The sequence below is a fragment of the Patescibacteria group bacterium genome (assembly GCA_018830295.1).
Taxonomy (GTDB): domain Bacteria; phylum Patescibacteriota; class Minisyncoccia; order Portnoybacterales; family UBA2143; genus JAHJSM01.
This window is the reverse complement of the sequence record JAHJSM010000002.1, coordinates 57,157-114,827: the sequence shown is the minus strand read 5'-3', so window position 1 is coordinate 114,827 and position 57,671 is coordinate 57,157. Positions and strand designations below refer to the sequence as shown.

Here is a 57,671-nt window from a genome sequence, read left to right as displayed (position 1 = left end):
AAAAATTTCGCGGGATAAATATTATTCCAAAGAAAAGCCAACAAGCCCCCGATAATCACTCCGCACAAAACGGCCAAATTCATTTTGCCCTGCGAAAAAGCGATAACCCCATAAGACGCGAAAGCGATTAAAAGAATACCTCCCGACAATCCGTCCAATCCGTCTGTTTCATTCACGGAAAAAGCAGTTGCCACGATCACAAACATAAAAACAAGAATATACCACCAGCCAATATTAAAATCGCCCACAAAAGGAACATGGATTAAATCCCAGTCCAATTTCCAATAGAACCACCAAGCGCCAAAAGCGGCGATGACTGTATAAATAACGCTGCGATGCCTCATTCTTAATCCCCCGCCGTTCGGCCCGATATTAAAGACCCCCATTAAATCATCTCCAAGACCAACTAAAGCGGAAGCGATTAAAACACCCAAAGGAAGAAGTGTTTCTCCGCGAGTTAAGAAATTCAACTCTCCCAAAATACTCTCGGGAAAAATTTTCCCCAACCACCAAAAAAGAAGCGTAAAAAGCAAAACAGTTCCCCAAATCAAAATTCCGCCCGCCGTCGGCGTCCCCTCTTTTTTTTGATGCAATTCGGCGAAAATAGGAGCGCCTTCAGACCGAATCTGCTTGCCCAAACGATATTTTTTGAGAAAATGAATTAACGCCGGCATCCAAGCCAAAGCAAAAACAAACGCCAATGTCGCCAACCCCAAAATCCGAGAAACATGAAAAATATCAGACATAAAAATATAATTTTCAATTCTCAATTTCCAATTTTCAAAAATATTCAAATTTCTCCTAATTTTCTTCTTGTTTTTCTTATTTGAAAATTGAAAATTGAAAATTAAAGACCTATTCCCACCGATACGCTTCTCCCGCCCATTCAATTAGTTTTTTTGCCTCCGCAAACCTTTCCTCCGCTCCTAAAATGATCGTAATTAAATAATCTTTTTCTAATTGTTGAGTAATTAAAATAAAACACCCTTGCGCTTCTTGTGTGTATCCCGTTTTGCCGCCGATAATATTCGGTAAATTTCCGAGCAATTCATTCGTGCTAATCCAATGATGCTTAATCTCACCGTCAATTGAAGATAAATCAATCGCGGGCGTTCTCGTGATTTGCCAAATCAGAGGATATTTAAAAACATACTTAACCAATTCAGATAAATCCCCAACCGTTGAAACATTATCCGCCTGATACCCGCTTGAGTCGGTAAAATTAGTCTTTCCCAAATTCAAACTCTTCGCTTTTTCGTTCATCAACCACACGAAATCATTTCCTGTTTTAACCTGAACGGCTTCCGCCAAAGCCACCGCGGCGTCATTGCTTGATTCCACCAAAAGAGCGTAAAGCAAATTTTCAACCGTTATTTTTTCACCAATAACTAAACCGCCTTTATCTCCATAAGCGCTCAAGGCATTTTCCGAGATAATAACTTCTTCGCTTAAATTAATATTCTCCAAAACAACAACCGCCGTCATTAATTTCGTTAAACTCGCAATAGGAAAAACATCGTCAATATTTTTTTGATAAAGAATTTTATTTTTGCTTAACAAAGAAGGCTCGTCCGCGAGATTAGAAACCAAAGCCGCCTCCGCCGCGATTTCTGGATCATCAATCCCCCAATCGCGCATAGGTAAAAAATTAGGATTGGAAAACCATAAAGATGAAATAGAAGAAAGGTGTTGTTTGCCAATTTCTTCCTCAACGGGCGCCTCAATGGGCAACGGCTGTTGAACTGGTTCAACAGAAAAAATAAGCGGCTCAAAAATAAGCAATATAGTAATTAAAAATTTACCCAACATTTTTTATTTCTTTATCTCTATTCCTAACTCCCTCAACTGTTCCGGAGTCACCGCGCTCGGCGCTTCCATGACTAAGTCCCTCCCGTCGCCCGTCTTCGGAAAAGCGATCACTTCCCTAATATTTTCCTCGTTCAAAAGCACCATCAAAAGACGGTCTAATCCAATCGCTAGTCCGCCATGGGGAGGCGCTCCGTATTCAAACGCCCTCAATAAATGACCAAATTTATCTTCAACCTCCTCCTTGCCCAAACCAACCAATTTAAAAATCTTTTCCTGAAGGTCCCGATGGTGAATCCGAATGCTTCCCCCGCCAATTTCATTTCCGTTAAGAACCAAATCATATTGCCGCGAACGAACCTTCAGCGGCTCTTTTTCCAAAATAGGCAAATCCTCATCCACGGGAGAAGTAAAAATATGATGGCAGGACTCGTATCTTTTTTCATCGCTGTTCCATTCAAACAAAGGCCAATTGACAATCCAAACAAAAGCCAACTCATTCGGGTCGTTTTTATCTTTTCTTAAATCGGGCTTGTCTGTTCCATATTTTTTAATCGCCTCTTGATAATCTAATTTCAAAAACGGCTTAAATGTAAGTTTTTTAGATAGTCCCTTGTCTAATACAATTAATTTCTTAACAACCTCCAAAACAAGTTTTTCAACCAAGCCCATAACATTCGCCCGTTTAACGAATGACATTTCTATATCAAGTTGGGTAAATTCCGGCTGGCGGTCTCCTCTCAAATCCTCGTCGCGCAAACAGTGGGCAATTTGAAAATATCTCTCAATTCCCGCAACCATCAATAACTGCTTCAATTGTTGAGGCGCTTGAGGCAAGGCGTAAAACTCTCCCGGATGCAAACGGCTCGGCACCAAAAAATCCCGCGAACCCTCGGGCGTTGATTTAGTCAAAAGCGGCGTTTCTACTTCCAGAAATCCTCTCTTGTCCATAAAATTCCTGATTGTTTTAACAATCTTATGCCGCAAAAACAAATTTTTTCGCATCTTCGGACGGCGCAAATCTAAATATCTATATTTCAAACGAACCTCCTCGCCCACTTTTTTCGCCTTGGCGCCTTCCGCCACTTCAAAAGGCGGCGTTTTCGCTTCGTTTAATATTTTCAATTCCTTAACCTCTATTTCAATCTCGCCTGTGGAAATTTTTTCATTAACCATTTTCCCGGGCCTCTTATTAACCTTGCCCACAACCTCAATCACCCATTCGCTTCTTAAGGAATTAGCAAGCTTATACAAAACCGTATTTTCAGGCAAAAAAACAAGCTGGACAATTCCGCTCCTATCGCGCAAGTCGGCGAAAATAATCCGCCCATGGTCCCGCCGCTGATGGACCCACCCTGCCAATTTAACCTCCTCACCAATCTCCCCGACCGCCTTAATATTTAAAATTCTTCTCATGGTTATAATCTACCACTTTTCCCCCCAACAATCAATTGTTAATAATCCCCAACAAAAAAGTGTTCAACCCTGAAGGTTGAACACCTTTTGTTAGAAAGTGCGCCGTGAGGGAGTTGAACCCCCGACCATCTCCTTAAAAGGGAGCTGCTCTGCCAACTGAGCTAACGGCGCGTAAAAACCTTAGGTATCTTATACAAAATCTCTAAAAAAATCAATCTTTTTTAGAGATATTCCTCCTCATCAAAACCATCACCAAAATCGGAAGAAGAATCCAAACAAATCGCGCTTCAGGACCGACAAGCGCTTTTTGAATGGAATAACTCAAGGTGACGACAACTTCTTCAGACAGGAAAGAAATAATTATCATCGCCAACAACCCGACTTGAGCGACGCTTAAAATAAATAATTGTATCCACGAAGCATCCCCTCTTTTTTTAACTCTGAAAACAGAACTCAAAACAGAGCGCGGAATTAAGAAATAAAAAAGCAAAATCAATCCCAAAAAAACCAAAATCATCAGAGACGCCGACGGCCCTTCGCTCATTCCTAGCCAACCTAAAGACGAAAAGCGAGACCACGGAATCGCCTGTGCAATAGAAAAAGAAAAATAACTGCTCAAAAGTAAAACAATCATCCTATTCCGCCCAAGAAAAAAACCATAGACCAAAACCGCAATCAAAAAAATCAGCGCGATAAATAAATCCCACCCCGAAGCCGCCCCAACATGCAAATTTGCTAAAAATTGGCGAAATTCCATAAAAATTTAAATAATCTCCCCTAATTCTTTAATAACCTTTTTCTGCTTCCAAGACATTTTTTTAGGAACCTTAACCTGAACTTTAATTATCATATCGCCATGCCCTCCGCCATGAAGACGCGGCATCCCCTTTCCTTTTAATCGTATCAATTCCCCCGGCTGAATTCCCGCTGGTATTTTTAATTTAACATTGCCATCTAAAGTCGGTATCTCTATTTTATCTCCCAAAGCCGCTTGCGTAAAGTTTATATCCAAATCAAAAATCAAAATATTCCCCTGTCGCTTAAAATATTTATGCGGGCGAATATGAATATTAACAAACAAATCCCCCGCTGGTCCGCCATAAGGTCCCGCTTCTCCCTGCCCCGACATTTTCAAAACCTGCCCCCCGTCAATTCCTTCAGGAACGGCAATTTTAACTTTTTTTATTTCCTTAACTCTTCCCTGTCCACGGCATTCGGAACAAATTTTCTCCGGCGCCTCGCCTCGTCCGTGGCATCGCGAGCAAGGTCTCTGTTGAATAAACATACTCAACAATCCCCCGCCTCTTACTTGCTCATATCCGCTTCCTTGGCAAACTGGACATTTTTTTAACGACTCTCCTCCCTTTCCGCCGCACTTCGCGCAAAGAACCATCTTCCGCAAATCCGCCTCTTTCTTAACGCCCCGAAACGCCTCTTCTAAATCTATTTCCATATCCAAAGCGATGTCCTGCCCGTATTCCGCCCTTTGCCTCGCCCCCCGCCTGGCGCCAAACGCCTGTTCAAAAATTCTACTAAATCCCAAGTCCTCAAAATTATCCTGCCCACCAAAAACATCGTAAAAATGGCTAAAATCCTGTCCAGAAAATCCCTGACCTTGCCCAAATCCTCCGCCATTAAATGTCTGCCCGTATTGGTCGTATTGCGCCCTTTTGTTTTTATCAGACAAAGCGCCATACGCTTGGCTCACCTCTTTAAATTTTTTTTCGTATTCTTTTTTCTTATCCTCCGAAGCGCGGTCGGGATGATATTTAAGAGCCAATTTTCTGTATGCCCTTTTAATTTCATCCTCCGAAGCGCTCTTCTCAACCCCCAATATTTTATAATAATCCATAGTTATGTTTCCATTACTTCCTGCAAAACCGCCTTCTCGTGTATTTTAACCGCGCCGAAAGAAACCAAAATTTTAAAAATCGCGGCGCTTAAAAGTATGACTAACCATATTAAAACAATACCTAGCGCTTTCACCGTGAAAAAAACTCCGACCGCTAATCCAAAAGGAATATACTCTTCATAATTTTGGCTATATTTGTTAACACTCTGATTAACCGAATCATAAATCATATCGCCAATTTCTTCGCTGCTGCCTAAAGAAGCGCTATCAATCATTGGTTGAGAAATCGCGTCAAATAAAGGACGAGGAATTTCAATTTTGCCCTGCCACTGCGCCGCCAAAGGAGAGAAATAATAGACAGCGGCAATAATTAAAGCGAGACCTGTTAAAACCGAAGGCAGTCCTTTCCGAAGAATTTTACCTATTTGAATTTTAATCCTATTTTCTTTTTCGTTAATCGCGCGCGCGAACCCAAAAGAAAACAGTAAAAGCGCGACAATTAAAACAGCCAAATAACTTAAATTAATTCCAAAAGCAAACAAAAAGCTAACCAAAACAAAAGTAAGAGTAATGAAAAGATTAATTTTTGATTTGGTCAACAAGCAATTTAAAGACAAAAAAACCAATAAAACCAAAAAACCAACGCTTGGAAAAATCCAATTTCCGCCCTCAAACAAAAAACCCTTCAACCCCGCCCAACTAGCGGCGGCGATGACGGCGGCTAAACCCACAATAACTGATTGAACCATGCGATTCTTATCCATACCGCCACTATACCACAAAATCAAATATACTTCAAAACAGTTTTCTCCACAATTCCCGCCCAACTGTCGTAATTGTTTTTAAGATAATTTTTCGCTTGACGAGATTTTTTAAGGGGCGTTTTTTGTTCCCCTAAAATTTTCTCCATTTCTTCCGCGAGGTTCTTAACACTTTTATTCCTAAAAAGAAAAACATTATCCCCAAGCATTTTTTTATGAATTTTAATATCCGAAAGCAGAATCGGAACACCAAAACTCGCCGCTTCTAAAACCGTCACAGGCAAACCCTCTTGTTCTGAAGGGTTGATAAACAAACAAGCGTTGCTGAAAAGTTCTTTCAAAATTTTTCCTTGCTGGGCATCCAAAAAAATAATCCGCGTATCATTTTTGGCTCTTTGCGCAAGTTCGTTCTTGTAATCGCGCGTATAAAAAGAAGGACCGACGATAACCAATTTTTTATCCGTCTTAATTTTTTGATAAGCATCAATTAAATAATGAATGCCCTTATGAGGAATTAAACGGCTCACCGCCAAAATATATCCATCCTTTTTCAGTCCCCATTTTCTCACAATTAAATCAGCGGGTATTTTCTCTTCCTCGTCAACCCCGTGGGGAATAAAAGAACTTTTCCTCTTATATGTCTTCGCGATATATTCCTGAATTTCTTCGGAAACCGCGATCACCTCGTCCGCCAATAAACATCCAATCATTTCTCCAAAACGCAAGAAAAACCGAGCCGCGCTTCCCCATTTTTTATGAAAATAATCGTGGCAATGAAGAGTAAAAACCACCTTCGCGCTCGGCTTAAAAAGTTTTGGGATCCAAAGACATAAAGCCGGACCAACGCCATGGTAGTGAATGACATCTGCTCTAATTTTAAAAATAGCGTGCCAACTCGCTAAAAAGATATGGCTAATCGCGTCCAAATGCTTTGTCTGAATACTGGGCAAATGAATAATATTTACCCCCTTAAATTTTTTAGTTTTCTTAGGCGTGTAATAAGAGCGCGCGTAAACAAAAACCTCGCGATTTTTTTCCCGCGCTAAAGAACAAGAAATTTTCTCGACATGCCGCTCTATTCCCCCAAAAAGAGTTGGTATTCCTTTTTGCCCAATCATTGCTATCTTCATTTTCTTTCAATAACTCCCTCCCAGTCGTTCTTAATAATGTTTTCTTCAACTTCTTCGCGTTCGCCTTCCTTGAAAATAAACTTAAGGGGTAAGCTGTTAATCCCCGATTGCTTTTGAACCAAAATCTGATAATCCGTTTCGTCTTTCAATCGCGATGGCAAGAGATAAGAAAATTCAACAGTTTTTGTTTCGCCCGACGGAATAATAATCCAATTGCCAAAAACCGTTTTGCCAAATTCATCTAAAAATTCTGTCTCGTCCTCGGTTCCGTAAGCAGCCAAAAGCCAACTCTTATACGGCGCGTAAATTCTTAAATAAACTTGATAGTCATGGTTAAACCAATCTTTTTCTCCGCCTATATGCGTAAATTTAATTTTCAAATTAGCCATAGGCGCGTCCTTTGAAAAATCAACTAAATATTCCACTTCCCTCGTCACAAAAGCGTTGCTTTTTCTCGCGCCTAAATTCGCTTCAACAATCATTAAATAATCGCCTGAATGCGACTGGTCAACCCGTCCGCTCCATCCAAGTTCGTCAACCACTTCTTGCTCTTTCTCGTCTTTAAAAAACAAAAGAATATTTTTTTCAGCCAATTCGTTCATAACCAATCCTCTTAAATCGTTCTTTTGCCAAAAATTATTTTCTGTTATCCCCCCTAAAACATTCTTAACCAACGCTTTATAAACCGTTTTTCTTTCACCCGCGTCAATCCCCCTTTCAAGATAACCCCTCTCGGTTTCGTATTCCAAATCATAAAGAACCGTCTCCGCAACAAATTCTTTATCAAATTCCTCTAAATAAGCCGGACCAATTAATTCCATTAAATCAGGCAAAACAGACGCGTTAAGCGCGATGACCCCGTCAAAATTCTCCGTTCCGCCTTGAAGGCGATAAAAATATTCAACCTGCCGCGCCGCCGTCGGCCAATCAGGAGACCAATTACCATCCCTCATTTGCCAATTGCTAATGCCTAAATGTTCTTTCATCGGTTGAGGCGGCTCTGTTTGAACTTTGCCAAATCCGTCAAAAATATTTGTATCGTGCATTTCAAAAGAAACCACTCCCGCGTTCTTTATTTTAATAATTCCAAAAGCGCCCAAATACCCTCCGCTTGGCCTTAATTCCAAATTATTTTGAAAAAGCAAAAGATAATTTCTCTCCTCGCCAAAGCCAGCCAATTTAGGAAGTATTTTCAAAAAAGAAATCTGTTCTATCTTTTGGATGCTTCCTTCAATCCAACCATTTTGCCACAGCATAAAACTTCCTGTCACGACAAGGACCAAACAAACCGCCGCGATAATTTTAGTCATTCTTAATTCGTTCATAAACCCGTTTTAATTTCTTATAATGCCCCTCCGAGCCATACTTTTTCAAAGCCTCTTCCCGCGCATTTTCTCCTATTTTCTTTATTTTCTCTGGCTGACTCATCGCCCAAAGGATTTTTTCCGCCAAATCATTTTTATCGCCCGCCTCAAAAAGCAATCCTGTTTTACCATTTTCAATCATTTCTGGCAATCCCCCAATCTTGGCGGCTAAAACCGTCTTACCCAAAGCGAAGCTTTCTAAAACGCTGTACGGAAAATTTTCCGGCCAAAGAGAAGGAACAACCACCAACCGCGCGTTAAAAATCTTTTCTTTCAGCGCCTCACTATTTAATCGTCCTAAAAATTCCACGCCATCCTCGTTCTTAGCTATCTTCCTTAAATTCTCTTCTTCTGGACCGTCGCCAGCTATTTTTAACTTCCAGCCATTTGCTTCTTTGTCAACCGCCTTCAGAAACGCTTTAATTAAAAGAGCAATTCCTTTCTCTTCGCTTAATCGCCCAAAATACAAGATGTATTTTTCGTCCTTATTCTGCCTAATTTTTTCTAAATTGTCAATAGTAATAAAATTTGGCAGGTGAATAATTTTATCAAAAGGAATCCCCCATTCCAACGCCTTTTCTTTAATAAACAAACTCGGCGCTAAAAACATATCTATTTTATGGGCGGCCTTCAAAAAATCTCTCTGCCATTTCCCTTCCAAATACCCTAAGAAACTTTTTATCCGCGAATTATGAACGCATTTTTTATAAAAACAAGCGCGATAATTTCTTTTTTTGAGACAATCAAAACAAACCTTGCCTCGCGTAAAAAACTTATAATTAGGGCAAAAAAACTTATAATCATGCAGTGTCATGACAATCGGTATCCCGCGTTTTTTTAAAGCAAAAATAATAGAAGGAGAAAAATGCCCAAAAATATTGTGCAAATGAGCGACATCTGGTTTTTCTCGCTCAATTACCTTTTCTAATTTTTTAACCGCATCCCTATTCCAAAAAATCCGCCTAACTTTTTTAAAATCCTTCAAAAATCCTTCTCTTTTAGAAAAATCCAGAGGATGCCGCGCGCTCCAAACCGAAACCCGCTCCCCCTCCGCCGAAAGCAATTCCGCCAAATCAAAAAAATACCGCTCCGCTCCCCCTTTCAAAAAGAAAAATTTATTTATTTGAAGAATTTTCATATCTTAGAGGGGACAGTCCCTCGCCGCGAGGGACTGTCCCCGTTTTTAATTTTAGAGACTGCCCCCATCTTAACCGTTTTACTATTTTCTTTAAAACCCACCATCCAACCCGAAACGGATGCCTTTTTACCGCCTGCCTCGCCGTACAAACCATCCAGTTAACTGGCTTCTCTCCAAAAGAAACTAATCCTTGCGTTCCTTTGGCAAATTCATCCCAATCCCCGACTTCTTCCAATCGCCCTATTTTCAAATCCCAAACATCCGAAGGATAAATATTGCCAAAGGGGTCAATAAAAACCGACGCCAGCCCCGAATAATCAGGCAAGACCCTTTGTTTTTCCTCCAAAAATTTGATAAGTCCCCAAGCGAAATACGCTCTTGCCCATCGCTTCAACGAAAACTTTTTTAATTCCTGCTCTATAAGCCAATTAATTTCTTTTTTAACCGTTGCAATTTTGCCAATTTTATTATTCTCTATTTGAAAATAATGGGAAGAATTATGACAAGCTGCCAAACTAAACTCAACGCCTAATTCTCCGCTCAATTGATAGACCCTTTTTAATTGATTTATATTCTCATTATTCAAAGTAAAAGCGATCTTCAAATCCTTTAAGCCTAATTCTTTCAAAAGCCGTATCGTTTCCAAGGCCAAACTAAAACCGCCGGGAAATCCCCTTAATTCCTCGTGAACCTTTCCAAATCCATCCAAAGAAACCGCTACGCCAATATCTCTCTTGAATTTAATAATTTCCGTCATTCTTTTTTTAATAATACTGGGCAAAAACCCATTGGTGGAAATAATAATTTTGGCTTGAGGACATCGACGGCTGATGACCCTGACAATTTCGGGCAAATCAGGCCTCAAAAACGGTTCGCCTCCGCTAATATTGACGCTCTCAAGATTTCGTGGTAAATTTTCATAATCAGAGGGCTGACAAGAAAATGTTTCTCGACTCTGCCAAATATAGCAAAATTGACAGCAACTATTACATTGATAAGTCACCGCCAAAACAGCGTCCTTAATATCAGAAGATAAGTTTTTATTAAAATTGAACATATGCCCCATACTCTACCAAAAAACACAGAAAAAGTCAACCCTAAAACGGGTAAAAAACTATTTTATTTTTTGCTCTCTTTAACGCTCCTGCGACCATCTTTGGATATTCTTGGTCAAAAAGAATTTAGTATTTATTACACCCTGCCATCCTTCAATCTCAACGCCATTATCGGCAGCATCGTTTTTATTATCTCCCTGTTTTTTATCCTAAAAAACTTGAAATCTATCATTTCAGCCCCTCTCTTTTACCCTATTTCCGCTTTTCTAGGACTAATTTTTTTGAGCATTTTTTATTCATTAGACCAAACAGCCAGCGCCAGAGAATTTATCCGATTATCCAGCATTTTCTTTCTCTATTTTATCGCTTACAAATTAGTCAATAGTAAAAAAGATTGGTTCTTGCTCTTAAAAATTATTTTAATCAGCTATATCCCGCCCGCGATTTTCGCCACCATCCAACTCATTGGCGGATTCGGATTACCCGACGATTTCGGCGGTTTTAATAGAATTTACGGCACATTCGCGCATCCCAACCTCTTCGCCTTCTACACTTTCTTCATCTTAGGGATAATTATCAGTTTAATTTTAGCAAATAAAAAAAAGCCCAACGCCATTTTTCTTATTTCCGCTGTTGTTCTAACTGTTTTGCTTTTAGCGACATATACTCGCAGCGCGCTTGCTTGCTTGATGTTTTTTGTTTTAATTTTTGGCATCTTTAAATACAGAAAATTACTTCTTGCTGGCGCTTTGTTTTTTATTCTGCTTTACTTTTTTTCCGATGTTTTCCAGCAACGGCTTTGGGAACTAATTTCTTTAGACCCTTACGGCTCAGTCATCTGGCGCTTGCGTCTTTGGCAAGATATTATTCCTGTCTCCCTCTGGCAACCTTGGTTCGGATACGGAAGCGGAACATTTGAACGATTGGTTGAATATTACCGCGGGTTTCAATGGGGCAGTTTAGAGGCGCACAACGATTACTTAAAAATATTCGTTGAAAACGGCGCCTTAGGATTAGCCGCCTATTTATGGCTTATCTCCGCCTCGTTATTTTATCTCTTAAAAAAGTTTATAAAATCCGTTGGAAAAGAAAAAATTATGGCCTTGGGAATTTTCACCATCTGCCTAAGTTTATTCGCCGCCGGATTCTTTGACAACATTCTGCGGACAACTGCCCTCCAATGGAACCTCTGGATACTAATAGCCGCCTGGCTCAAGCAAGCCAAATAAAAAACCCTTGCGTTCCTCAACACAAGGGTTTGTTTGTTGTTATTTCAATTCGGGACAATAGCCCCACCTATTAGCAGAAATAAAATCATCCATTTTAATCTTTTTTTCCGCCAGAACTTCCTTCAATGGTCTTACTTTGTCTTTGTAAAAGACCGGGCAAATCAACAATGTGTTAATATCGGCCTTATTGAAGATAGTGGTTTTATAAGCCGTAAAATTATTGTCTGGGTTAATCATTAAATAACCCAGTTCGTTCTTAACGCTTATTCCCATCCCCCACCATCCATCAACAAATGGCTCTCCGAACCTTAGCGCCGGATTGGGAATGGTTATAACAGCCGTGCCATTAGCCACTTTAACTTCGGAGAAAAACTTTGTTTTATATCCGCCTCTTTCTTTAAAAAGAGAAACTAAACGAATTCTCGATGGTTCAAATGGAGGCGCTTTTGTGTCATTCTTAGGAACCAAATAAGATCCCTCAAAAGTCACTTTGATCATTTTCCCTCCATCCAAAAGTTCAAACACAGGAACCAACGATTCCACTTTTTCTTTTTTCGCGAAAGCGTCGTCTGCTTCTTTAATGTCCGATTTCATATCGGCTGCAATGTTTTCTTTCCAACTATCATCTTTCTGATGAGCGCAACTTACTAAAAAAAACATTAAGCACGCCACTATTCCTAATCTGATAAGATTTCTCATCTCTCCTACCTCCTTTTCAGTATTTTTTAATATCCCTCTTCTATATCTTTCTCAAAATCCCAATCATCCCCTGCTGGATAACCAACAATTGTGTGATAGAGATTATATAAACTCACTTCGCCATACCACCCTTTTGAATCGGCATGACTACTATTCCAGTGTGTATATCCGGGACCTACCTTAATGGAACCATTCCAAAAAGATAATCCTCCCGCTATCCTATTACCCAGCCTATAATGCTCGGCGTAATAAGTACTCCTGCCTTCCGCCCAGATTTGGACGGACTTTTTTTGGTTCAAACTATATATGTCACTGTATAACGATATATTATAAGCGTTTTTGTCGTCGGGCTCGCCGCCTAACGCTTGCCCTTCCCAATGGTCTTCCTTTTTCTCATTATAGCCAAATTCCAACTCCATTGAGCCGCGGGTCTTGCTAAACCATTTTTCGTTAGTCCGTCCGCTATACTCAACAGAATTATAGATATTTAAAATATCTGTTTTCTGCTTCATATCGTAGCGGCCGTATTCGTTAACCAAAAATCCTTTGTCCTTACGATTGCCTAAACCAACGCGGCTAATCGCTTCCCAATCGCGAGAATCATCTCGAAATCGTCCGGCCAAAGACCAAATATCCACATCTCCTTTATAGCGAAATGGGTCTTCTTCACCTGTTTTGCCCTTCCAATTGCGAGTAGTGTAGTTGAGCCCAAAAGCCCACTCATTGCCTTCGTCATCATCAAGAACAACAGGATAAAGAGTCGTGGATTGCCACCAACCCTTCACTTTATTCCCGTCGGTATATCTTTCATCAAACGCGCCCCAAGTAGAATCCCAGTCCCACTTGTATTCTTTAGGTTGTTGAATTTTAGCAATTGCCCTTTCTAATTCGCCCATATCGGCGAAAGGCGGCGCAGGTGGCGGAGGAATTTTTTTCCCTCTAATTGCCCAATTCCCGCAGCGCAAGATATACCAAATTTGTTTTCCGCTAATACTATAAACGCGGGCTGAATGCTTTAAGCTTAGTTTTTCAACAACAATTAGGTTGGAAACAACCTTCATATTGCCAAAAAGCATTAAGTCGAACTTATCTTTATTGCCAACTAAATCCCACCTAAAACCATCTTGTGATTTTTCCGCAATAGATTTTTTGTGAATCGCGAGAATTCTATCGGCTTCCGCTCCTGACAAGCCGCAAATCTCAATCAATCCTCTTCTATCTTTAGCAATTTGCTTTTGCGAAAGCGGATTAATTCCTTTACTCCTAAAGGGATTACTTCCAATCCGAACTTTTTTTAGAACGGACGCGTCAATTAAATCAGATAAACTAATTTTCTGACCCGGAAAAATTAAATTCCTATTTTTCGCGTCTGTTCTAACTTGTCCCCAATTCAGATGGAAAACTTTTGTGGCAATTCTATAAATAGAATCACCTTTTTTTACGATATGAACCCCGCTCTTATCCGAAGAAAAGGCAGGATTCGCGAAAACCATTATTGCCATTATTGTTACGGCAAACAAAAACTTTTTCACAACACCCACCTCCTTTTTATGGTTTTAATAGTTTGATAGGGACAGTCCCTGTTGCGGGGACTGTCCCTATCTTTTCTGGATTACTTCATATCCTCACCATACAATTTCCACCATAGCGCCCTGTCTTTGTAATATTGCTCCACGGCATTATCTATTTTTACAAAAACAGGAGCTACTTCCAGCGCCATCTGAAAACGATTTACCAAAGCCGTATCATAATATGGCAAGGACAAATCAGCTTTCTCAACAAACGCCTCAACAAGAACCCAGGCGCGAATTCCGAATATCCCAAACAAACTGGTAAAATCAGTCGCGCCGGCCAAAACAATATCTTCTGTGGTAATTTTCGCCACCCGAGACAATGCCCTTTCAAACAAATTTGGATATTGCCTATCCATCTCTTTCCCAATTCCAGTCGAGATTGCCTGAACATTTTTATCCTCTTCAGACCCCGGCAAAATATTCTGCCAAATTTTAATCTCGCTTTCTTTTAAAGACGCGATTTTCGCCCAATTAAATTCGGGAACCAAAAATCCGTCCTTGCTATAAATTTCTTTCCCATCAAGAGAATAAAACCTCTTTCCGCTTCGGGAAGAAATGACAGCTTTTTGAGTAAGGTCAATTTCAGATTTATGCGCGACAATCATAAACTTCTTTTGATTGCCAACATAAACCCGAGCCCCAAGAAAAGAATCGCCATTTTCAAAATGCAAATAATGATTCCTCCCCGGCTCCGACCTTTCAAGAATCGGATTAATCTCCGCCCAAATAACGCAATAAGGCGTCTCTTCAGGCAAAACTAAATCCTTTGAAATGTCCTTCTCCGCCATAATATATCGCCGACCGCCGCATCCAAATAGAGCGGCAAAAAGAAAAACCGATACTAACATTGCTATCGTAATTCTTTTCATTCTCCACCTTCCTCTCGCCGCGAAACGGCAGTTTATAATTATTATTTAATTTTCAAAGATCTTTCAAAACCTCCTTTTTGGACAAAAACCTTTTTCCGCCCAAAAAGCAAATTTCCAAACCCCGAGGGGACAGTCCCCGCAACAGGGACTGTCCCCGTCTTTGTGTTTTTACTCTCCCCTTCTCTTCTCTATTTCCTCGCCAATAGAAGTAAATCCCTCGCCCGAACGCCCATCGCTTCCTTCACCTCTTAACCATTTCCTCAAAACCCATCCAACGCCGATTAAAAATCCAATTAAAGCGCCTAAAACCGAGCCGAACAATAAACCAAGAGTCATTGGTCTTTCGCTCGCCAACGGCTCATCCAAAACCTTTAACGCGACATTATCTCCGCCACCATGATAAAAATTATGTTCCGTTAACAAAACATCGGTAATCGCGCGACTAATCTGTTCTGCTTTTTCTTTTTCAGGATAAAAAACATTAATTTCCATCACGCCTAAATCGCGGACAATAATCGCCTGAACGGTTTTTTCCCATTCTTTTCGCCTTTCTTTTGGCTTAGACGGAAAATCCGCTTCATCTACGCCATAAGGCAATTGAATAACTTTTTCAAAAAAACTATCTGAATAAATCCCCTCTTTCAAAATACGAACAAGATATTGCGCCGATTTAGAAACCGTATAAATATCCTGCCCCGCCACTTGCTTTTGAACAACCAAAATTTTTGAATTAGCTTTATAATCCGGCGCTTGAATTACCATTAAATCAAAAATCAAAACAGCGCCCAAAATAGTCGCCCAAAAAACAAGCCACTTTTTCCCTAAAACAATTTTCCCCGCTTTCTTATAATTCATATTTTTTGTAATAAAAAATGCCTGTATCTCAGGCAATCGCATCTTAACAAGATTATACTATTTTTGTCAAGGGTTTTTGGTAATTTTGGGGGCTGCCCCCGTTGCGGGGGCAGCCCCCATCTTAACCCCGCAACGGGGACTGTCCCTGTCATAATTACTCTTTCACCTCTTCATACTCCCCTTCCACTGTTTTATCTTTTATCTCCGGTTCCGATTGCTCTGCTTTTTCTTTTTCAACATCTTTATACAATTGCGCGCCAATTTTTTGAATTTCCTGCGACAAATCATCAATCGCTTTTTTTAATTCATCTATCGCCGCGCTGTCTTTCGCTTTTTTGAGCGCCTCTAATTTTTCGTCCACATTTTTTCTGTCTTCCTCTTTAACCTTATCGCCCGAATCCTTCAAGGCCTTCTCCGTTGAGGAAATAAGCGTATCCGCTTGATTGCGCGCGTCAATCAATTCTTTCTTTTTGCGGTCATCAACTGCGTGCGTTTCCGCTTCCATTTTCATTTTTTCAATTTCTTCCTTTGACAAAGCCGAAGAATCCGTAATCGTAATATGTTGCTCCTTACCCGTCGCCTTATCTGCCGCCTTGACATTCAAAATTCCATTCGCGTCAATATCAAACGAAACCTCAATCTGCGGAACGCCCCTCGGCGCGGGCGGAATGCCGTCTAAAATAAATCGTCCAAGTGTTCTGTTATCCGCCGCCATTGGTCTTTCGCCTTGTAGAATATGAATATCCACCGCTGGCTGACTATCAGCCGCCGTGGAAAAAACCTGGCTTTTAGAAGTCGGGATCGTCGCGTTTCGTTCAATCAAAGGCGTTAAAACCCCGCCCAGTGTTTCAATCCCCAATGTCAAAGGCGTCACATCTAATAGTTGTATCTCCCTCATATCTCCGCCTAAAACCGCGCCCTGAATCGCCGCGCCCATCGCGACGCACTCCATCGGGTCAACCCCTCTCTCAATTTTGCCTCCAATGTAGTCCTCAACAAATTTTTGCAAAATCGGCATTCTTGTCGGTCCGCCGACTAAAATAACTTTCGTAATATCGGTCGGCGTCAATTTCGCGTCATTCAACGCCTGCTCCATCGGCTTGCGACATTTTTCAACAATCGGCTTAATTAATTCTTCCAGTTTCGCTCTCGTAATTTTCATGACTAAATGCTTTGGTCCTTCGGCGCCAGCGCTCAAAAAAGGCAAATTAAGGTCTGTCTCTAAAGTGGAAGAAAGTTCAATCTTCGCTTTTTCCGCCGCCTCTATTACTCTCTGTAAGGCGGTTTTGTCTTGTTTCAAATCAATGCCATTATCTTTTTTAAATTTCTCAACAATGTAATCCGACAAAACCTTATCCATATCTGTTCCGCCTAGTTCTGTGTCGCCCGAAGTTGATTTAACCTCAAATCCGCTTGTCTTGCCTTTTTCATCATCCTCGTCAACCGAGAACATTTCCAAAATCGTAATATCTAAAGTTCCGCCTCCAAAATCAAAAACAAGCGCTTTCTCTTCTTTGCCTGCTTTATCAACGCCGTAAGCGAGCGAAGCGGCGGTCGGCTCGTTAATAATGCGAACCACTTCCAGTCCCGCGATCGCGCCCGCGTCTTTAGTCGCTTGTCTTTGCGCGTCGCTGAAATAGGCGGGAACGGTAATAACGGCTTTTGTCACCGGCTCGCCCAAAAACCTTTCCGCGTCCTTTTTAATTTTCTGCAAAACAAAAGCCGATAACTGCTGGGGCGTATATTCCTTGCCCCCCAAAAGATACTTTTCCTTCGTCCCCATTTTGCGCTTAAAAGCGCTCGCCGTGTTTTCGGGATTGGTCACCGCTTGCCGTCGCGCTGGCTCGCCCACCAAAAGTTCGCCATCTTTCGTCATGGCGACATAAGAAGGAAACGCCTTTCCGCCTCCGACAATCGTTCCCTCGGCTGAAGGAATAATCACCGGCTTCCCCGCCTCAACAACCGCCGCGGCGGAATTAGATGTCCCTAAATCAATACCAATTATTTTACTCATAGTTTTTAAAAATTATTTTATTTTTATCGGCACTTGACTCGCTTGAGACGCCTTCTTTGATGCCTTAGGCATTGTGATCTTAAGCAATCCCCCGATAGCTTCCGCGCTCGCTTTCTTTTCCAAAACCTGCGCGGGCAATTTAATCATTCTACGAAATGCTCCTTTTCTAATCTCCTTCCGCAAATAATCCTTTTCTTTAATTTCTTCTTTCGCTTCGCTCTTGCCTTGAATAATTAAGACATTATTCTCAATAGAAATATCAATATTCTCCGGCTTCATTCCGCCTAAAGAAACCTCTAAATAGAGATTATTTTTGTCCTGATAAATATCCACCGACGGCTCTTCCAATTGAAAAGGCATCTGAGGCAAAAAAGGCATCATTCCGTTTTCCTCACCTCCAAATAATTCTGGAAGATCCGCGGGCTTCTCAAAATCCTTAAATGGCTGCCATTTAATAGGCATAAATACGCATTGCTGACGGCTTTTCTTTCTACTGTTAAATTATAACCCTAGAAAAATTAACTGCCAACTAAATAAATTAACATTGGGGGCTGCCCCCCGCAACGGGGGCAGCCCCCTTATTTATTTCCCTACCTTCACTCGACTTACTCTCAAAACTTTTTCTCCTAAAAAATATCCTTTTTGAACTTCCTCAACAACAATCCCCGATTCCTCTTCCGACTCAACCTGCTCAATCGCCTCGTGCAGTTCGGGATTAAACTTTTCCCCAACCGCCTCAATCGCCTTGACTCCGCGTTTTCCCAAAACCGCCTCCAACTGCTCCTTAATCAATCCAACTCCTTCATTCTCCCGCGCGCCCATTTCTAAACTATCCAAAACAGGAAGCAACTCCCGAATCAGACCGTCGCTTGCCCGCTTCACAATCTCCTCCAAAGCCCCCTCCTGTCGCCTCCGATAATTAATCAAATCAGCCCCAGCCCTCTGCGCCTGGTTTAAATACCCCTCCTTCTCCTTCTGACATTCCTTCAACTTCTTCCGCAACCGCTTCAATTTCCCCCCAAGTCCCTCCGCGTCCAAGTCCTCATTGATATATACCGTCGTATCTTTTTCGTTTTCTTTTTTATTCATCGCAAATTATCTTACCACAATCCTACCACTTTAGCAAAAAAATATCAAGAATGATGGACTGGGGACAGTCCCCCGTCTTAGGGGGCTGCCCCCCCATTCGGCTTTACCAAAGCCGAATTATACAACCCCCAAATTTTTGCAAAGAAATTTTAACAAAAAGGTTATGTCAAAAAGGTCAGACCTTTAATCTTTAAAAAGTGTTCAACCCTGAAGGTTGAACACTTTTTAAATCCCATGGGGGCTGCCCCCGTTGCGGGGGCAGCCCCCGTCTTAACTCCGCGGGGACTGTCCCCGGTTTAAAAAATATGGTAATATGAAAATGATTAAAAAAATAAATAACTTAACAAAATTATGAAAAAAATAACAGCCAATAATATCAATTGGATTGACATTCAAAATCCAAAACAAAAAGACCTGGACGAACTCAAGGAAAAATTCAACCTCCATCCCTTTATCGTCCAGCAGTTTCTACCCAATCTTCACCGTCCTAAAATAGAGGAATATCCCGAACAACTTTTCCTCGTCCTCTATTTTCCCGTTTACGACCCTGAAACCCGCCAAACCGAGCCCGTTGAATTGGACTTAATTGTCGTCGGCGACACTTTAATTACCAGCCACAACGAAAACATTCCTTCTCTGGAAACATTTTTTAACGATTGCCAAGTTCAGGATTACCACCAAGCGCAATATTTCAAAAGCCGAGGGCATTTGCTCTTTAGTTTGCTTGACTGGCTCATTGACTCTTGCCTGCCAATGCTTGACCACATCAGCGAAAAAATTGAAGAAATTGAACACAATGTTTTCCAAGGAAAAGAAAAAGAAATGCTTGCCGAAATTTCCATTATTAAAAAAGATATTATTGATTTCCGCCGCGCCGTTAAACCCCAGCGTTCGGTCTTGGAAATACTGGGCAAAAAATCGCTGCGATTTTTCGGAACAGCGCTCAAACCCCTTACACAAGAGGTTATTGGTTCATCAATCAGGGTCTGGAACGCCCTTGAAAACCACAGCGAACTTGTCGCTTCCATTGAACAGACAAACAATTCCTTGCTCTCTTACAAATTAAACGATATTATGAAGTTTCTGACTGTCGTTTCTTTTATCACCTTCCCTTTAAGCGTCATTGTCGGATTTTTCGGAATGAATGTCTTTAGCAATATCCCATCGATTGAAAGAGGTCAATATACATGGCTTATAGTTCTCGCGATTATGTTCTTCACTACAGGAATAATGGTCGCCTATTTCAAAAAGAAAAAATGGTTGTAAAGAAAAAAATTGAAGGTCGTCTCCCGCCACAAAACATTGAAGCCGAACAATCTGTTCTTGGCTCTTTAATGCTGGACAAAAAAGCGATTATTAAGATCGCCGATACGCTCGCGCCCGAGGATTTTTATAAACGAATTCACAGCGATATTTACGAAACGATGCTCGGTCTTTACGCAAAAAACGAACCGATCGACCTTTTAAGTTTGACCAACCGTTTGGAAGAAAAAAACCAGTTGAAAGAAATGGGTGGCGCCAGTTATTTGACGACCTTAGTCAACGCCGTTCCCACGGCCGCACATATCGTCCATTACGCCAAAATTGTCAAAAGCAAAAAAACCCTGCGCGATTTAATTGAAGCGTCCGACCAAATCGCCCAATTAAGTTACGGCGAGCCGGAAGATGTGGAACATTTGGTTGATTCGTCCGAACAGAAAATTTTCAGCATTTCGCAAAAAACAATTGGACAAAAATTCGTTCTCATTAAAGACAGTTTAGAGGAGGCCTTTGAGAGAATAGATAAACTCCACCGAGGCGACGAAATGACTAGGGGTGTACCGACTGGATATCCTGATTTAGACAATTATTTAGCTGGCTTTCAAAAATCGGATATGATTATTCTCGCCGCCCGACCAAGTTTAGGTAAAACCACGCTAGCGCTTGATTTCGCCCGCAACGCGGCAGTAAAAAACAAAGTTCCCGTGGCGATTTTCAGTATTGAAATGGCAAAAGAACAGTTAATTGACCGTCTAATTTGCGCGCAAGCGAAAGTTGACCTCTGGCGGATGAGAACAGGAAAACTCTCGGGCGAAGGACCTGATAACGACTTTCAAAGAATTCAAAAAGCGATGGATGAATTATCAAGCGCTCCTATTTACATTGACGACTCGCCCTCCCCGACAATTATGCAAATGCGGACGATGGCGCGGCGTCTCCAATCAGAACATGATTTGGGGTTAATTATGATTGACTACATCCAAATGATTCTTCCTCGCAATCCAAGCGATCCGCCCGTCCAACAAATGACCGAAATATCTCGTTCCCTCAAAGGGCTTGCTCGCGAACTTAATCTCCCTGTCCTCGCCCTTTCCCAGTTAAGCCGCGCCGTTGAAAGCCGATCCCCTTCCATTCCTAAACTTTCCGACCTTCGCGATTCAGGCGCGATCGAACAAGACGCTGATGTCGTCCTCTTTATTTACCGCGAAGATAAAGACCGAGAAAACAGCGAAAGAAAAAACATCGCCGACATTTTCGTCGCTAAACACCGCAATGGTCCAACCGGAAAGATAGAACTCTTCTTCAATGAAAGCCAAGTCAGCTTCAAGAATTTAGAGAAATATATGTAATATGCCCCCTGAACAAATCAAAAAATTATCATCACAATTAAGCAAACTTCCCGACATCGGACCTCGCGCCGCTACACGGCTCGTTTTTTATTTAATCAGCCAAAGCCAAGACGACCTTGACCAACTCTCCTCCTTAATTAAAAATATAAAAAACGAAATTCATCTCTGCCCCCAATGCTTCAACATCGCCGAAAGCGAAAAACTCTGCCTTATCTGCCAAAACACCAAAAGGGACAAAAGCATCATCTGCGTTGTGGAAAATATCCTCAATATTCCTCCTATTGAAAAAACAGGGCAATATCAAGGGCTCTACCATGTTTTAGGCGGACTCATCTCCCCCGCCGACAACTTCGGCCCGGACAAACTAAAAATCAGGGAACTTATTCAAAGAGTAAAAAACGCCCAAAACGAAATTAAAGAAATAATTTTCGCTTTAAGCCCGACAACCGAAGGAGATACAACTACTCTCTATATAGAACGCCTCCTTGCCCCCTTAAAAATAAAAACAAGCCGCTTAGCGCGCGGCCTCTCAACTGGAAGCGACTTAGAATACACCGACGAAAACACCCTCTCCAACGCACTAAGAGGTAGAAAGTAAAATGCCCGTTATCTCAATTTCCGTATACGGCTGACGATGACCAGTTTTCTTTTGGTATCGCTTTTTGGCTTTGTATTTAAAAATAATAATTTTCTTGGCCTTATCTTGCGCCAGGACCTTCGCCTTAACTTTGGCGCCCTTAATAAAAGGAGCGCCTATTTTAACTTCTTCCTTGTCGTCTACAACTAACAAAACCTCATCAAAAACAACCTCTTTTTTATCAGCGGTATCTATCTTCTCTATTTTAATTTTATCGCCGACGGAAACCAAATATTGTTTCCCGCCCGTTTTTATAACTGCAAACATATAAATAAAATTTTCAATTTCTAATTTTCAATTTTCAATGAATTTTCAATTTTACAATCTTCAAACCATCAAACCGTCTCTTTTTTTGTCATTCCCGCGCCCGTCTGCAACGCTATAGCAATTGCGGGCGGGTTTGAAAATTTAATTATTGAAAATTGTTTGAAAATTGAGAATTGAAAATTGAGAATTATTCTCTTATTCTGCTACCGGCTTATCTATCTCCTTAACCTTCATCTTTGACTCCCCCTCCGTGATTTTCATGACATCCTTGTCTATTTTCCCAAACTCTTTATAGGCGCTGTTATACATTTTAACCGTTGTCCCTAAATTACTGCCCATTTTCTGTAAATATGTTTCGTAACTATTCAAATGCTTAGCGAGCGCTTCCACTCCTTTTCGTATTCCCTTGGCTGACTCTTCTATCTGTAAAGCCCGCAAGCCCTGCAAAACTGTCTGTAAATAAGCGTGAAAAGAAGTTGGCGAAACAATAATCACATGCCTGTCCTGAAAAGCGTATTCAATCAAATCACGCGTGTTGACTTTAATCGCGCCTATCCGATTGACCAATAAATCGTAATAAATTCCTTCTGAAGGAATAAACATAAAAGCGAAGTCCATCGTTCCTTTTTTAGGTTTGATATATTTCGCCGTTTCGTCAATTCGCGCTTTCAGGTCAATCTTAAATCTCTTCTCTAATTGCGCTCTTCTATTCGCGTCCTTCTCTTTAACAATCCTGTTGTAATTATCCAAAGAAAATTTTGAATCAATCGGAAGAATTTTGTCTTTAATAAAAACCGCCGCGTCAACTATTTCCCCATCGCCCAAATCATACTGCATCTGATAGCCGCTTGGCGGAAGGACATTTTTCAAAACTGTCTCCAAATAATACTCTCCCAATATACCTCTTTGTTTCGGATTAGTCAAAATATTTTCCAGCGATTGCAACTGTTCCGCGAATCCCATGACCTGCTTATTGGTATCGTCCAACTTTGTCAGCCGCTCCGTCACATTGCGGATAATCTTCGCGTTCTGTCCCGACTGCTCCTGAATCGCCCTCGCCGACTCGTTCATTTTGCCGTCCATCGCCTGACTTAATTGGCTCAACTGCTGTTGAAGCATCAAAAACGATTCGCCGTTTCCTTCTCCGCTCTTTTTTTTAAACAATAAAAAAAGACCAATGCTTAATCCAAGAATAATAAGAACTAAAAGTGAAATAATGAAATACTCCATAACCCAACATTATCACACTCAATCAAAAAACTCAATACCCCTACCCATTCTGCCCAAACAGAAACTCCGCGACAATAAAAGACAAATAAACCAACAAAAGAAAAATCGCCTCCTTCTTGGAAACCCTTTTCCCCGTCCGCGAAAATATTAGAAAAAACATCGCCGAAATCACCAAGAAAAATCTCGCAATCACAAAAGGCGAAAAATTGGTAATTTCTATCGGATGGATTAAAACAACAATTCCTAAAACTAAGGTCACCGGCAAAATAACGGCGCCAAGTAAATTACCGAGAACCATCCAATCCTTGCCCTTTTTCGCCGCCTGGATGCTAAAAAAAATCTCTGGCATGGTATTCCCAATACTAACCGCAAACATTCCAACCAGCGTTAGAGGCAAACCCAGCATACTTGAAAAATAAACTGCCGAATTAACAATTCCCTCCGTGGCGAATAAAAGCAAAGCCACAGCCGCCAAGATCCCTCCTAAGCCCTTGAAAAAACTCTTCGCGGTAATCGGGTCTGTGTTATGGTTATACGCCTTGCTAAATCTTTCTTTTTTGCGAAAAAGCCAAAAACTATAAATAAGAAAGGCAAAAATTAGCACAACGCCGTCTGGGCGGGAAAGGTTTCCATCAAAAATCAAAATCAAGGGTAAAATAGCAATGATTAAAGTAAAAACAGCGCTGACTTGAACGGTTTTTCCGGAAACCCTTAGACCATTTCTTGAAACCAAAGCCGCTAAGGCGACCGTTACGGTCAGGTCAATTATATTTCCTCCGACAATTTCTCCAAAAGAAAGATGGGAAATCCCGCGCAAGGCAGAACTTAATCCCACGGAAAGATTAGGGATGGAACTAGCAAGAGCCATTGTAAAAAAAGCAACTATAAATTCTTTCCAGCCAAAAAATTTAGCGATTTTTGTTAACGCTCCAACCAGCCATTTGCTGGAAAAAATCAAAACAAGAAACGAAACAACAAAAATTAAAAATTGATTTAAAATCATAATTTATTTCCTTCGCCTGCTTATGAACCAATACTTCGTCGCCTCAATTAAAACCATATTCAAAAATCCCACTCCAAGGACAAGCGACCAATCAAAAAGATTTAATGGAACAGTTCTTAAAAATTTCTGCAGTAAGGGAATATAAAGAGCCGCGACCAGCATCAAGACCCCCGACAGCCAGGCGTAAATTAAATATCTATTGGAAAATATATTTATCTGCCAAATATTTCTTCGCAAACTTTTACAGGAAAAAATATAAAACAAAGAACCGATAGCCAAGCCGGCAAAAATAATTGAGCGAATGCGCGATATGTCATATTCTGTGTATCTCAAAAGCCAGTAAAGCAATCCGAGTAAAAGAAAGTCTGTCATAATCCCAATAATAAAAATCAAAATCTTCATCTTTTTATCCAACAAAGAAAGACCATAGTCCTTGGGTTTCTGCCGCATCACATCCTTTTCTCTTTTTTCAAACGCCAAACTAATGCCAATCGGACCGTCCACAATCAAATTTATCCATAATATTTGAGCCGCCAAAACAGGCAATGGCCATCCAAAAAACAAACTAACGCCAATTAAAATAATTTCCGTAAAACCGCTGGACAACAAATAAGTAATGACTTTCCTAATATTATCAATAATCGTCCTGCCTTCCCCTATCGCCGCCACAATAATGTTAAAATTATCCGTCAAAAGAACCATATCGGAAACATCTTTCGCCACATCCGTTCCTGAACCCAGCGCGACGCCAATATCCGCCCGCCTTAAAGCCGGCGCGTCATTAATGCCGTCGCCCGTCATCGCGACAACTTCGCCTCTTTTTTTCCAAGCGTTGACAATTCTTAATTTTTGAGCTGGCTCAACCCGAGCGTAAATCTGAACTTTTTTGAGACATTTTTCAAGTTCTTTGTCAGACATCTTCGCCAAATCCTTCCCTTCTAAAATATCCTCCTCTTTAATATTAAAACCGAGTTTAGACGCGACCATCCAAGCAGTCAATTTGTGGTCACCCGTAACAATAATCGGTCTCATCCCCGCCCGCCTGCAAATATCCATGACCTCTTTTGTGCCTGGTCTAATCGGGTCATGTAAGGTGAAAAGCCCGACAAAAACCATTTCTTTATGTTTTTCCTCTTCGTCTCTGTCTATCGCCTGCTCTTTTGTTTCTTTGTAAGCAACCGCGAGAACTCTTAAACCGCTCTTTGTTAAATCATCAATTTTGTTTTTAATTTTCGCGAAATCGCTCAAAAGAAGTTTTTCTTTTTTTCCGCCGCTGTCTAAAGAACCAGACATAGAAAGAATTTTTTCGGGCGAACCAACAAGATAAAGAATATTTTTCTCATCGTTCAATTTACGCAAACTAACCGCGTATTTGTAATAAGGGTCAAAAAAAAGTTTATCAATCAACGGCTGTTTCTCTTCAAGTTCTCTTTTAGAAAGACCCGCTTGAATGCCCGCCAAAAGCAGAGCTCTTTCCGTGGGAGCGCCGCGAACTATCCATTCACTCGTCGGCTCGTCAAGATTTTCAACAAACGCCTCGTTGCAAAGCATTGCCATTTTCATAACCCTAATATGCCGCTCCTTATGATTCCCATTTTTGTTTTTTACGAACCCGCCGCCTTTGAAAAGTTCGTTCGCGCCAGTGAAAATACCAGCAACGCTCATTTTGGCTTCCGTTAATGTCCCTGTCTTGTCCGTCAAAATTATTGAAGTGCTGCCTAATGTTTCCGCAGAAGCAAGTTTTCTAACCAAGCCCTTTTTTTTCAAAATTCTTCCCATTCCCAACGCCAAAACAACCGTCATGGCTATCGGCAAGCCCTCGGGAATAGCCGCCACCGCCACCGCGATTGAAATAGTAAAAATTTCAACAAAATTTTCCCCCCTTAAAATTCCTTCAAGAAAAATTCCAAAAGAAGCGATAATAACAACTATGCTCACAATCTTTCCAAGACGAGATAATTTCTTTTGATAGGGAGTTTCTTTCTCCCCCCCCTCTCTGACCATTTCCGCGATTTGCCCGACTTCCGCCGACGCGCCCGTTTTGACTACGACCGCTTTTGCCCACCCGCTTTCAATAATCGTTCCCATATACGCCATATTATCCCTGTCCGCGAGCGGCGTTTCCTTTGGCAAAACCGCCGCGTTTTTTTTAGCGGCAAGCCATTCGCCCGTTAAAACCGACTCGTTAATTGTTAAATGGCGCGCTTCAATAATCCGCGCGTCAGCCGGAACTTTATTTCCCGCCCTTAAAAAAACAATATCGCCCGGAACAATATTTTTTCGCAAAATCTCTCTTTCCTCGCCGCCGCGGAAAACAACCGCTTTCGCTTGTAAAACCTTTTTCAATTTTTCAAGCGCTTGGCTCGCCTTGTCCTCCTGTAAATAGCCGATAATCGTATTCAAAAAAACAGCGGCAAAAATAACAACGCTGTCTGTGTAATCGTCCAAAAGAAAAGCAACAACGCCCGCAATGATTAAGATATATATCAACGGGCTCTTGATTTGCCTCAAAAACAATCTAATTTTTGAAGAAGATTTTTCCGAAGGAATTTCATTCAACCCATACCTTCCCAGCCGCTTTTCCGCCTCTCTCTCGCTCAACCCGCCGACCCTCGTCTTCAATTCCTCAATTGTCTTCTTAACCGAAAAACTATGCCATGATTTGACCATGCTTCTATTATACAATAAAAATTACAAAAATAAAAACCGCTCATTGGCTCTTTATTTGCCAACAAGCGGTTGTCTGTTGTTTTTAGTGTCTTCCATCGCCGTTTCCGCCTCCGTTTCCGTTTCCGTTATATCCATTTCCATTTTTCCTATCCAGCGCCGCGCAACTTACTTTTGGTTTGCGCGGATAAAGAATTGGTTCCCCTGTCACCTTACAAAAAGGAAATTCCATCCCCATTATCCAACGAGGATGTTCCTTTTCAATAAAGTCGCACTCCGAGCAAAAAATCATTTCTTCCATATTAGGCATCATCTCGTACCCCCTTTCAGATGCTCCCATCTATTAAATTATTAAAAAACTATATCTTAACTATATTTTACCAGTTAGAGAGTTAATCACAAGGAAAGTTCTCCACAGCCCCCCAACTGCTTCATATTATAAACTAATTATCAAAACCTGTCAATACCAGTCGGCTTTACTAAAGCCGAATAAAACAAAAACGCGCTCACTCCCGCTAAAATAAGCAAAGACATCCACTGACTAATCATTAAATTATAATAAATCAACTCTGTGTCCGCCGCCCGCGTAAAATCAAGAAAAAATCGCGCTACATTATACCAAACCAAAAAAATAATAAACAATTGTCCTCGCTTTTTGACAAAAAAACGAATTCGCCATAAAACAAAAAACATAATTAACGCGTTAAGCGCCAAATACTCCGCAACTGGATGCCTCAAAGCCCCGTCAGGCCACTCAATCGCCCAAGGCAAATCTGTTAAAACCCCCGGATGGTCATTAATTAAGGAACAGCCAATCCGTCCGATAAAAATTCCCAAAGCGAGCGCCGGCGCCGCCAAATCAGCCAGTCGCCCAAAATTCAACTTATTTTTCCCAGCGTAAAGCCAGCCCGCCAGCATCCCGCCCAAAAGACCTCCGTGAAAAGCGAATCCCCCAGCGCTAAATTGTAGAAAATATAAAAAACGGGAGCCCAAAAGCGCTCCTCCAAAAACCCAAAGCACAAGCAAAAAAATCTCTTTCTCTTTAACCCCCTCCCTCTTCGCCCCCCTCAAAAAAATCCAATAACCAACCAAAAAAGCTAACCACAAAAGCGTCCCCCATGTCTGGAAAGTAATTGGTCCGATATGAAATTGAGTAAAAGAAAAATAAGGCATAAGTGAGATAATGGGGGCTGCCCCCGCAACGGGGGCAGCCCCCAAAACTTAAGAATATTTTCTCATCAGCTCTTTCGCTTTTTTCACTATCTCCTCCGAAATTTCTCCCTTGCTTCTCACTAAAACCGTCGGACCGGGATAATCTTCTGGCTCCATCACAACATCTTTTTCCTCGGACAATTTTTTAATTTCCGCGTTTTCTCCCTCATTCCGTCCCACAACAATTTTGTCATCCCCAACCCAAAAATGGCGCCCCAATTTCAACAGCAAAACATCGTTCCCATCGCAATCCGGCCAGCGTTTAAAAAGTTCTTTCAGGCGTTTGCCAAATTCTGGATCTGTCAAAAGACACCCGCCCGACGGCGTCGGGTAATCCTTGAGGCCAAATTCTTCCGCCAAAGTCATCTGCTCTTTTCTCTGCCGCCCCGAAATGGCCAAAAGTTTTTCCCTCTCAACCCAACCGTCTTTTTCAGGAATGGTCGGCTCAAGTAACCGCGCCGACAAAGGGCGAAGCAAATACCCCGAAAGTCCCGACTCTTTTTCCAACAATTCCAACGCCCCCTTATTCTGCGACATCGGTCGCTCCCCCAAAACCTCCCCTGTCGCGACAAAATGTGTTCGGCTATCGGATAGCCGAATTATCTCTTTCGCTTTTTTTAACATCATTAAGTGGCAATCAATACATGGATTCGCGTTTTTGCCGTATCCATAAACGGGCGACTTAACCATTTTTAAATGTTCGTCCGAAATATCAACTATTTTTAAATCTATTCCCAACCATTCAGCCGCCCTTTCGGCTAACTCTGATTTAAAAAAATAACTGGCAAAACATAAGCCAGTTACGACAACCCCCTGTTTTTGTAAAATTTTGACAGCCAAAATAGAATCCAGGCCGCCCGACAAAAGCGCCAAGCATTTTACTTTGGTCTTTCCGTTTTTCATAAAAATTTGAGTAGTTATCTACGCCGCTTTATACACCTCGTCGCCTTCTCGCGCGTGTTGAGCGACTTTCAACCCAAACATATCCCCCTTTTTCGCTTTCTTAACTTCTTGATGCTCCACTTGCATTGAATCAATCGCTTGCTCAAAATCGCTCGTCGACCCCTTAATATGAATTTTATCGCCTACTTCCAGCCCTCCCTTAACAACCTCAATAACCGCCACCCCAATATTGGTGAAATAATGAGTAACCCTTCCAATTAATTGTTCTGCCATCTTTTTCACCCCCTTTCGCGTAGCCCTAAGGGGAATCGAACCCCTGTTGCCAGAATGAGAATCTGGAGTCCTAACCACTAGACGATAGGGCCAATAGACAAGTCCGACTTTATTGTGCCTCAAATAACTTGATTTGTCCATCCTCGCCCTTGTCTGACCAACAACTTATCCGCTTTTTCAGGTTCAGCCATAATCTCTTTAACAACCCCTTCCATCCGCATTGATTGCGACCCTTTGACTAAAATAATATCGCCCTCCGCGATTTTTTCTTGAACCGCCAAGGCCGCTTTTTGAACATCAGAAAAATCAAAAATATTTTCTCGCGGCATTCCTTTTTGCCGCGCCTCATCAGCGATAAAACGCGCGCGGTCGCCAACTGTAAAAAGCAAATCAGCCACCTTGGCCGCCCTCGCGCCTATTTGCCGATGCGCTATTTCCATATTATTACCCAGTTCCAACATATCGCCCAAAACAACTATTTTCCTGCGCGAATCCCCAACCTCTTCCAAAATATCTAAAGCCGCCAAAACAGCGAGCGGCGAAGCGTTGTAACTATCGTCAAGAACATAACTATTTTTAATTCCCTTTAATAAATTAGTCCGACCAGGTAAGGCGCGATACCTTTTAACCGCCCTTGAAATATCAACTAAATTCAACCCAAAAAAAACGCCCACGCTCGTCGCGGCCGCGGCCGTAGAAGCTTGCTGTTTGCCCAAAACCCCAGGCAATCTCATCGGAACAGCGCTTCCCTTATAATCAATCTTAAAATTAATTCCAAAGTCGTTTTTCTCTAAATCGCCGATTCTCATCTGATAATTATCTATTCGCAAATCAGCCCCTTCCCCAAATCCATACTGAATAACGCGAACTTTTTCTGGCAAATCGTCACCAACCATCCGAACCGACAAATCGTCATAATTCAAAACAGCCAAACCGCCCGCGGGCAACGATTTGAGTAAAAGCGCCTTCTCCTCAACTAACCTCCCTTTTTCTGGAAAAAATTCTATATGAACCGGAAATTCGCCAATCGCCGTCATCACGCCGACATCAACCGGGACAAAACTCATCAAATATTTCATATCTCCCGGCTTATCAATCCCCATTTCCAAAATCAATATCTCCGGATAATTCTTTTCCCAAATAATAGTTTTCGACGCTTTCAAAAATATTTTCAGCCAGCGCCAAACCGAATTGCCGCCCGTTTCCGAACCCAAAATAGTCAAAGGAACTCCTAGTTCATTATTATAATTTTTAATATTCCGCCGCGCCTTAAAATGCCGCCTCAAAACGCGGTAAATCGCCTCCTTCGCGCCCGTCTTCCCAACGCTCCCCGTAATGCCAACCACCCGCGGACGATAACGCCAAAGAATTATCTGCGATAAAATTTTGAGGATGTATTGGAGAATAGACATAATTTTCAAGTTTCAATTTCCAATTTTCAATGAATTTTCAATTCTATAATTTTCAATTTTTTAATTCCTGAATTTTTTTTCTTGTCTTTTCTTGTTTGAAAATTAATTCATTGAGAATTGTTTGGAAATTGAAAATTGGAAATTGAAAATTTACCGTGGCGGTATTTCTAAATACTGCAATAAATATTCCGTCAACCGCCTAAAAACAGGACTAACCGAATCCGAAGCGAAACGAATGCCTTGCGGCTTATCCATCTTGATTAAAATCACAAACCTTGGCTCAAAAGCGGGCGCGAACCCGACAAAACTATGAATCGTCTCCTCTGAATACCCGCCATTTTCAGAATCAGCCATTTGCGCCGTTCCCGTTTTGCCGGCGATATCATAGCCCGAAATCCTCGCTGGCTTTCCAAAACCATTCTCCACCACGCTCACAAGCATCTTCGTCACCTCTTTGGCCGTCTCCGAAGATACCACCTTCCCGCTAACTTGCGGCTCCGTCACAACCTCCTTCCCATCTGGATAAACTATCTTTTCAACCACAAAAGGCCTCATTAATTTTCCCTCATTGGCAAGCGCCCCGATAGCGGCCACCATACCCAAAGAGCTGACTGTAATCCCCTGCCCAAAAGAAATCGTCGCCAAATTAATTTCTCTCTCGCTGAATAAGTTGCTAATATCTCCTGCCGTTTCTCCCGCCAAATCCACGCCCGTCGGCAAATCAAAATTAAATCTTTGGATATAGTCCTGAAATGTCTCTATGTCAGTCGCCCGCTGGACGAAAACCGCGCCCGTGTTAAGCGACTTTTCCAAAACCTGCGTCATCGTCTGCTCCCCGTAACTCTTCCCGTCAACATTATTAATCACGCTCCCCTTAATTCTAATTTGCCCTTCGTCAACATAAGTTGTTTGAGGGGTGACCGAACCGCTGTCTATCCCAATCGCCATAGTAACTGGCTTAAAAACCGAACCCAACTCATATGCTTTTTGGGTTGACGAATTAAGAAAAACATCAATATCTTCCACAACGCTATATTCATTCGGGTCAAAAACAGGCCAGTTCGCCATTGCTCGAATCGCCCCGCTTTTCGGCTCCATGATAATAATACTACCGCTCTCCGCGTTCCATTGTTCCACTAATTGTCGAAGTTCTTTTTCCGCCTTAAATTGAATATTTTGGTCAACAGTCAAAATCAAATCCGCTCCGTCTTCAGCCGGTTCCATCTCGTCGTTTAAAAAAGGAATCCAATAGCCGGCCACATCTTTCTTGCCCTTAATAGAGCCCGCCTCGCCGCTTAATTTATCCTCATAATACCCTTCCAAGCCGTACTGCCCTGTTTTTCCCTCATCAGAGTCGCCCACAAATCCAGTCAAATGGCAAGACGAAGAGATATTAGGGTAATAACGCCAGGTCTCCGGAGCCAATCCAACCCCTTCAATTTTAAGTTCCTCAATTTTTTGAGCCGCCTCTTGGCTAATTTTGCTCTTAAGCGGCTCATAAGGGTCGTCTTTTTTATTAATTCTTTGCCAAACTGTCTCCTTGTCTAAATCAAGAATTGCGGAAAGCTTGTCAGCTAATTCATCTTTGCGCTCTTCGGGAATATCCTTTGGAATAAGATAGGCCTTTTGAAATTCTCTATTAACGGCTAATGGGTGATAAACCGCTTGCCCCGTTCTTTGAAGAGCGGATAAGTCCTGCGTAAAAATCTCGCCTCGTTCTGGAAATAACTCCCGATAAAAATCCTGCTTATTCTGCGCCGAAGCGCTAAACGAGTCATACTGTAAAATTTGGAGAGAAAATAAACGGGCAAAAATCCCGCTTCCAGTCAACAAAACAACAACCGCCAATAAATAAATCCGCCAGTGCTTCATAATCTTAATCCTTCACCGCTACCATCTTCTCCTTTTCTAAATAAATGATTTCTCCCGCCTCAACCATTCCCAACGATTGAACTAAATTTTCCAAATTAGACGGCGAGCGCCATTGCGCCACAAGAGATTCTAAGTCGCGCGCTTCCGTTTCCAAAACCGTGATTCGCTCTTTCTGTTCCCTAATTTCATAACTGCAGCCAACTAAATTATTCGCCTGAACCAAACAAAAAACCACGGAACAAAAAATGGAAAAACAAATCAGCGCGCTCAAAGCAAACATACCTCGATCATGTCCCCTCCCTCCAAACTTTTTTGATTTAATATAAGCAGTCATAGTTTTGTCGCCGCCCTCATCTTCGCGCTCCTGCTCCGAGGATTATCTCGAACTTCCTCCGCCCCCGGAACAATCGGCTTTTCGGTCAAAATTTTCAGCCCGTCCTTTTTTGCCTCTTCGCGAAAAAAATTTTTAACGATTTTATCTTCCAATGACTGAAACGAAATTACCGCCAGCCGTCCACCTTTTTCTAAGAGTCGTAACACTTGCGGCAAAACCCTTTCTAAATTTTCAAGTTCGCCGTTGACAACTATTCTTAATGCCTGAAAAACCCTTGTCGCTAAATGAATTTTTTGATGTCTCTGGCTCGCCGGAATCGCTTTTCTAATAATTTCTGTCAACTGGCGAGTCGTCTTAATCCGCTCGCTTTTCCTCTCCTGACAAATCGCCCGAGCGATTCTCTGGGCGAATCTTTCCCCGCCATATTTATCAAAAATCTTCGTCAGTTCTTTCTCTGTCCATCGGTTAATAATTTCCTCCGCCGTCAATTCTCTTTCCCCGTCAGAACGCATATCTAATGGCTCATCTCCTCGAAAAGAAAATCCGCGCCCGCTTTCCTCTATCTGCCACGAAGACATTCCCACATCAAGCAAAATCCCGCTTACTTTATTAAAATTATTTTCCTCCGCGATTTTTTCCAAATCGGCAAAACTCCCCTGAACCAAAACTAATCTTTCATCCAACGGCTCCTTTTTTAAAATTTCCACAACATCCTCATCCAACTCAATCCCCAAAACTCTTCCATCTGGCTTATTCCTCTCCAACAACTCCGCGCTATGCCCTCCAAATCCATAAGTCCCGTCAATAAAATCCTCTCCCGACTTCGGGTCTAAATATTCCAAAACCTCTTTCAAAAGAACAGGAATATGATTCATATTTTTATATCCCCAACTCATTCATTTTCTCCGCGATATCCTCCGCCTTCTCGGCCGTCTGCTTCTTATACGCCTCCCACTTCTCCTCGTCCCAAATTTCAATCCTGTTATAAAGACCGGCAAGAACCACTCTTTTCCCCAAACCAGCATATTTTTTTAAATAATCAGGGACAAGCGCTCTGCCAAGCCCATCCAAAGAAACATCCATCGCCCCCGCCAACATCAAACGCGCGAAAGCCCGACTGTCCGAACGACTAATCGGCAACTCCGACAATTTCTTAGCGAGTTTCTCCCACTCTTTCATCGGATACAAATAGAGACAGTTATCCAACCCTCTTGTTAAGACGGCCTTTTTGCCTAAATCCTTCCGAAATTTGACCGGCACCGCCAGTCGTTTTTTAGCGTCAACCGTATGACAGTATTCTCCAATAAACATAATTGTTATCCCCAGAATTCGGACTTATCCCCACACTTATCCACATTTCTCTACTACATATCCATTATATTCCACCAACCCTACCCTGTCAAACACCTCAAAACCCAAAGAAAAAACGGCTAACCAAAGCCGTTCCACTACATTTTATCTAATTTTATCCCCAAGAAGCATCCCGAGGGGACAGTCCCCCGTCTTCGGGGGCTGCCCCCGTCTTAATTTTGAAAATAAAAAGACGGCGAGAAAAATTTATTTCTATCGCCGTCTAGTTGATTTAACGAAGCAACCCTCTTTGCTCTCGTTAGTTTGTTATTGGTTGAATCAGAGGAATCATCTCTCCGAGAAGATAAACATCTTTTTCTAAAGATCCGACAGATTCAATGTTGTTATCTTTTGTTGTATTGACCGTGTCTGTTGCCCGCGATTCTAAAGATGATTTATTTTCCTGTTTAGCGTTCCGTTCAGCAGATTTTATCAACTTAAAATCTTTTTCCCTAATCTCCGACCAAAAAGAAGCGCCTTTTTTACCGTCTATATGGAACCAGAGTTTGTCGTCTCCTTCCAAAATTCCAATAACGGTTGCTTCGCCCCATTTTGTCAGAATGCGATCGCCCGAACGAAAACCAAACTTTTTGCATACTCCAGAAGTATCAAAGATACCGAGACCGCCATTGATTCGACGATATGCCATTTTGCCTTCTTTGCTAAACCGTTTAGATTCTTCAATAACAATCTGGTCAAGATGTTTTTGACGAAGATTATATGCTTTCTTTTCCTGATCAGAAAGATCTGCTTTTGCGATAATCTTACGCGCAATTCCGATCATTTGATCTTTTACTATATTATCAATTTCTTCTTTATTTTTTTTATACCGGTCCTGCTCATTGTTAGTTAATGATTCTTGGACGATAATTTTGCTAACAATTTTATCGTTCGTATCGTTGAAAAAAATAGGGATAATTATTGCTGATGATATACCTATTATCGCCACAAATATCATTAATTCCACGAGAGAGAACCCCTTTGAATTATGATACGCCTTTTTCATATTTAATCCTCCGCGTTTGGTAAAAACTGGCTGAAATAATTTCTATCTCAGCCAGTTTATCGGACTTGTTCGTTATTCTTGGCTGGCAATTTTACCCTTTGGCATCGCCATATTCAACCCAAGATCTTTCAGCGTTGTTGCCGTCAAAATACTAATCAAGTTTGCGGCTTCATTACCTGAAGATTTAGAAGATTCGCCGGAATTAAACACAACTTCAGACACCCACTTTTGCTTGCCAAATTCCTGAGCAAATCTCCCCATTACTCGTTCGTAAACTTCGGTTTTCAATTTCAACGCGCCATCCGCAGCCATAACCAAACTTTTTCTTTTCGCTTCGCCTTCGCCAAGCAAAATATCTTTCTGCTTCGTAAATTCAGCAGATTGCTTGTCAAGTTTGGCAACCTCCAAAGCTTTTTGAGCATGCAGTTCCGCAACTTCTTTTTCTTTTCGCGCTTCAACAAGCGCTCTTACTTTAGATTCCTCTTTTTCGTATCGCGCTTTTTCAACATTGGCCTTCCCCACTTCTATAATGGTGAGTTTATTCTGTTCAGCCTCTTTAGCTTGAGCTATGGCGGTTTCTACTGCCATTAAAGCTGCTTGTTGAGTAGCTATCTGTTCTTGAACCTTATCTGAATAAATAAACTTTTTAACCTCGAAATTACTAATTATAATTCCAAGATCATCCAAGGGACTGACTTCTCTTAGCGGATTACCGTCTTTATCTTCTTTGATAGTTTTAAACAATTTTGTTATTTCTTCTCCGCTAAGAAGATCTTTAACCTTACGTTCCTCTTCTTTTGTTTTATAGACCCCATTCTGTATTTGATCCCATGTCCAACTGATGTAATCTGGTCTTTTCTCGGCATAGGACTCCCTTGCAGACATTAGATTAGCCGCTAAACGCAAAGAATTTCTAACATGCGGAAGTATGAGTTTTTGCTCTAAATCTACAAAACTCTTGTATCCCTTCTCTGTTATGAGCGATAAAACTTGTTCTTCTGAAGTCGGCATGGTTATTCTGACAGTTCCTGAAATTCTACTCAAAGACCCATCGTTAAACCTTACCTCTATGCTTTGGTCCTTACCTTCTCCTTCTTCACTATCAGCAGTAAAATAGAAAGTATCTGCCTTTGGCCAAACTTGAATATCTCCAAATAGCTGGAGCCAAAGACCAGGAACCATTTTGGCGCTCATTTTGCCGGTAACAGCCGCCTGCTTGATTTGGTATGTCCCTTTTTTAACAGTTTCAAAGATCTTACTGCCAAACAAAAGAGATAATATCACCGTTACTACCACTACTGCTATTTTGATTTGATTTTTTCCTATTTTCCCTTCCATCGGTCTATCCTCCTTTTATTGTTTTGATTCAAGATTCGCAAGATTAACGCGAAGCTCAGCAAGTTGATCATTAATTTCATTAAGATTAACCGTCGTCTCAATTTCTTGCGTCAAAGATATTATCTCCGCCTTTTTCCATTCAAGCTCTCGTATCTTTCTCTGGAGAGTCGGCAAATCATCTTCTGTAGATTCTTCATCAATACCATAATTTTTAATATACGGTTTGCCAACATACTTCCAAAGAAGATAACCAATTCCAATTACCAAAACGCTAGTTATAATAAATTGCGCAAACATAATTCTACCCCCTTTCAATTCGTTATTTAGTTATCAAAGTACAAATTGTCAACTCCAGCCAACTTACCATATCGCAACACAAAAGTCAATGTCTGTCCAATTTTTTAGAAATAAAAACAGCCGTTTTATAAAAACGGCTATCTCACCGATGGGGGCTGCCCCCGCGGCGGGGGCAGCCCCCATCTCCGCCGCACAACCTTATTCCCATCCCGAGGGGACAGTCCCTCGCGGCGAGGGACTGTCCCCGTCTTAATTAAGTTACGTGGGCGCATCTGGGATCGAACCAGAGATCTTCGCGATGTGAACGCGACGCTCTACCATTGAGCCATGCGCCCCCTACAACTTCAACCTATTGATCAACTTCTCGTGCGGTTTTTCAAGAACATCCTTGATGAACCGGTCAAACATATCGTAGCGATATTTGAAGTCCTCCGTGGATAAAACAACATAATCAATTTCCTTGCCGACTTCCGCTTCCAGGTCTTTCATGAAAACCGACAATCTGCTTTGTTTAATGTTATCACCCACGATCATTATATCAACGCGCGCGTTTTCCGCGTTAACAAAAATACCGGAAAGAACAGCCAAGTTAATTCTTCCCAGTATTTTTAACCGCTTTAATATTTTATTTTTAGACGCCGGACTAGATTTCAAAACGAGCGTCTTTAATTCGTTGTAAAAATCAAAATCAGGATTGATTGAATACAATTTCTTTTTGTTTTTTAATCGACAGGTAATGAGCTTAATACTTTCCAACTTTGCCACCTGCCGACGCGAAGCCGAAACATCGGTCTTCGCGCGCTCAACTATTTCCTTTAACTCAAAGGATTTTTCAGGATTCCTCAAAAACAGCTTCAGAAGTTTTACTTTGACCGGAGAGTCAAAAAGTTGTTCCAAAATTTCCTTAGCCATATTTTTTTTGCTATTAGATTATTTTAACTCCACCACCGCGCCTGCTTCTTCTAACTTCTTCTTCATCTCTTCGGCTTCTTCTTTTTTGACGCCTTCTTTGATCATTTTCGGCGCGCCATCAACTAAATCCTTGGCCTCTTTAAGACCTAATCCCGTAATTTCTTTAACCGCCTTAATCACAGAAATTTTCTGTTCGCCCGCGGCTTTCAATTCCACATTGTAAGAACTCTTTTCTTCCGCCGCGGCTTCTCCGCCCGCTGCCGCTCCGCCCGCCGCCTGCATCGCCATCATCGGAGTAGAACTAACGCCGAACTTTTCTTCTAAAACCTTAACCAATTCTGCCAAATCCAAAACGCTTAATTCCTCAATCTGTTTGACTAAGTCCTTAAACTTCGCTGGAACTTCAACTTTCTCTTCAACTTTTTCTTCTACTTTTTTTTCTTCAGTCATTTTTTTTATTATAGAAATTACAAACTAAAACTTGAAATTTAATTTCAAGCCCTACGCTTTTAATCCCTTATGTTTTAATACACAAATTAATCCTCTCAAATTGCCCTGCAAAACATTAACCATGCCCGACAAAGGCGACGCGATACTGCCAACCAATTTTCCTAACAATTCTTGCTTAGACGGAAGTTTAGCCAAACTTAAAATCGCATCATTTCCCAAATACTCTCCCTGAACAAAACCAGACAAAATCTTCAAATTTTCATTACCTTTTGAAAAATCATACAAAATCTTAGCCGGCGCAACCTCATCTTTATACCCAAGAACCATCGCGACCTGCCCGGGTAAATCCTTAATCTTAACTCCGCTTAATCCTGCCTTGCCCAAAGCCAAATCAATCAATGTTTTTTTGCTCGCCTGACAATCTATTTCTTCCCCCCTCAACTTCTCGCGCAATTTCTGAACCTGATTAACTTTCAGTCCAGTATAATCAAAAAAAACAACCGCTGTCTGCCGCGAAAGTTTATCCGTCAAACCATCCACAATTTCCTTTTTCTTTTCTTTTGTAATCATAAAAAAAGTCCGTCAACCATAGACAGACCAAAAATCCCAAAACTTCTTTACCTCGATAGGACTTATCGCCTGCCTATTGTCTATGGCTATTCATTTGTTATTATCTCCACCCTAATCCTTTTTTAATCCCTTGTCAAGACCTCCAACACCGCTTCCGCAAAATCCTCTGCTGATTGCGGTCCGTTGGCGGTGACTATTTTTCCGTCCGCGGTAACACTTTTTTCTTGATAGACAGCTCCATTTTCCTTAAGAATTTTAATCGGTTCCTTGTACAAAGGGTCAAACCAAACCGTCGCTTTTTTTCCTTCCAAAACACCCGCTTTGGCTAAAATAATAGGAGAAATACAAATCGCCGCCAAAACCTTGCCCCGCTCAACCGCCTCCCGCGCGATACTATATGACGACTCATTATCAAGATTTTCCAAACATCCCGAACCACCCACGAAAACCACCCCGTCATAATCCGCCACTTCCAAATTATCTAACTTAACATCAACCGCCACCTCCGCCCCGCTCACCCCGCGCGCCATTCCACTTTTGTTGCTAACCGTCGCGACCTCAACCCCCGCCCGTTCAAAAATCTCCCGCGGAATAAAATATTCCTCATCCTTAAAATCTGAAAAAGCAATCACCATCGCTATCTTTTTGTTTAAATTTTTAGTCATAGTTTTTTACTCCAACCACTTCGCCTTATTCATATTATGCTCATCCAATGTCTTGCTAAAAACCGTTTCTCCGTCTGGCTTTGATAAAAAGAAATTATAATCATTCTCCTGCGGGTTAATCGCGGCGCGAATCGCCGAAAGCCCCGGGTTGCAAATCGGCCCCTTCGGCAAACCGACATTCTGATACGAATTATACGGCGAATCAACTTTTGTATCCTCCGTGGAATAACGCCACTTATCCTCGTCTAAAATATAGGCGATTGTCGCGCAGGACTGCAAAGGATAATTGTTTCCGAGCCGCCTCCAAAAAATCCCCGAAGCAATTCGTCTATCTCGGTCAGTTCTCACTTCTTTCTCAAGGATGCTCGCCATAATCACAACTTCCTCAACCGTTTTCCCTTGCTTCTTGATTTCAGCCCGTAAACTATTATCCAACTTCTTATCAAAATTATCCTTCATTTTGTAAACAATATCCCTCAACTCGCTCGCGACATTAAAACGATAAGTATCCGGAAACAAATACCCCTCTAACTTTGGATATATTATAAGTTCGCCCGCCTCAATCAGACCTGCCTTTGCCAAACGCGCGTCTATTTTTTTCAAAGTAAATCCCTCGGGAATAGTAATTTCAACATCTTGCGAAATCGCCTCTCCCTTCGCCATTTTCTCGGCGATTTGTTTAATATTTAAAGAAGGGCTCAAAATATATTGTCCCGCCTGTAATTTAGCCGCCCAGCCCTGATAAAGAACATAACCAACAAACCAAATCTTGTCCCTAATCAAACCCTCATTTTCCAAATCAGCGGCAATCATCCTTAAACTATCCCCTTTTTTAACAACAAACCCCTGCTCCGTTGGCTCTCTCTCAAGAGGAATATTAAATTGAAAACCAACCAAAGCCAAAAACAATCCGCCCAAAACGAATATCAAAAGAACAGATGATAAAAAAAACCTAGTACTCATATAATCATAGGGGGCAAAGCATTTTAGATTTTTTTGATACGCGTGGGGCGCCCTTTAGGGCTAAAGCGTTCAAAAAAATTTAAACGCGGTTTTTCACCGACTCATTTCCCTGTCACCAAAGGGACAAAAGCAAATCCCGGATATTCCTTCTCTTCAAACTTCCTCGCGCTTTTTTTAACCAAAAGCCAAATGCTATTTTCAACCGGCGCCACCAATCGCCCACCAATTTTCAATTGCTCTTTCCAGGCCTGCGGTATCTTCTTCCCTGAAGCGGCGGCGATAATTCTATCAAAAGGCGCTTTCTCTCCCAGCCCCTTTGAGCCGTCGCCGCAAGTAAACTTAACATTATTAAAATTATACTTCTTAATATTGTTTTCTCCAAACTTTTTTAATTTGGGAATAAACTCAATCGCGTTCACAAATCCCTTAGCGCCGACAATTTGACAAAGCAAAGCCGTCTGCCATCCCGAACCTGAACCAACATCCAAAACATTATGTCCCTCCTCTGGCTGAAGCAATTCTAACATAAAAGCGACTGTCAGCGGTTGAGAAATCGTCTGGTCAAAACCAATTGACAAAGGCGCGTTATATTCATTCACAAAATCCTCACCCTGCTCCCTAATAATCTCCGCGGGAACAAAATCAGCTCGTCGAATCTCCCGAAAAGCGTCAATAATCCCAGGGGTTTTTAGATACCCGTCTCGAATAAGTTGGTTAATCAGTTTTTCCATAAAATTAAAAGTAGGCGGAAAAGGGGGCAGTCCTCCGTCTTCGGGGGCTGCTCCCGTCTTAACTACATCTCCCTTCTTACTACAAAATCCGCCAGCCCTAAAAGAAACTCTTTCTCCTCGCGCGGCATATCAATCTTCGCGATTATCGCTTTTGCCTCTTCAATCAATCCCTCCGCCTTCGCGCGACAATAATCCAAAGCGCCACTCTCCTTAACTATCCGCCTTATCGCGACAACATCACCCCGGCTAATTTCCTGCTTGCCCAAATATTTCTTTAAAGGGTTTCCCTTTGTAAAAGCGATCGTTTTAAAAATTAAAAGATTTGGCTGGCTCTCCCTGATGTCTGAACAAATCGGCTTGCCTATTTTCTCCCGCGAGCCAAAAATTCCTAAAATATCATCTTGAATTTGAAAAGCGACGCCAATTGGCAAAGCAAACCGCTCCAACTTCTCTAAAAGCCGCGCGCTCCCTCCCGCCAAAGCCGCGCCTATTTTAAGCGGAGCGGCAAAAGAATAATATGCCGTCTTATGCCTTAAAACACTTTCTATCTCACCCTCGCTTATATTCTTTTTCTCTTTCAAAAACATTTCCAGCATTTCCCCATGACAAGTCCCCTCAATTGTTTTATTTAAAATACCCAACGCCCGCGTTTTATTTTTTTCGTCAAAATCACTTTCCGTCAAAATCTGACATCCCAAAACATTGCTAATATCGCCCGCTATCAGAGCGAAAGAAATCCCCTTATGCAAATCGCCGCCAAATTTCTTTTTGTAAAAAGCGTAAAGAGACGGCTTCCCGCGCCTTGTTTCGTCTCGGTCAATAATGTCATCATGAATTAAAAAGAAATTGTGAACCAACTCCACGCAGAGCGACGCTTTCAAAATCGCTTTTTTATCCTTCCCGCCCGCCAAAAAATATCCAACGATAACTAAAACAGGGCGCGCTCTCTTGCCGCCCCTTAAATTAAACTCGCGCAAAACCTTAATCGTCTCCGCCGCCGATTTGGAAATAAGTCCTGTCTCCTTAATCTTCCGCCCAAAAAATCTTTCAATTTCCAAATCAATCCCCCGCCGATATCTCCCTAAAACCTCGTTAAATAATTTTAAATTTTTATTTTCCATAACGCCTTTGTCTTTTTGCGAAATCATTAACCGCCGCCGTGAACTTCTTCTCGTCAAAATCAGGATAAAATTCCTTCGCGAAATACAATTGGCTGTTAGCGCAACCCCACATCATAAACCCGGCGCTATTATGCGGGTCGTCCCCGCTCCCCGTTCTAATTAAAAAATCAACCAACGGCAAATCCCCGCTCCAAAGATGCTTCTTAAGCAAGGCGCCCGTAATTTTCAACCCCTTGTTCTCTCGCCCTTCCTTGACAATATCTTTAATCGCCGCCAACATTTCATCAGTGCCGTTATAGGCGATAAAAATATTAAGCAACCGCTCGCTATGGTCTTTGGTCGCCTTAATCAAGTCATCGGCCGCTCGCGCGCATTTCTCCGGCAAAACCTCGCGCCACCGTCCGATAATATTAACGCGCGCGCCATTTTGATAAATTTTCTTATTCTTAATCAATTTGCGAAAATATCGTTCATATATTTTCACAAGCGCCTTCACTTCCGCCTTAGGCCGCTCGGTCAAATTCGCCCAAGAACTTCCCCACAAAGAAAAACATTTAATATCCATATCAAAAGCCGCCTCTACTAATTTCTCCGTATTTCTTGCTCCCTCCAAATGCCCCTCCCAAGGAGACAACCCTCGCTTCTTAGCCCAACGCCGATTGCCATCAGGGACAACAACAATATGATTAGGAATATTTTTGATTTCTTTTTTATTCATTCCGTCAAATCATACCACAAACAAATCAAAAATGACAAGCAAAAAATCCACAGGTCAGAAACACTTGACTTCCTAAACAATAAGGTTTATACTCCCAACATAAAGTTCTCGGTCAGCTTTCTTTTCTTAGTAGGATTAGGTTCGTCCTGTATCTTCATTCAAGTAAAAGTTTTAGCGAAACGGGAAGAAAGGTCGAGCTATAGTTCAAGTTTATTAAGAAGAAAAAAATGTCTAAAAAATTATATGTTGGCGGATTGCCTTACAGCACCACCGAAGATACCTTGAAAGAGGCCTTCGAAAAAGCCGGAGCTGTTGATTCAACTGCAATCATCACCGACAAAATGTCAGGCCGTTCCAGAGGTTTCGGTTTCGTCGAAATGACAAACGACGAAGACGCTCCAAAAGCGATCGAAATGTGGAATGGCAAAGAGTTTGAAGGACGCAACCTCACAGTCAATGAGGCTCGCCCGATGGAACAACGTCCTCAAGGACAAAACAGTTACCAAAGATAAACTCTTTGTAAGATACAAAAAAGCCGCTCTTGAGCGGCTTTTTTGATATGGCAGCGAGGGTGGGACAAAGTTAGAACCTGGTATTTTGAGAAATCCCCTTCCATTGGTCGGACAGGGTTGGAACCCATTTGTTAGGACAAAAAATTCTTCTAACCCCCTTTTCCCTTAATTATATTTTATCACAATACAGTTTTCTATTTGCTTATCTTGGTTATTTTTTAAGAGATAATAGGGAGAAATAAAACATTCAGAAAAGTCGCAATTACACTGACCTACAATTCTTGGTTCACCGTCTAGTTTGCTCAAAAAAAGTTCGTAGTTTTTTTCCTTGATTATTAAAACTACTTTTGTATTTTTCAGAGTTCTTTCTCCTGTTTGATCATAAACCGGCAAAAAATTCATAGCACAAACAATGCCATTATCAAGACGACAGTTAAAAATAGATTTTATTGTTTCAAAGAATTCTCGTTCAGTTTTATCCAGTTTCCAATCTTGGTTCAATAAACCCTCTGGCAATTCGGCTCTGTTTATATTTATTGTTACTTCACTGTTTTGGATTATCGCACTATCGCCCTCGGCTTGAATATTCCCATCGCCTTGCATAGATTGGCTTTTTTCTACTTGTATATTCTCATTTCCGTCAATAAATTGCTCATTACGACTATTGATGCTCTCGTAGATTAGATAACTGCCAACAATGCTGGTCAACAAGACAGGATAAACAAAAGACTTCATCCACCATGACTTATAAAAAGGTGGTTTTTGTTTTCTGCTGTTTGGTGTTTGATTATTCATAGTTTTTTATAAACTATTCTCCTTTTAGACCGTTCTTAGACATTTGCTCCGCGGATGAAACACTTGATCCTCTGAAGAGAAGTTAGAACTTGGTATTTTGACAAATTCTCTTTTGCCAGCTGGCAATACTAAACTTGTTTGTGGTTGTGGATAATCTAATTACTAAATATTCGGTTTATATTATATAATATGAAAAGATGAGGCGATAGCCCCATCCTTACCCTAAAATCCCTTATTGACCTGTAATCAGATCGTTGAGGGATTTTATTTTATGCTTCTTAAGATAAGTCCCAAGATGCATATCAGACCTGGCATTAAGGTTTCTGTCGTATCGCTTCTCGATAGTCCCCACATGGGTATCATCGCGCTTATCACGCAATTGACCATCTTTGTTGCGAGATCGACAGCCCTTCATGCCTGGCGCGTCGTTTTTGCAACTCATAATTTTTATCTTGCTTTACCTCGGCAAGAGTGCTTAGTAAAGAAGGCTCGACTACTTCCTTCTCGCCGTTTTTTGCGGCTCTGCTAATACCGCTACTTGTGCGAGAGTAATCGAAATCATGAATGACAAAAAACAAAGGAGGGAGGCTACGCCTCATCTATGCTATAATTTTACCACTTAATTATTATCTTAGTCAATCCCATATAATCCCTAAATTATCTTCGCCTGCGCAAAAACAATATATTGATTTATCCAGATTATCGCCGAAATCACAATAAGCAGAACAACGCCATTAACAATTAACGCCGGGTGCTGAATTTTAATTTTAATGAAAATACTCAATAACAAAGCCAACGCCAAAATAGTGAACAAAACAAAATAGAAATAATTACTAATAGCGCGAGGCGTTGATAAAAATCGACTAACGATACTCGGCGACAAATTCTCTCTAACTACTAACCCGACAAAACCTGAATCATCGGGCATAATAGAATTTTTTACTTCTCCTTTGACAGCAGTTGAATCTCCGACAATCGATTCATTGGAGATCTCTACGGTAGGCGGAACTGACTGTTTTTTTTCTTGCGCGACAGCAACTGATTGAGCAGTCATTGTTACCGGGCGACCGAAAAGCTGAACAATAAAAATTGTCTCCTTGCCTTCATATATCTCTTTGGCCGCGCCAACGCCAATCTCAACAAAATTATTATTTAAAATATTAGCCTTGTGGGTTGGCGAATTCATCCATGCATTAATGGCATCTTGAGAATCCACGAAATTAATCGCTAAATTTTCACCAGCCAAAACATATTCATAACCAACCTTATCCAACCAATACCAAGGCGTCAGACCTTCTTCGGGGCTAGTATGAGCAAAATAGCCCTTGGTAGCCATATCTTCTGCCTTAAGTTGGGCAGCTTTTTCCAATAAAGAATTAGTTTTAAGCGACTCTAAATTATTACTTAGACGGTTTTGATTAGTAAATCCTTCAATAGCCATAGGCGCGACTGAAGCAAAAAAATTGCCTTGCGGGATAAACCAAAGAACCTGAACTAAAAAACAAACTTCAACGAACAAAATAAAACTCAATATTACTAACGCCACCTTCCACCTCAAAATGCGCGGCTTGTGACTATTGCCCTTGTTCGGAATAAAATATTTCTTAAAATTCTTTATCATAATACCCTGTTAGTATTATAGCACAAAAAAAAGACTTGCGGTAAGAGCAAGTCTTTTAATATTTCTAACAATTCATTATTTTATATTTTGTCCTGTGATATAAGAATCTCTATCAAACGCATTAATTTCATAAACAGCATCCCAGTCAAAACCATTCTCAATAAACACCTCGCTAGTTTCAATCCAACATTTCTCACCTATATCTCCATTCGGATATAATTTATATACCTTATCATCATTAACGGCTCTTACTAATTCGGAAGTGGCGAAAGAATCAACCACGCTCTTTTCTATATCAAGTATGTCGCTCCATTCTAAATGCTGATAACTATTAAAGACAGATGGGCTTAAAATCAATCTCTTGAATTGTTTTTCGCTTATGTATTTAACAATATAGACATCAATATCGCCAATGGCTCGAATTAAAGCTCCTTCGGCGAATTTTTGCTCACCCAAAACTTGACCTTGCGACGCGCTGCTTGCAATAGATGGCGTTAAAGGCATCAAGACAGAAGCAGTCAAATTTATAGATACAGAAGTATTCACCGTTACACCGCTTGAACTTCGGAAACGAACATAAACGGTTTTTTGTCCCACGCCTTCACTTAATGTCCAGTCTTTAGTTGTGGCATAAGTTTCAAAACTAATACCCGTAAAGGTTGGCTCATTGGAAACTGCCATTGATACAGCATTAGTTGCCGCTAAAGTTAATCTCACATTCCGATTATCAGTAGAAGTCGCATTACTATTTATTTTAACTGAATAATTAGTTGGTGTGATAACTGAAACGCCTCCACCTCCACCTCCACCTCCACCGCCTCCGCCACTACCAGGTATAGCAGTCTGCGTATAAGTAGCAAACTTAGTAAAGTGTTTAGTCCAAATCACTAAATCCGAACCAACATTTATTTTACATTCACTCCCTTCCGCCAAAGCATCGCCAACGACTTGCGAGTCAGCGCTGCAAACATTTGTAATCGGAGTAAAAACACCATTGCGCGAATATCCAACATATTTACCCGCTTGACCAGTTATTTTTATCCTCACGGCTTTATCAAAATTCAATAAAGTATCGCCAAAACCTATTTCTATAACCGATGATACTGTCGCGGTATTGCCGGAATCAGGAGTAGCGCTTACGCTGGAATTTTCCTGAACTTGCGGCAAATTAATTTCGCCTGTCCAGCCAGCTTCGCCAGAAATCAAAGTGCTTTGCGGAATTTGAACATTTACTTCACCAATACTTGTTTCTGAATTAATAGTAAGACCAGTCGGTAAGGTAACATCAGTGCCACTCATTAAAGCTGAAACATTTAATTTTGCGTTTGTGGCGTCGGATGGAACATTAATATTGGAAGTTGCAGGAGCGTTACTGCCAATTAAAATTTCTTGAAAACTTGAACTTATATCCATATCGGCAGCAATCATTACTTGCTCTTCTTCTACGGGCAAAACGGTTATTATCCTGACTACTTCGTCAGCTGAATTGCCAGCTATGTCGGAAACATTATAAGTGACTGAATATGTTCCAACTGTATTTGCGTCAACATTATCTACTATCACTATACTGCCAGTAATATCTCCATCAATATTATCAGAAGCAGTGGCTCCTGAGTCAATATATGTTGATCCATCATAAATATTCATGTCTCCTCCATTTAAAGTAATTACAGGAGAAGTTAAATCGGGTCCGACTATTACCGTTCTAATTACTTCAGTAGCAGCGTTTCCTGAAGAATCAGAAACATTATAAGTGACTGAATATGTTCCAACTGTATTTGTATCAACATTGTTTACTGTCGCTATACTATCCGTAATATCTCCGTCGTAATTATCGGAAGCAGTGGCTCCTTTATCATTATATTCATAGCCAACTTCAACATCAACGGCATCATCCCCAATTAAAGTCATAACAGGAACTACAGTATCTACTACATTTACAGTTCTCACGACTTCGGGCGCTTGATTGCTCGAGGAATCAATAACATTATAGGTTACAGAATACGAACCCAAAATACTTGTATCAACATTATTTACGGCCACAATACTATCAGTAATATCGCCGTCAACATCGTCCGCGGCAGTGGCGCCAGCGTCTTCATATTCAGTGCCAAACTCAACAGTTGTCGGGTTGTCGCCGAGTAAGGTAATAATTGGAGTTGAAACATCCACCACATTAACAGTTCTTGCGACTTCAACGGCGGAATTACCTGCGACATCAGTGACATTGTAGGTGACTTGATAGGCACCAACATTATTAATATCCACAGAATTAACCGTTACAATATTTGCGGTTAGATCGCCATCATAGTTATCAAGAGCAGTGGCACCGGCATCTTCGTAAGTCGAATTAACCGCTATTGTGAAAGGATTTTCTCCGAGTAATGTGATAATCGGTACAGTAGTATCAACTACATTGACCGTTCTGTTGACTTCATCGGCTGTATTGCCAGAAGAGTCGGTAATATTATAAGTCACAGTGTACGCGCCGATTATGCTTGAATTAACAGGATTTACAGTAATTATGTTGGCGGTAATGTTTCCGTCATAGTTATCACTGGCTGTTGCCCCAGCGTCGTTATAAATCGCGCCAACTTCAAGATTAACTGGGTTGTCGCCGAGTAGAGTAATTACTGGTGCGGTGGTGTCAACTACATTTACAGTTCGGGTTACTTCTGTGGCAGGATTACCAGCGCTATCCGAAACATTATAGGTTATGGTGTAAGTTCCCAGTGTGTCCGCATCAACCGTATCTCCGCCAGCGATAATGGATACGCTAACATCACCGTCAACATTATCAGTCGCGGTGGCGCCAGCGTCATTGTATTCCGCGCCGACTTCCAAAGTTACTGTGTTTTCTCCAATCAAAGTGATGATTGGCGGGGTTGTGTCCGGAACTTCCAATATGGTAACGGAATCTTCGCCAGTAACGCTTTGCGCCTCGCCGTCATCCGCGACAACCGAGCATTTCCAAACATCGCCTGCGGCAATTTGCGATGCAAGCACTGTGTTTGAAGTATAACCTTCTTGAATAACATCATCTTTATACCATTGATATACATAGTTAAATCCATCACTATCAGCGTCAGTTGAGCCATTTGGAGTACAAGTTAAGTCATTATTCGCATAAGCTGGATTCGGCGAAATAGAAACCGTTGGTTGAGTTGGAATTGAGTTTGAAATTGTTATCGGGTCTGATTCCATTGAGTCGCCATCAATAGTTCCATCATTCGGAATAACTTCAACTTTTATTGTATCGCCTTTGACAAAATTATCGCTTAGCAATGTATCGCTGTCATCTCCCATATTCTCGCCATTCTTTTCCCATTGGTAAGAAAAAGTAACTATATCGCCATTACCATCAGAAGCAACTGCCGTTGCGGTAATGTCAGTATTTGTATATGCGGGATTTGGCTCTAAAGTTATTGATTCCATTACTGGCGGAGTGTTGGGAATCTCGCCAACATTAACAGTTCTTATTACTTCATCTGCCTCATTCCCTGCCGCATCTGAAACATTGTAAGTTACTTCATAAGTTCCTGTTGTGGATGTATCAATTGAACTATCGTCAATTTCTATTTCCCCTGAAATATCTCCATCAATATTGTCTTCGGCAGTAGCGCCATATTCTGTGTAATCCTCATCTAAAAGAAGTTCAACTGGATTAATACCAGATAAAGTAATTACTGGCGAGGTTGTGTCTATGGTAAATGTAGTTATAGCCAAAGGCGCGCTTTCGTTATTGTTGGCATCAGTTACTGTAATCGCGCATCCACCATAAACTCCATCATCTAACTCATTAAAGGTTATTGCGTTATCGCCTTCAGCCGCATCGGTGGTATCACTAACGCATCCGCCGCTATAATTGATTGTTCCCGCTTCGGTTGAACTGAATGTATAATCAGGAGCATTATCATTGGTCAGCGTTGGCACTGGATTTACTTCACTTAATTCTGGAGCAGTTAAATCTATCAAAGAATTGAGAGCGTTAAAAGCATTAATTCTTTTTCCGGTTACGGTTTTGTTAGCAAGAGAAGATAAATTATCCCCAGTAGTCAAAATAACATTTTTAACTTCAGCATAAGAAAGCTCCGATTTATATCCCCAAATCAAAGCCGCCAGTCCTGTAACATGAGGAGCGGCCATTGAAGTGCCGTCGGCATAATCATAATTTTCATCTGAACCATCGGTGTATTTTGTGATTACAATATCATCAATTGTACATCCATAGTTATAATCGATAGAAGAATCCGTAATCCAATCAAAACTAAAATTAAAATCATTTGTAAGGTAATCTGAAATATTTTCAGTATATCTTTTATAATAACCCGTATGACCATTGTCTATCCAACTACTACCTCCATCTAAATTAATTTGTAGTTCATCATATTTTGTTGAATAATACCAACTTCCGCCCGAACGATAAGAAGTATATATATAATCATCAAAAGTTGCACTAATCGGAGTATCGCACCATATAGTAAAACCTAATGTAGCTCCAACAATAGAACTGTCCGAAAGATCTAAATCTTCTTTTTGCATTAACCAAGTATATGCGTCTGGCGAATAAGGATAAGAACTATCAGAATAAGCAACTTTAGAAAATCCATCATAACCTATTATCCAATGACTATCCGTACCGCCATGCCCAACTTTATAAATATCATCTTCAAAATTTTCAGAAAAAACATTGGTGTCCGCAACCATACTATAAATATTCACCCCAGGAGCTCCAACATCAACAGCAGCAACACCATAGTTAGACCATTCAGTTAAATTATCATTTTGATCTGTAGCAGCAACGGAAATAATATTATCCAAAGCATAGTCAGCTGGATATTGTGGACTTGAATCGTTATTATCACCAATTTGATCAGCGCCACCATTCCCAGCCGCCGCGATGAAAATTCCGCCAGCTTGTCTAAAACGGTCTATTGCATCATATTCTGCTTGTGAATTTTCGGAACCGCTAAAACTTGCATTGATTATTTTAACACCATTATTTATAGCAAAATCAATTGCTTCTACGATATCACCAACATTACCATCATAACTTCCCACTTTTAATGCCATTAATTTTACATCCCAATTAACTCCAGTTATGCCAATACCATTATTGCCTTCAGCTCCAATAGTTCCAGCCACATGAGTTCCATGACCATTATCATCAAGTGGATTATCATCATCATTAAAAAAATCCCAACCATGGTTAGTGTTCCCATTCCACATATTATTTATCAAATCAGGATGATTATAAGCAATGCCGGAATCTAAAACCGCCACAACAACAGAATTAGATCCTGTAAAAATATCCCATGCCTCTGGAGCATCAATATCAGCATCATTGGTTGTGTTATGTAATCCCCATAGTTTACTGAAATCAGTATCATTTGGAGTTATTGATGTCCATTGTCGTATATAATTCGGTTCAGCATATTCTACATTCGAATCATTCTTTAATCTCTCAACCATTGCCTCCGCCGACTCATCACTTTTTGTTTTGAAAACAGAGATATTACTTTTTCTAATATCTTCTTTTTTATCTAAATTTTTTCCAGTGGCAAACCACGCGGATTTCATTCTGCCAGACAACTGCTCTAAATTTATTTTCTGTTCCTTAAATTTCACTAAAACCTCGCCCTCTACATAATTTTGTTTTTGCGATTGTTTTACATCCGCCGACTTTTTTAAATTCTCATTCGCGCTAAAGGTTTCTACTTTTTCCTCGCCATCAAAATTTATTAACTTCCCAGTTGTTAATTTTTTTAATTCTAATTCACCTTTTGTTATTTTTTCATCCGCCGCAAAAACCAACGACATTGGCGCCAGCGTTCCCGTAAGAAACGCTATCACCATAAACCCCGCCATGTATTTTTTTATTGTTTTTTTGTTCATATTTTTTTGATTATTAAATTATTTAAATTGATTTCCCCCAATAAATTTTGCCAACAAAAAAGGCCTTCCGTCGGCGGCAATCCTTTCAGATCACCCAATGCCCTTTCGGACAAAGACCATCTACATAGTGCCGGCCAGAAGACCGTTTTTATGTAGATGGATTTAAACCATACTCCAAGCGAAAAGCTCAAAGGTTAGGTTATCAAATTGTTACTCACTTTCTCTATCGGTATAATATCATATTAGATAAAAAAGTCAATAGCAAACAACGCGACTGATTCTTGCATATTATTCATAGTAAAATAAACCAAAGTAATTCCCTAATTTAATATTTTCTCGATTTGATCATTAGCTGTTTCTAAAAGCCTATCAGCTCGACTTCAGGTTTGACTGATTTCCTGCCTTATTTTTCATTTTTTCTTAATGATTTCCTTTATTTCTTGCACGCATTGTTCTAAGTCATTTTGGAGCTGATACACCCAAAACCGCTTAACTTGCCAGCCGTACATAATAAGATGTTGGTCCCGCTTTAAATCTGAAAGCAATCGCCCCCCATCAATATCACGATGCCACATCTCTCCATCAATTTCTATATCAATGGGAATTTCTGAATCAACGATAGCAAGATCAAGACGATATTGATGGAGAGGATATTGAGGGATTGTCTTAATCCCTTTCCGAGCGAGCGCATCGTACAAAACTTCCTCCCATGGCGACTCAAATTTTCCACCTTTTTGGTCTTTATTTTCTGGCTCTAATTCATCGACATATTGCACAAACTTCGAAAGATGTAGAATGCCCGATTGAGCACAAGCAACTCTATCACCGACAATATGTAATTCTGCCCGCGCGCGAGTAATCGCTACATTAAATAAATTAACCGTACTACCTAAAAATCCGAGTGAGCGTTTTTGAATTTTACGGGATACTACGGGGGAGAAAATCATTATATCTTTCTCATCGCCTTGATATTTATGAGCAGTTTCGACTATAAAATCCAACTTTCGTAGCTGAGCTGCATCTATTTTTTGCCCTATTAAATCTCTAATCTTATTCGCTTGTTCCCTGAATGGAGTCACGACGCCAAGCGATACAGAATAATCATCGCCATGCGCCGCAATTCTTTTAATAATCTCCTCAATCAACACAACAATTTCTTTTGCTTCATCAAGATTATAAGCGCTTCCGACAGATGGACGAATAACTTCTCCAACAACATCATGCCAAACAACAGCGTCTGGATGTCCTGTTCCGCGCAATCGCCTATAATCCGTCCACACGCTCAACCTATTGCCGTAAAATCTTTTATTTGAAAATCCAATAATCTCTGCGCGACTACGATAATGTTCAAGCAGGTGCGTAAACTTTGCTCCTGTGCCAACAGTACTTCTTGCAAGTTCAAAAAGAGAGTTGATGCTGTAAAGAAAACGCTGGTCATCCGTGGAGGTTAACCCCATCTGTTGCTGCAATTGCTGATCGTCTGCGCGATGTAAAAGAGAAATATGGGTAAGCTGATTCGGATCTCCAATAATTACAGCCCGTTTTGCTCTATACAGGAGCGGAAGTGCTGATGCAATATCGCATTGCGACGCTTCGTCAATAACCACTATATCAACAACATCAGCGCTTAATGGAAGCGCATGGCGTACAGACAGGTTTGTTACAGCCATTGCCGGAAATGCTCTAACCACGCTCTTAAACATCCGCTTTCTTTCATTGTATAATCTTTTGGCAAAATCGCCGCCAATTACATCGCCTTCTAGTCGCCGAACAATACTTACATAATCAGCAATATCGCGTCGCTCCTTACTTCCTAATGATTTCAAGCGACGCTTCATCAGCGCATCAACATATCTGATACTGACATCAATTGCGCGCTCTTTACTTTTTGTTATTCTCTCTCGTAAAATTTCTATTCGTTGTTCATTTTCATTTTCGCGCACAACGCTTAGAAGTTCTGATTGATTATCCATCCATCGCTTCAGTAAACGCGCAACAGTCAAAATCTCCCTGCAATTATGTTCTGATTTGATCGGAAAAGAAATGCCCTGAATAGGCATAACAATAAGCAAAGACTTTGAAGCTTTCAATACCCGCTTCTCTATGGTTAAACCAAAAAAAGAAAGGATGCGCGAAACAAAACTCAAGTCCCCATCAATTTCTTTTATCAAACGACCCAAAAGACCAAGTAATCTATTAAAGTTATAATTTCTTTCAATCTTTTTATACTGCTTTAAATTTTTAGAAATTGGTGAAGGCAACTCCGTTTTAATTAATTCAAGAACGGCATCAAGATGGCTGATGCGATTTCTCCGGTCAAGAATACGAAAAAGAGATTTTTTCGCCTCTTCTTCTTCCTCTCTGATTAATTCTAATTTTTTCTTATATTCTCCGATTTCGCGTTCTAATATTTGACTGTCATAACTTGATGCGCGCTCAATCGCAGATAAAAGCGCTTCTGCAAACTCAACCTCTCGTTCTTTTTGCCCATATTTTAAAATGACTGGTTCTGACTGTAGTCGCAACAACCGTTCAATAACAACATCAACTGCCTTATGATTTTTACTTCCGAACAAGACGCTCTCGTTATGTAATAAGGCATTAGCAATAATATTGAGGACAATTTGCGATTTTCCAGTTCCTGGCGGCCCTGTGATTACGCTAACTATATTATTAAAAGCACTTTTGACCGCTCCGCGCTGTTCATCGTTCAGTCCAGTTATTTCCAAAAACTCGTCATTCTTGTTATTTTTTCCATCTTCTGTATTTCGGTCCAAAATGACGCGCCAAACATCATTCGGAGTGGCAACGCCCCGCAGTTCGCTCAACTCCTGTTCTAATCCGTATGTATATTTTGAATCCACGCTTCGAAAAATTATTCCAAGAGGCAAAATACTGTTTTCTGCTTTCAATTCAGTCGTTTTGTCGCGTAAAATATCTTTTGAAAATAAAACCTCTTGCGGTAGTAATTCGGCAAATGCGCTAAGAATGGTTTTAAGGTTCTGCTCTCTGCTTTTTTCTTCGTCCCATGCCCCCAAAACCGCTTCAGCTACTTGTTTTCTTTCCTCAACACTGGTTAATAAACTTTTATCAGTAAGAAAAGCTGAATTTATTCTTGGTCTATCTGATTGTAATACAAACGCGTACCCAGTTTCCGTCCGTATTAGATCAACGCCGAAAATCAAAATCGGCTGAATAATTTGACCTGACCAGCCGCGCCTTGATTGTTCAATATGTTTGATGTGGCATGGAAAACCGTAAAAAAAAGAAAGCGGGCTCCGACTCCACCGTGGCCCGTTGATTAATGTTTGTATTTTTTCATTTTGCCCTTCAAACTCTAATCGCTCTTTCCCAGACGCAACCCACTCTTTATCCATTACTGGCACTTGTAAAAATTCTGTCCCTTCTTTAAAAGAAAAAAGCGTAATTTCTCCAGAATTCTCAACCGAAATACAGGCTCCATAATATTTAAGAAGATTCTGCCAACGAGAAGATGTTGGATCAGTATGGACTATCGGCGCTTTGTTTTCTTTTGTTCTAATATTAGCCGAAGCTCTTTTATTATATCCTCCTCGATATCTATATCTGTTTTGATAATAAGTTGCCATAAATAAAATATATTCATTGATTATTTCATTAGATCGTCCAACGAAACGCCAGGCGCATCTGCATAAAAAGATGCTAGAAACCTTTTTCTGTAAATTAAATCAATTTTTCTGTTTGAAAATTGTTTAAAATCGATTTTGCCAACGCGACAGAAAGAAATGTCGGAACGGCATTTCCTATTTGTAAGTTCCTGTCGCCCCTTGAACCATAAAATTGATAATCATCTGGAAAACATTGAATTCTTGCCCCCTCTCTTGTGGTTAACGGCCTTGGCGCTTTCGGATGAATACACCTGGAAGATGATGGTGTGCCTAAATTTCTCGTAATTGTAGTTGATGGTCGTTTCCACCACAAACGACAGTAAGTATTTTTAAATCCCGATGTTGGTCGCAACTCTTTCGGCAAATCTTCAGGTGTGCCGCCATCCGGTAACAATTCCATTATCTTAATTAATCTTTCGTTGTTTTTTGGAGCGTTATGATCCATCAACTTTTCCTGAACATTTTCTCTCATAATTTTCTGAAAATCGTTTTTTGGCTCCGAGATATATTCAAAAATTTCCTCTCCCGCTTTAATAAATGGCAAATCACTTATGGCGTCCTCAAGAGTTAAATAAGGAAGCAAATTATCATTAAACAAACTTTGTTTTTCTTTCGAATCATAATGTGTGGGTTTTGGATACTGAAATTTAGTTTTTAATTTTGACCCTATAATTATGACTCTTTCTCTTATTTGCGGCGCGCCGTAGTCAGCCGCGTTTAAAACCTTATATTGCGTCTCGTATCCCAACGATTCAAAAAGCGACATAATTGTTTTCAATAATTCTCCTCCTTGCATAGATAGCAATCCTTTTACATTTTCAAAAAGAAAAAATTTCGGATTGAATTCCTTCAAAACCCGATAATATTCTTGAAAAAGTTTTCCTCGCGAATCGTTAATTAATCTTTTGCCAACTGTTGAATAGGCCTGACAAGGCGGTCCGCCAACAATTATATCAATTTTCCCTGTTTTAATTCGCAGATCACCCTTAATAATTTTCGCGTTAAAATTCTTTATGTCGTCAACATAAACTTTTACTCCTGGATGATTTAACAAATAGGCCTTAGCCATATTTTCCAAAATCTCATTTGCTGCTACTATCTCAAAATTGTCATCGCGAGCAAAGCCATAACTCAACCCCCCAACTCCAGAAAACAAATCTATTATTTTGATTTTTTTACTCATAAATCAAATTTGATTTTTTTATATTTGATTGGCTTCTGCGTAATTTTCCACACGAAATAATTCTGATTTATGTTAAAAACCGTTTGCCCTTCCATTTGCTGCCTTGTAATCCAATTGATATTTCTGTCTTCTATCTCGTCTAGTTTTACAAATGCCACTTGTCCGTTGTATAAATCAAAATGAATTGCCAATGTATGAATTCCCAAATCTCTAAAAATGCGTTTTGATTCTAACACTTTGTGTTGTTTTATATCATTTATACCGGTAAAACCAGATTGTATTTCTATTCTAACCTTTTCTTTACCGTTTAATTTAATTTCCAAATCCGCTTTTGGAGTCCTTCTGAAAGTTTCAATATTTCTCAAATCATCATCTCCAATTAGGTCTATTTTTGAAGTATCTACCTCAAAGACTATGCCCAATGCCTTTAAGAAAAAACTGGAAATTACATAGCCCCTCATCCAAGAAAAATAAACTTGTTCGGGTCTTCTGCCAAGATTATTTAATCTCGGCAAAATTTTGTTTTTTTTCATTATCTCAAAAGAATGGTCTATCTCTTCTTTTTTAAACGAAAGCAGATCATCAACCTTTATATTATCAGCAACGACAGCGTTTATTAAATCAACT

53 protein-coding genes, 3 tRNA genes and 1 other annotated feature (2 of these 57 only partly in view) are annotated in these 57,671 nt (G+C 40.8%); of the genes, 5 read left to right on the top strand and 51 right to left on the bottom strand.

Features of this window, described 5'->3' with window-relative positions; translation table 11 throughout:
* The 11 genes from mraY to KKF19_03190 form a co-directional block, all read right to left on the bottom strand.
* Nucleotides 1-746 carry the 5' portion of a phospho-N-acetylmuramoyl-pentapeptide-transferase gene (gene mraY, locus KKF19_03240; GenBank protein MBU2579938.1) on the bottom strand. 301 nt of this gene lie to the left of the window's left edge, so 746 of the gene's 1,047 nt are visible here — the first part of the coding sequence; the start codon lies at nt 744-746; its stop codon lies off the left edge, out of view.
* 109 nt (nt 747-855) lie between these two features.
* Nucleotides 856-1,809, bottom strand: coding sequence for a serine hydrolase (locus KKF19_03235; protein ID MBU2579937.1), 954 nt, complete (start codon nt 1,807-1,809; stop codon nt 856-858).
* 3 nt (nt 1,810-1,812) lie between these two features.
* A complete protein-coding gene (gene aspS, locus KKF19_03230; GenBank protein ID MBU2579936.1) occupies nt 1,813-3,222 on the bottom strand; it encodes an aspartate--tRNA ligase in 1,410 nt (469 codons plus the stop codon).
* Nucleotides 3,223-3,320: 98 nt separating this feature from the next.
* Nucleotides 3,321-3,393 (bottom strand) — tRNA-Lys (locus tag KKF19_03225).
* A gap of 40 nt (nt 3,394-3,433) precedes the next feature.
* The gene (locus tag KKF19_03220; protein ID MBU2579935.1) at nt 3,434-3,979 is read right to left on the bottom strand and encodes a hypothetical protein; all 546 of its coding nucleotides are present in this window, start codon (nt 3,977-3,979) and stop codon (nt 3,434-3,436) included.
* 6 nt (nt 3,980-3,985) lie between these two features.
* Nucleotides 3,986-5,074, bottom strand: a complete 1,089-nt coding sequence (gene dnaJ, locus KKF19_03215) for a molecular chaperone DnaJ (GenBank protein MBU2579934.1) — start codon at nt 5,072-5,074, stop codon at nt 3,986-3,988.
* Nucleotides 5,075-5,076: 2 nt separating this feature from the next.
* The gene (locus tag KKF19_03210) at nt 5,077-5,838 is read right to left on the bottom strand and encodes a hypothetical protein (protein MBU2579933.1); all 762 of its coding nucleotides are present in this window, start codon (nt 5,836-5,838) and stop codon (nt 5,077-5,079) included.
* A gap of 20 nt (nt 5,839-5,858) precedes the next feature.
* Nucleotides 5,859-6,965: a glycosyltransferase family 4 protein gene (locus KKF19_03205; GenBank protein MBU2579932.1), complete on the bottom strand. Its 1,107-nt coding sequence runs from the start codon at nt 6,963-6,965 to the stop codon at nt 5,859-5,861.
* Nucleotides 6,962-8,290 carry a DUF4012 domain-containing protein gene (locus tag KKF19_03200; protein ID MBU2579931.1) on the bottom strand — a complete coding sequence of 443 codons (1,329 nt, stop codon included), beginning with the start codon at nt 8,288-8,290 and terminating at the stop codon, nt 6,962-6,964. The genes KKF19_03205 and KKF19_03200 overlap by 4 nt, the downstream gene beginning before the upstream one ends.
* Nucleotides 8,268-9,467 carry a glycosyltransferase family 4 protein gene (locus tag KKF19_03195; GenBank protein MBU2579930.1) on the bottom strand — a complete coding sequence of 400 codons (1,200 nt, stop codon included), beginning with the start codon at nt 9,465-9,467 and terminating at the stop codon, nt 8,268-8,270. The genes KKF19_03200 and KKF19_03195 overlap by 23 nt, the downstream gene beginning before the upstream one ends.
* The gene (locus KKF19_03190; protein MBU2579929.1) at nt 9,445-10,524 is read right to left on the bottom strand and encodes a radical SAM protein; all 1,080 of its coding nucleotides are present in this window, start codon (nt 10,522-10,524) and stop codon (nt 9,445-9,447) included. Before KKF19_03190 ends, KKF19_03195 begins: the two co-directional genes overlap by 23 nt.
* On the opposite strand from KKF19_03190, the gene KKF19_03185 reads away from it, so the two are divergent.
* Nucleotides 10,525-11,751 carry an O-antigen ligase family protein gene (locus KKF19_03185; GenBank protein MBU2579928.1) on the top strand — a complete coding sequence of 409 codons (1,227 nt, stop codon included), beginning with the start codon at nt 10,525-10,527 and terminating at the stop codon, nt 11,749-11,751.
* Between the two features lie 39 nt (nt 11,752-11,790).
* Here KKF19_03185 and KKF19_03180 read toward each other — a convergent pair whose 3' ends face one another.
* The 7 genes from KKF19_03180 to KKF19_03150 form a co-directional block, all read right to left on the bottom strand.
* Nucleotides 11,791-12,450, bottom strand: a complete 660-nt coding sequence (locus KKF19_03180) for a hypothetical protein (GenBank protein ID MBU2579927.1) — start codon at nt 12,448-12,450, stop codon at nt 11,791-11,793.
* 26 nt (nt 12,451-12,476) lie between these two features.
* Nucleotides 12,477-13,982: a LysM peptidoglycan-binding domain-containing protein gene (locus KKF19_03175; protein MBU2579926.1), complete on the bottom strand. Its 1,506-nt coding sequence runs from the start codon at nt 13,980-13,982 to the stop codon at nt 12,477-12,479.
* An 80-nt stretch (nt 13,983-14,062) separates the two neighbouring features.
* Nucleotides 14,063-14,893: a hypothetical protein gene (locus KKF19_03170; GenBank protein ID MBU2579925.1), complete on the bottom strand. Its 831-nt coding sequence runs from the start codon at nt 14,891-14,893 to the stop codon at nt 14,063-14,065.
* Between the two features lie 168 nt (nt 14,894-15,061).
* Nucleotides 15,062-15,748: a hypothetical protein gene (locus tag KKF19_03165; GenBank protein MBU2579924.1), complete on the bottom strand. Its 687-nt coding sequence runs from the start codon at nt 15,746-15,748 to the stop codon at nt 15,062-15,064.
* Nucleotides 15,749-15,902: 154 nt separating this feature from the next.
* On the bottom strand, nt 15,903-17,762 hold the full coding sequence (gene dnaK / locus KKF19_03160; protein MBU2579923.1) for a molecular chaperone DnaK: 1,860 nt from the start codon (nt 17,760-17,762) through the stop codon (nt 15,903-15,905).
* 12 nt (nt 17,763-17,774) lie between these two features.
* Complete coding sequence (locus KKF19_03155) at nt 17,775-18,224, bottom strand: Hsp20/alpha crystallin family protein (GenBank protein ID MBU2579922.1); 450 nt, start codon at nt 18,222-18,224, stop codon at nt 17,775-17,777.
* A gap of 120 nt (nt 18,225-18,344) precedes the next feature.
* Nucleotides 18,345-18,851: a nucleotide exchange factor GrpE gene (locus tag KKF19_03150; protein ID MBU2579921.1), complete on the bottom strand. Its 507-nt coding sequence runs from the start codon at nt 18,849-18,851 to the stop codon at nt 18,345-18,347.
* A 351-nt stretch (nt 18,852-19,202) separates the two neighbouring features.
* Here KKF19_03150 and KKF19_03145 point away from each other — a divergent pair, with 351 nt between their 5' ends.
* The 3 genes from KKF19_03145 to recR are packed head-to-tail and all read left to right on the top strand — an operon-like array spanning nt 19,203 to nt 22,058.
* Nucleotides 19,203-20,117 (top strand): magnesium transporter CorA family protein, encoded by a 915-nt coding sequence (locus KKF19_03145; GenBank protein MBU2579920.1) that lies wholly within the window; start codon nt 19,203-19,205, stop codon nt 20,115-20,117.
* On the top strand, nt 20,108-21,460 hold the full coding sequence (dnaB, locus tag KKF19_03140; protein MBU2579919.1) for a replicative DNA helicase: 1,353 nt from the start codon (nt 20,108-20,110) through the stop codon (nt 21,458-21,460). Before KKF19_03145 ends, dnaB begins: the two co-directional genes overlap by 10 nt.
* Before the next feature lies 1 nt (nt 21,461).
* Nucleotides 21,462-22,058: a recombination mediator RecR gene (gene recR / locus KKF19_03135; GenBank protein ID MBU2579918.1), complete on the top strand. Its 597-nt coding sequence runs from the start codon at nt 21,462-21,464 to the stop codon at nt 22,056-22,058.
* Here recR and rplU read toward each other — a convergent pair.
* From rplU to uppS, 26 genes are all read right to left on the bottom strand, one after another.
* Nucleotides 22,041-22,364 (bottom strand): 50S ribosomal protein L21, encoded by a 324-nt coding sequence (gene rplU, locus KKF19_03130; protein ID MBU2579917.1) that lies wholly within the window; start codon nt 22,362-22,364, stop codon nt 22,041-22,043. The two genes, recR and rplU, sit on opposite strands and share 18 nt — an antisense overlap.
* Before the next feature lie 195 nt (nt 22,365-22,559).
* A complete protein-coding gene (locus tag KKF19_03125; GenBank protein MBU2579916.1) occupies nt 22,560-23,594 on the bottom strand; it encodes a DNA recombination protein RmuC in 1,035 nt (344 codons plus the stop codon).
* A 40-nt stretch (nt 23,595-23,634) separates the two neighbouring features.
* The gene (locus KKF19_03120) at nt 23,635-24,597 is read right to left on the bottom strand and encodes a sodium:calcium antiporter (GenBank protein MBU2579915.1); all 963 of its coding nucleotides are present in this window, start codon (nt 24,595-24,597) and stop codon (nt 23,635-23,637) included.
* Nucleotides 24,598-24,600: 3 nt separating this feature from the next.
* Entirely contained in the window at nt 24,601-27,267 is a 2,667-nt protein-coding gene (locus KKF19_03115) for an HAD-IC family P-type ATPase (protein MBU2579914.1), read from the bottom strand.
* An 82-nt stretch (nt 27,268-27,349) separates the two neighbouring features.
* Nucleotides 27,350-27,604: a hypothetical protein gene (locus tag KKF19_03110; GenBank protein ID MBU2579913.1), complete on the bottom strand. Its 255-nt coding sequence runs from the start codon at nt 27,602-27,604 to the stop codon at nt 27,350-27,352.
* A 110-nt stretch (nt 27,605-27,714) separates the two neighbouring features.
* Complete coding sequence (locus KKF19_03105; protein MBU2579912.1) at nt 27,715-28,437, bottom strand: prolipoprotein diacylglyceryl transferase; 723 nt, start codon at nt 28,435-28,437, stop codon at nt 27,715-27,717.
* A gap of 48 nt (nt 28,438-28,485) precedes the next feature.
* On the bottom strand, nt 28,486-29,379 hold the full coding sequence (locus KKF19_03100; GenBank protein ID MBU2579911.1) for a tRNA 4-thiouridine(8) synthase ThiI: 894 nt from the start codon (nt 29,377-29,379) through the stop codon (nt 28,486-28,488).
* A gap of 18 nt (nt 29,380-29,397) precedes the next feature.
* Nucleotides 29,398-29,652, bottom strand: coding sequence for a hypothetical protein (locus tag KKF19_03095; protein MBU2579910.1), 255 nt, complete (start codon nt 29,650-29,652; stop codon nt 29,398-29,400).
* A gap of 20 nt (nt 29,653-29,672) precedes the next feature.
* Nucleotides 29,673-29,744: transfer RNA gene (locus KKF19_03090), tRNA-Glu, on the bottom strand.
* Between the two features lie 27 nt (nt 29,745-29,771).
* Nucleotides 29,772-31,064 (bottom strand): UDP-N-acetylmuramoyl-tripeptide--D-alanyl-D-alanine ligase, encoded by a 1,293-nt coding sequence (locus KKF19_03085; protein MBU2579909.1) that lies wholly within the window; start codon nt 31,062-31,064, stop codon nt 29,772-29,774.
* 150 nt (nt 31,065-31,214) lie between these two features.
* A complete protein-coding gene (locus KKF19_03080) occupies nt 31,215-32,936 on the bottom strand; it encodes a penicillin-binding protein 2 (GenBank protein MBU2579908.1) in 1,722 nt (573 codons plus the stop codon).
* A gap of 4 nt (nt 32,937-32,940) precedes the next feature.
* Entirely contained in the window at nt 32,941-33,270 is a 330-nt protein-coding gene (locus tag KKF19_03075; GenBank protein ID MBU2579907.1) for a hypothetical protein, read from the bottom strand.
* Nucleotides 33,267-34,145, bottom strand: a complete 879-nt coding sequence (rsmH, locus tag KKF19_03070) for a 16S rRNA (cytosine(1402)-N(4))-methyltransferase RsmH (protein ID MBU2579906.1) — start codon at nt 34,143-34,145, stop codon at nt 33,267-33,269. The genes KKF19_03075 and rsmH overlap by 4 nt, the downstream gene beginning before the upstream one ends.
* 4 nt (nt 34,146-34,149) lie before the next feature.
* On the bottom strand, nt 34,150-34,581 hold the full coding sequence (mraZ, locus tag KKF19_03065; protein ID MBU2579905.1) for a division/cell wall cluster transcriptional repressor MraZ: 432 nt from the start codon (nt 34,579-34,581) through the stop codon (nt 34,150-34,152).
* Nucleotides 34,582-34,879: 298 nt separating this feature from the next.
* A complete protein-coding gene (locus KKF19_03060) occupies nt 34,880-35,626 on the bottom strand; it encodes a prepilin-type N-terminal cleavage/methylation domain-containing protein (protein ID MBU2579904.1) in 747 nt (248 codons plus the stop codon).
* 72 nt (nt 35,627-35,698) lie between these two features.
* A complete protein-coding gene (locus tag KKF19_03055) occupies nt 35,699-36,964 on the bottom strand; it encodes a hypothetical protein (protein MBU2579903.1) in 1,266 nt (421 codons plus the stop codon).
* A gap of 15 nt (nt 36,965-36,979) precedes the next feature.
* Nucleotides 36,980-37,261, bottom strand: coding sequence for a hypothetical protein (locus KKF19_03050; protein MBU2579902.1), 282 nt, complete (start codon nt 37,259-37,261; stop codon nt 36,980-36,982).
* 263 nt (nt 37,262-37,524) lie between these two features.
* Nucleotides 37,525-37,596: transfer RNA gene (locus tag KKF19_03045), tRNA-Val, on the bottom strand.
* 1 nt (nt 37,597) lies between these two features.
* Nucleotides 37,598-38,173 (bottom strand): hypothetical protein, encoded by a 576-nt coding sequence (locus KKF19_03040; GenBank protein ID MBU2579901.1) that lies wholly within the window; start codon nt 38,171-38,173, stop codon nt 37,598-37,600.
* Nucleotides 38,174-38,191: 18 nt separating this feature from the next.
* Nucleotides 38,192-38,623, bottom strand: coding sequence for a 50S ribosomal protein L7/L12 (gene rplL / locus KKF19_03035; GenBank protein MBU2579900.1), 432 nt, complete (start codon nt 38,621-38,623; stop codon nt 38,192-38,194).
* A 51-nt stretch (nt 38,624-38,674) separates the two neighbouring features.
* On the bottom strand, nt 38,675-39,193 hold the full coding sequence (rplJ, locus tag KKF19_03030; protein ID MBU2579899.1) for a 50S ribosomal protein L10: 519 nt from the start codon (nt 39,191-39,193) through the stop codon (nt 38,675-38,677).
* Nucleotides 39,186-39,297 (bottom strand) — a sequence feature (ribosomal protein L10 leader region). It overlaps the preceding gene by 8 nt.
* 18 nt (nt 39,298-39,315) lie before the next feature.
* Nucleotides 39,316-39,858: a DJ-1/PfpI family protein gene (locus tag KKF19_03025; protein MBU2579898.1), complete on the bottom strand. Its 543-nt coding sequence runs from the start codon at nt 39,856-39,858 to the stop codon at nt 39,316-39,318.
* A gap of 6 nt (nt 39,859-39,864) precedes the next feature.
* Nucleotides 39,865-40,821, bottom strand: a complete 957-nt coding sequence (gene mltG / locus KKF19_03020) for an endolytic transglycosylase MltG (GenBank protein ID MBU2579897.1) — start codon at nt 40,819-40,821, stop codon at nt 39,865-39,867.
* Between the two features lie 101 nt (nt 40,822-40,922).
* Nucleotides 40,923-41,552: a protein-L-isoaspartate O-methyltransferase gene (pcm, locus tag KKF19_03015; GenBank protein MBU2579896.1), complete on the bottom strand. Its 630-nt coding sequence runs from the start codon at nt 41,550-41,552 to the stop codon at nt 40,923-40,925.
* Nucleotides 41,553-41,614: 62 nt separating this feature from the next.
* Nucleotides 41,615-42,700, bottom strand: a complete 1,086-nt coding sequence (locus KKF19_03010) for a polyprenyl synthetase family protein (protein ID MBU2579895.1) — start codon at nt 42,698-42,700, stop codon at nt 41,615-41,617.
* The gene (gene uppS, locus KKF19_03005; protein ID MBU2579894.1) at nt 42,663-43,391 is read right to left on the bottom strand and encodes a di-trans,poly-cis-decaprenylcistransferase; all 729 of its coding nucleotides are present in this window, start codon (nt 43,389-43,391) and stop codon (nt 42,663-42,665) included. The genes KKF19_03010 and uppS overlap by 38 nt, the downstream gene beginning before the upstream one ends.
* Before the next feature lie 227 nt (nt 43,392-43,618).
* Between uppS and KKF19_03000 the strand changes: the two genes are divergently transcribed.
* A complete protein-coding gene (locus tag KKF19_03000) occupies nt 43,619-43,903 on the top strand; it encodes an RNA-binding protein (GenBank protein MBU2579893.1) in 285 nt (94 codons plus the stop codon).
* Between the two features lie 165 nt (nt 43,904-44,068).
* Here the strand turns inward: KKF19_03000 and KKF19_02995 are convergent, their stop codons facing one another.
* From KKF19_02995 to KKF19_02965, 7 genes are all read right to left on the bottom strand, one after another.
* Nucleotides 44,069-44,698, bottom strand: coding sequence for a hypothetical protein (locus tag KKF19_02995; protein ID MBU2579892.1), 630 nt, complete (start codon nt 44,696-44,698; stop codon nt 44,069-44,071).
* Nucleotides 44,699-44,930: 232 nt separating this feature from the next.
* Entirely contained in the window at nt 44,931-45,113 is a 183-nt protein-coding gene (locus KKF19_02990; protein MBU2579891.1) for a hypothetical protein, read from the bottom strand.
* A 237-nt stretch (nt 45,114-45,350) separates the two neighbouring features.
* Nucleotides 45,351-46,319 carry a CAP domain-containing protein gene (locus tag KKF19_02985; protein ID MBU2579890.1) on the bottom strand — a complete coding sequence of 323 codons (969 nt, stop codon included), beginning with the start codon at nt 46,317-46,319 and terminating at the stop codon, nt 45,351-45,353.
* 75 nt (nt 46,320-46,394) lie between these two features.
* Nucleotides 46,395-52,214, bottom strand: a complete 5,820-nt coding sequence (locus KKF19_02980) for a DUF5011 domain-containing protein (GenBank protein ID MBU2579889.1) — start codon at nt 52,212-52,214, stop codon at nt 46,395-46,397.
* Between the two features lie 410 nt (nt 52,215-52,624).
* Nucleotides 52,625-55,822 (bottom strand): DUF559 domain-containing protein, encoded by a 3,198-nt coding sequence (locus tag KKF19_02975; protein MBU2579888.1) that lies wholly within the window; start codon nt 55,820-55,822, stop codon nt 52,625-52,627.
* A 94-nt stretch (nt 55,823-55,916) separates the two neighbouring features.
* On the bottom strand, nt 55,917-57,044 hold the full coding sequence (locus tag KKF19_02970; protein MBU2579887.1) for a DNA cytosine methyltransferase: 1,128 nt from the start codon (nt 57,042-57,044) through the stop codon (nt 55,917-55,919).
* A protein-coding gene (locus KKF19_02965; protein MBU2579886.1) for a restriction endonuclease crosses the window boundary here: on the bottom strand, nt 57,041-57,671 show its 3' portion. It continues 158 nt past the right edge of the window; 631 of the gene's 789 nt are visible here — the last part of the coding sequence; its start codon lies beyond the right edge, outside the window; it ends in the stop codon at nt 57,041-57,043. The genes KKF19_02970 and KKF19_02965 overlap by 4 nt, the downstream gene beginning before the upstream one ends.

Bases quoted from the DNA above. Each gene is read 5' to 3' on its own strand.
- dnaK (MBU2579923.1), bottom strand. From the start codon at position 17,762: ATGAGTAAAATAATTGGTATTGATTTAGGGACATCTAATTCCGCCGCG.
- KKF19_03075 (MBU2579907.1), bottom strand. From the start codon at position 33,270: ATGACTGCTTATATTAAATCAAAAAAGTTTGGAGGGAGGGGACATGAT.
- KKF19_03010 (MBU2579895.1), bottom strand. From the start codon at position 42,700: ATGATTTCGCAAAAAGACAAAGGCGTTATGGAAAATAAAAATTTAAAA.
- KKF19_03060 (MBU2579904.1), bottom strand. From the start codon at position 35,626: ATGAAAAAGGCGTATCATAATTCAAAGGGGTTCTCTCTCGTGGAATTA.
- KKF19_03100 (MBU2579911.1), bottom strand. From the start codon at position 29,379: ATGAAAAACGGAAAGACCAAAGTAAAATGCTTGGCGCTTTTGTCGGGC.
- KKF19_03085 (MBU2579909.1), bottom strand. From the start codon at position 31,064: ATGTCTATTCTCCAATACATCCTCAAAATTTTATCGCAGATAATTCTT.
- KKF19_03040 (MBU2579901.1), bottom strand. From the start codon at position 38,173: ATGGCTAAGGAAATTTTGGAACAACTTTTTGACTCTCCGGTCAAAGTA.
- KKF19_03025 (MBU2579898.1), bottom strand. From the start codon at position 39,858: ATGACTAAAAATTTAAACAAAAAGATAGCGATGGTGATTGCTTTTTCA.
- KKF19_02975 (MBU2579888.1), bottom strand. From the start codon at position 55,822: ATGGCAACTTATTATCAAAACAGATATAGATATCGAGGAGGATATAAT.
- KKF19_03195 (MBU2579930.1), bottom strand. From the start codon at position 9,467: ATGAAAATTCTTCAAATAAATAAATTTTTCTTTTTGAAAGGGGGAGCG.
- dnaB (MBU2579919.1), top strand. From the start codon at position 20,108: ATGGTTGTAAAGAAAAAAATTGAAGGTCGTCTCCCGCCACAAAACATT.
- uppS (MBU2579894.1), bottom strand. From the start codon at position 43,391: ATGAATAAAAAAGAAATCAAAAATATTCCTAATCATATTGTTGTTGTC.
- pcm (MBU2579896.1), bottom strand. From the start codon at position 41,552: ATGGAAAAACTGATTAACCAACTTATTCGAGACGGGTATCTAAAAACC.
- KKF19_03165 (MBU2579924.1), bottom strand. From the start codon at position 15,748: ATGAATTATAAGAAAGCGGGGAAAATTGTTTTAGGGAAAAAGTGGCTT.
- aspS (MBU2579936.1), bottom strand. From the start codon at position 3,222: ATGAGAAGAATTTTAAATATTAAGGCGGTCGGGGAGATTGGTGAGGAG.
- KKF19_03155 (MBU2579922.1), bottom strand. From the start codon at position 18,224: ATGCCTATTAAATGGCAGCCATTTAAGGATTTTGAGAAGCCCGCGGAT.
- KKF19_02995 (MBU2579892.1), bottom strand. From the start codon at position 44,698: ATGAATAATCAAACACCAAACAGCAGAAAACAAAAACCACCTTTTTAT.
- KKF19_03220 (MBU2579935.1), bottom strand. From the start codon at position 3,979: ATGGAATTTCGCCAATTTTTAGCAAATTTGCATGTTGGGGCGGCTTCG.
- KKF19_03110 (MBU2579913.1), bottom strand. From the start codon at position 27,604: ATGGGAGCATCTGAAAGGGGGTACGAGATGATGCCTAATATGGAAGAA.
- KKF19_02970 (MBU2579887.1), bottom strand. From the start codon at position 57,044: ATGAGTAAAAAAATCAAAATAATAGATTTGTTTTCTGGAGTTGGGGGG.
- dnaJ (MBU2579934.1), bottom strand. From the start codon at position 5,074: ATGGATTATTATAAAATATTGGGGGTTGAGAAGAGCGCTTCGGAGGAT.
- rsmH (MBU2579906.1), bottom strand. From the start codon at position 34,145: ATGAATCATATTCCTGTTCTTTTGAAAGAGGTTTTGGAATATTTAGAC.
- KKF19_03180 (MBU2579927.1), bottom strand. From the start codon at position 12,450: ATGAGAAATCTTATCAGATTAGGAATAGTGGCGTGCTTAATGTTTTTT.
- mltG (MBU2579897.1), bottom strand. From the start codon at position 40,821: ATGAGTACTAGGTTTTTTTTATCATCTGTTCTTTTGATATTCGTTTTG.
- KKF19_03080 (MBU2579908.1), bottom strand. From the start codon at position 32,936: ATGAAGCACTGGCGGATTTATTTATTGGCGGTTGTTGTTTTGTTGACT.
- rplJ (MBU2579899.1), bottom strand. From the start codon at position 39,193: ATGATTACAAAAGAAAAGAAAAAGGAAATTGTGGATGGTTTGACGGAT.
- KKF19_03050 (MBU2579902.1), bottom strand. From the start codon at position 37,261: ATGTTTGCGCAATTTATTATAACTAGCGTTTTGGTAATTGGAATTGGT.
- KKF19_02990 (MBU2579891.1), bottom strand. From the start codon at position 45,113: ATGAAGGGCTGTCGATCTCGCAACAAAGATGGTCAATTGCGTGATAAG.
- KKF19_03105 (MBU2579912.1), bottom strand. From the start codon at position 28,437: ATGCCTTATTTTTCTTTTACTCAATTTCATATCGGACCAATTACTTTC.
- KKF19_03210 (MBU2579933.1), bottom strand. From the start codon at position 5,838: ATGGATAAGAATCGCATGGTTCAATCAGTTATTGTGGGTTTAGCCGCC.
- mraZ (MBU2579905.1), bottom strand. From the start codon at position 34,581: ATGTTTATTGGAGAATACTGTCATACGGTTGACGCTAAAAAACGACTG.
- KKF19_02980 (MBU2579889.1), bottom strand. From the start codon at position 52,214: ATGAACAAAAAAACAATAAAAAAATACATGGCGGGGTTTATGGTGATA.
- KKF19_03145 (MBU2579920.1), top strand. From the start codon at position 19,203: ATGAAAAAAATAACAGCCAATAATATCAATTGGATTGACATTCAAAAT.
- KKF19_03185 (MBU2579928.1), top strand. From the start codon at position 10,525: ATGCCCCATACTCTACCAAAAAACACAGAAAAAGTCAACCCTAAAACG.
- KKF19_03150 (MBU2579921.1), bottom strand. From the start codon at position 18,851: ATGAATAAAAAAGAAAACGAAAAAGATACGACGGTATATATCAATGAG.
- KKF19_03170 (MBU2579925.1), bottom strand. From the start codon at position 14,893: ATGAAAAGAATTACGATAGCAATGTTAGTATCGGTTTTTCTTTTTGCC.
- KKF19_03125 (MBU2579916.1), bottom strand. From the start codon at position 23,594: ATGGAGTATTTCATTATTTCACTTTTAGTTCTTATTATTCTTGGATTA.
- KKF19_03095 (MBU2579910.1), bottom strand. From the start codon at position 29,652: ATGGCAGAACAATTAATTGGAAGGGTTACTCATTATTTCACCAATATT.
- rplU (MBU2579917.1), bottom strand. From the start codon at position 22,364: ATGTTTGCAGTTATAAAAACGGGCGGGAAACAATATTTGGTTTCCGTC.
- KKF19_02985 (MBU2579890.1), bottom strand. From the start codon at position 46,319: ATGATAAAGAATTTTAAGAAATATTTTATTCCGAACAAGGGCAATAGT.
- KKF19_03055 (MBU2579903.1), bottom strand. From the start codon at position 36,964: ATGGAAGGGAAAATAGGAAAAAATCAAATCAAAATAGCAGTAGTGGTA.
- recR (MBU2579918.1), top strand. From the start codon at position 21,462: ATGCCCCCTGAACAAATCAAAAAATTATCATCACAATTAAGCAAACTT.
- KKF19_03200 (MBU2579931.1), bottom strand. From the start codon at position 8,290: ATGAACGAATTAAGAATGACTAAAATTATCGCGGCGGTTTGTTTGGTC.
- KKF19_03115 (MBU2579914.1), bottom strand. From the start codon at position 27,267: ATGGTCAAATCATGGCATAGTTTTTCGGTTAAGAAGACAATTGAGGAA.
- KKF19_03205 (MBU2579932.1), bottom strand. From the start codon at position 6,965: ATGAAGATAGCAATGATTGGGCAAAAAGGAATACCAACTCTTTTTGGG.
- rplL (MBU2579900.1), bottom strand. From the start codon at position 38,623: ATGACTGAAGAAAAAAAAGTAGAAGAAAAAGTTGAAGAGAAAGTTGAA.
- KKF19_03000 (MBU2579893.1), top strand. From the start codon at position 43,619: ATGTCTAAAAAATTATATGTTGGCGGATTGCCTTACAGCACCACCGAA.
- KKF19_03235 (MBU2579937.1), bottom strand. From the start codon at position 1,809: ATGTTGGGTAAATTTTTAATTACTATATTGCTTATTTTTGAGCCGCTT.
- KKF19_03190 (MBU2579929.1), bottom strand. From the start codon at position 10,524: ATGTTCAATTTTAATAAAAACTTATCTTCTGATATTAAGGACGCTGTT.
- KKF19_03120 (MBU2579915.1), bottom strand. From the start codon at position 24,597: ATGATTTTAAATCAATTTTTAATTTTTGTTGTTTCGTTTCTTGTTTTG.